Source organism: Armatimonadota bacterium (genome assembly GCA_018268395.1).
Classification (GTDB): Bacteria; Armatimonadota; Fimbriimonadia; order Fimbriimonadales; family Fimbriimonadaceae; genus JAEURO01.
In genome coordinates, this window is record JAFDWQ010000001.1 from 57,672 (window position 1) to 107,507 (window position 49,836).

The following is a 49,836-nucleotide window of genomic DNA, read 5'->3' on the forward strand; positions in this document are numbered from 1 at the left end:
AAGCCGCAGAAGGTCGAAAAGGGCGACGTGACCGTCCAGGTCGTCGAAACGGGTTCGCTTTACGCGGTCAAGTCCGTCCAGGTCAAGAGCCGGGTGTCGGGAAGGGTCAAAAAGATCTTCGTCGAAGAAGGCGACCGGGTCCGGGCCGGTCAACTCATCGCTGAGATCGACCCACAGGAGACCCAACTCCAGGTCGACCAGAACTCGGCCCAAGTGCGTGCCGCAGAGTCCGGCGCCCACCGACAGGACATCGAGATCGCGCAGCGTGCCGTCGCTGTGCGGAACGCCCTCGACAAGGCCAGGTCCAACCTTCGGCAGATCAAGTTGGAGTTGGGCGCCCAACCGACCTTGACGCGGACGGCCGTCACAGCCTCCAGTTCGGCCTATGCCGCCGCAAAGCAGACGTACGACCAACTCGTCGGCGTCACCCAGCCGAACGCCAGGACGGCCGCTGAAACCACCTTGAACGATGCCAAGAACAGTGAGGCGACGGCGCAAAACGAAGTCCGTCGCCAGGAGTCCTTGCTCGATAAAGGCTATGTCGCCCAACGCGACGTCGAAACGGCCAAGCTCAACCTCGACCTGGCCCGCAGCAAGGTCCGGACGGCCGAGGAAAACCTACAGCGTTTGGCCGAAAGCCAAAGGCTGGACCGGGAACAGGCCAACGAGAGGGTGAATCAGGCCAAGGCCGACCTGGACCGTTCCCAGGCCAATACGATCCAAGACACGGTCAAGCGCGAGCAGTACCTTCGTGCGGTGCGCGAAGTCAGTGACGCCGAGAACGCCTGGCGGGACATCGCCGCCCTTCGAGCCTCGCGAAGCCAGCAGCACTGGCAGATCAACCAACTCCGGAGCGTCTTGAGCGACGGTCAAAGGCAGTTGCGCGAAACGCGCATCATCGCGCCGATCGACGGTGTCGTGACGAAGAAGATGGTCCAGGAAGGAGAGCTCGTCTCGAGTCTGAACAGCTTCAGCGCGGGCACCACGGTGGTCGTGCTCGAAGACCGTTCCAAGATGCTCTGCAAGCTCAACGTGAACGAGATCGACACGGCCAAACTCAACATCGGCACGCCTGTCGACGTCAAGGTGGACGCGTTCACCGATTCCAAGTTCACAGGCAAGGTGACAAAAATCGCACCGGCCTCCAATGCCGCTGCGACGGGCACGACGACGGCGACGGGCGACACCGTCGTCAAATACGAAGTCGAAGTGACCGTCGAAGAGCGCGACGAGCGGCTCAAATCCGGAATGTCGGCCCGGTGCACGATGAAAGTGCTCGACCGGAATAACGTCCTCTTCCTGCCCTTGGACTATACGGGCTCGGACGATAAGGGCGATTTCATCATGCTCGCCCCGGCGAACAAGAAGGATCCTAAAGCGAAAGGCACCCGTCAGGACGTGAAGCTCGGCGCCAAGTCGGCGACCAGCGCGGAGATCGTCTCGGGCGCGACGGAAGGACAAGAAGTCGTCAAACCCGATTACAAGATCCCGAAACGACAGGGCATGATGAGCGGCCCTTCTGACGGAGAGTAAATGGGCTTCTTCGAGTCGTTCCGGGTCGCCGTCGACATGCTCCGGCTGCACAAGCTGAGGGCGTTCTTGACCATGCTCGGCGTCATCATCGGCGTCGCCAGCGTCATGCTGATCGTCGAGATCTCCGACGGGTTCAAGAAGTTCCTGCTCGGTCAGATCGAGGAACTGGGTACGGACACGATCATCGTGTTCTTCGATCCTGGCAAGATGCGGGGTCAGGGCTTCGGGCGGATCGACAAGCTCACCAACGACGACATCGATTACATCCAGAACCGGACGACCACGATCGGACTTGTCTCCGGCATCCTTCAAGGGCCCGCCGACGAGATCCGGCACGGCGACCGGACGTTGAAGAGCCCTCGCGTCATTTGTACGGACCAGAACCAGGCCCAACTCAGTAAGGTCGGCATCGCCAAGGGCCGCCACCTCTCCGAGAACGACCTCAAGTACCTCGCCAACGTGTGCGTCATCGGCGACGAGACCGCCGAAACGCTTTATGGAAAGGACGACCCCCTCGGTCAGACCCTGACCATGAAGGGGATGACCCTTCAAGTCGTCGGCGTCATGGAGCGGATCGACATCATGGGACAGACCAACGGCAAAGACGTCTGGATCCCGATCACGACCGCCCAGAAGAAGTGGATCGGGGGAGAAATGGTGAGTTACATCACCTGCAAGCCCAAGGACGGCGTCGCGGTCAACACGGCCATGGACGACGTCTGGGAGGTCCTCATGCGCAAGTCAGGGGGGCGGCCGCTCTACCGGGTCGACTCGCGGGAAAGCATGCTCAAGGTCTTGGGCACGATCGTACAAGTCATCGGTGTCGTCCTTGCCGGAATCGCCGCTCTGTCCCTTCTGGTGGGCGGCATCGGCATCATGAACATCATGCTCGTGAGCGTCACGGAGCGGACGCGCGAGATCGGTCTCCGTAAGGCAGTCGGCGCCCGGCGCAGCGCGATCCTGGCCCAGTTCCTGGTCGAATCCGCGCTCTTGTCCCTGGTGGGCGGGCTCATCGGCATGTTCTTCGCCTTTGCCATTGGGCAGGCCGTTACCGTGCTTACGGCGATTTCGAAGACCCCGCCCCCGAACGGGATTTCCATGCCCTTCAACCCGGTCGTCGGCGTCGTCACCGCCTTGTATTCGGCCTTGATCGGCGTGGTGTTCGGGATCTATCCGGCAGCCAGGGCGGCACGTCTCAGCCCGATCGAGGCGCTCCGGACGGAATGACCGAGGGCTTGAGATCGGATTCTCGCGTGGGGAACCGTATCCCGTGCCACAATCGCGCGATAAGCGGGGATGTGGCGGATCGAGCTGCTGGGAGAGCCGAGGGTGGTCGGTTACGGTCAGACGATCGTGCGTTTCGAGTCGAAGCGGGCGGTCGCGCTACTGGCTTACCTGACGTTGCACCCGCAGACGCGACACCCGCGTGAAGTCCTGGTCGACCGGATCTGGCCCGAAGCGGACCTCGACGCCGGCCGGAACCGTTTGAAGCAAGCCCTGTCGTCGTTGCGCCGACAACTCGAACCGCCTTGGCTCGGCCCTGGAGTCGTGATCGACGCCGACCGGTCGCACATCGGGCTCAGGGCCGGCTCCTTCGAGTGCGACGTGGCGGAGTTCAAGGAAGCACTCGTGAGGGGCGACACGGCCACGGCGAGGGCGATGTATCGAGGCGAGCTGATGCCTGGCTACTACGACGAATGGCTCGAAGACGCTCGGTTCGAGCTCACCTCGCTCGCACTCGACCTCGAAGACGGCCCCCGACCTGAACCTTTGTCCGAACCACGGCCCGTGGCGAAGTGGCGTCGCGAACTTCCAGCCGAAGTGACCACGTTCGTCGGCCGGGAAGACGAAACAAGGCAAGTCCTGGACGGGCTCGACAGGGGCCGTTGGGTCACGGTCACCGGTTTCGGCGGGATCGGCAAAACCCGCTTGACGCTCCAGGCGGCGCGACAGTGGTCGGAAGGCGACGCCGTGTTCGTCCCGTTGGCCGATGCCGTGGAACCTGGGCAAGTCTTGTCCGGCATCGTCCGGACCCTTGGCGGCGACAACCCCCAAGCCGACGTCGCTGCGGTCGCGGCCTTTGTCGGCGACCGCCCGACGCTGGTAGTGCTCGACAATATGGAAGGGGCGGCTTCGACGTCGACGGCAGACGCTCTGAACCGGCTCCTAGAGCAAACGCCCGGGTTACGCCTTCTGGTCTCGTCCCGGGTCGCCCTCAAAGGCCGCGGCGAATCCGAAGTCCGGCTCGGGCCCCTTCCCCTACCGGGACCGTCGGACGACACGGGCGCGTTCGCCACCAACCCGAGCGTCCGGTTGTTCGTCGACCGGGCCAGGAACAGCCGACCCGACTTTCAAGTCACGCCGAGGAACGCCGAGACCGTCAGCGAGGTCTGCCGTAGGTTGGACGGAATCCCGTTGGCGATCGAGTTGTGCGCGGCCTGGTCGCACCTCGGCGTTCGGAGCATGCTGGAACGGCTCGGTACCGCGTCCTCGCCGCTTCGGGCCCGGTCCACAAGGCCGGAGGAGCGCCACAACTCCCTTGAAAAGGTCTTCGAAACGACGTGCGACCTGTTATCGCCCGCTGCGCGGCGGCTCCTGGGACAGCTCTCCGTGTTCCGCGGCGGTTGGGACTGGGAGCTCTTGGAACCGGTCTGCGAAGGTTCGGCCGATTTCGAGACGCTGTCCGAACTGATCGAGGTGAGCGTCGTCGTCCCCGAGTACGAAAGCGACCCTCCGCGGTTCGACATGCTCGTCAGCGTCCGCCAATACGCGGAACGGCTCTTGGAAGATACGGAAACCGGTGCTACGAACGACAGGTTCGTCCGACACTTCACGACATTGGCGTCGATGTCCCGAAGCGTCGCGCCCGTCCCGGCACGCGACATCGTCGACCAGACAGGTTGGATCGGCTTCCTCTCCGACGAATGGCCGAACGTCCAGCACGCGGCCCAAGTAGCAGCCTCGGCAGGCGACCCCGTCTCGGCACGGACGATCGTCGAAGACACGGAGTGGTTTTGGAGCCTCTATCGGTCCGACGGCCAGATCCTGGGTTGTCTGGACGGAGACGAAGGACTCACGGCCCGGATCCTGCGTGCGACGCACGGCGTCGCGGACCGGAACGAAGGGGACGTCGCGGCACTCTGGGACATCCTGGTCGACGAGGCCTCCCGGCTCGGCGACGACCGGATCCTCGCGGAAGCCGCCTTGCGCAAGGCCAAATTCAAGGTGCTCCGACAGAACATGGTCGGAGTCGAAGAAACGGCCATGATGGCGAAGTCAAAGTTCGAGGAAGCGGGCGATCCGGTCGGGCTCGGTCAGGCCCTCCACGTCCTGGCGAACTGCGCGATCCAAAAGGGCGATGACGAGATCGCCGCTCGGACGCTGGACGAAGCCGACCGTCACTTCCGGTCGGCAGGCAGTCTCGTGAACCTCGCGGCTGTGGCGTACACCCGGTGTCGGGCCCTCTATATGAAGGAACGATACGCGGAGGCTCTGCCCGCACTTTACGCGTGCCGCGACGTGGCCAAGGGTCTTCGGAACATGCGGTTCATGGGCCGTACGGCGAACTTGTTCGGCGTCGTCCTGCGGCATCTGGGCCAAGAAGACCTGGCCCGCGTCTACTTGTACTTGGCCTTCGAGTCGAGCCGGGAGGTCCGCGACGTCCGTGCCGCGCACATTCCGCTCTGGAACTTGTTCCAATCGCTCGGAACGGAGGGACGGTGGGAAGACGCCGTTCCGGTGATGGGGGCTTCGATGAAGGCTTGGGAGACGCACTACCGCTCCCGCCTTGATCCCCACGATCAGCCCTTGCTCGACCGGTTCCTGGAATCGGCCGGAAGCGCGTTGGGACCCACCAAGATGGCTGGGCTTGAGGCGACGGGCCGCGCGCTGACGTTGGACGAATGTGGGGACTACCTGGCCCGGATCTTGAGCGGCGAACTTGCGGCGAACGAACCTGAAACTCGGTCATTCTGGCCCTCCGGCCCTAGTCGTCGGGACCGGTCATAGAGCTCCTTACGTTTTCCTTACGGTCCCTCCCTATCATCGCTTCCATGCAAGGCCCGATCGGCTACGCCGAAGACGAATCCGGATGTCGGATCGAAGACGGCGGCGCCGTGTTCGGAGTCACCTTGCCACGGGCTGAAAGCCCGGTTCGGGAGCAGAAACATGAACCTGAGACACATCGCGCCGATCGTCGCTTTCCTGACCCTGTCCTCGACGGCAGTCACGGCCTCGGCCCAATCGGGCCCGCCTGAAAGAGGACTGAACCATGTCACGGTCCAGACCGTCGATCCGAACGGTCCGTCCTTCACGTTCACGTCCGGGCAGCGGACCTATACGGCCAAGGTGCTGGGCGCCGTCTTCATGAACGGCGGAGCAAAGAGCAACTTGGACACGTTCTTTCGGATCGCGCCCGGCAAAACGTACTACGTCAAGATCGCGACCGCAGGAAATCCGGTCGTTATCGACTGGATCTGGGACGGGGTCAGCTTCGCCGCGTACAAGAACAAGGCGAAGTCGCACGTCGGCAAGATCTCGTTCCGCAGCCAAGACCTCTTGATCGTCGACGAGTACGTCTATACCGTCGACTCGGGGACAAAGTTCGTAAGGGACGGCAACGTCGTCACGGTGAAGGACCTTCGTGACGGCGACTACGTTTCGGTCAAAGGCGAAATCGCGGGCAACGTCTATCCGGTCGCCGGACAGGTCACCTACATGACCCCCGAAAGAGGCAAGCTCGTGAACAAGCTGAAGTCGAGCGACAAAGTCGTCAGTCAGAGGGCCAAGGACAAACTGAAGGGCGGCACAGGCACGGCCCGCTCGGGCAAGGCCAAATCCGGTACGTCTCAGAAGTCGTCGACGGCCACTGGATCGGGCGGACGCGCGCGGGCTAAGAAAGGCGGTGGCCGGTGAGGCGCCTGATCGCCTTCGCCGTGTTCGCGGCCTTGGTGGCCGTCCCGGCGTTCTCCCAGGGCGGCCGTTATGCCAAGTGGTCCGCGTTGCTGGACGAGATGACGACCAAAAGGTTAAGTCTGATCAGTGCCTCCGTGCTCTATGACGACACCAAGTGGTACGCCCGCGAATACATGGTCCCGACGCACAAAGAAGACGTCAAGAAGTTCCTCGACGACTTGGCCGAAGTCGAGCGACTGATGTCGGGCCCCTACGCAGGGGTGGAAGCGCCTCCGGCTTACAGCGACCGGGACGTGATGGAGCATCCGGAAGTCTGGCTGACTCTCGCCAAAGCCAGGAACGAGATTCTCGCGAAGGTCAAGGGCAAAGCCGACGGCGACCGGGCCGTCGCGGAAGTGAAGTTCATCAAGGGCATCACCGAGGCCGTCACGACCCACGACGGGTGGGGTTTGACCGAAAACGGCCTTAAGATCGTCCTGGGCAAGCGGGAAGACGTGCGGCAAAAGCTCTGCGGCGGACAAAGGTTCGACGGATGGGACGAAGCGTGCGACGAGCTTGTGGCCCAGGCCAGGAAGATGGCACCCAACGTGCGGTCGTACGCGAACCACTCGATGGCCTTCGTGACGGACCTGATCAAGAACGGATGGGCGAAAAACTACAAGGACCGCAAGATCCTCAAGATCGCGACGGCCAAGTCGGACTGGACCGTGGTCAAAGACTCGCTCGGGAGGCCCAAGTACCGGAGCGTCGGGGTCGCCGTCCGCTACACGGTGGCCGGGTTCGACCTGGTCATCGAACAAACGGTCTCGATCCTACAGGACTATGTCGGCGGGACGTACAAATATCGCCCGACCGCCCAAGTCCCTGACTATCGCATCGTCGCCAAATGACGCCTTGCCTCCGCCCCGTGGCGCGACGGGGCACGGGACTGTGACGGGGAGCAATCCCCGTCCACCCGTGACCCTGTCCGCCAGGAGAGTCGCATGCCGATACGAAGGACCAACGTCTTCAACCTGATCCGGTCGCCGAAGTGGTGCTTCCTTTTGGCCGCCGTGACCTTGACCGCTGGCGCCTACTATGGTGCCGCCCAGACTCTCGACCTGCCTGGCGCGCCCCGGCTGCGAGAGCGCTGGAACGACTTGACGACCCGACGCGGGACCCGAGGGCACCGCGTCCACCGACCACGGCCCACCGGGCCGCTCGACATGTCCCTTTGCGGCTTGGCCTTCGTCGCCCTGACGTGGCAAGGGCTGAGCCTTCGCGCCAAACAAAGAAGAGAACACGCACTATGAAAAACACCCTGATCACCTTCGCCCTTTTCGCGCTCGTCGCCGGCGGCTGCAACGGCGGCTCCGGTAGCACGACGACCGACGTCAAGCTTCCGGACGGGAAAGACGCCAAAGTCACGACCGATAAGGACGGCAGTATGAAGGTCGAGGGAGAAGGCGTTTCCGCCCAAGCGGGTGGACAGCTCCAGATCACTCAGGACGACCTACACGCCCCGTTCTATCCAGGGGCGATCGTCGACGTGAACAAGTCGATGAAGGTCAAGACCGACACCGAAGAGAGCGTCCTCGCCTCCATGAGGTCGGTGGATCCGCCCAATGCGGTCGTGGACTTCTATAAGGAGAAGTTCAAAGACCTGAAGTTCAACGAGTTCAAGACTGGCGAAGGCGTCAACTACATCGGAGAGACGAAACTTCCCGACGGGGCCAAGCTCGCGTTCGCCATCGGGCAGAAGACCCCGAACGACCCGACCGAGATCAGCATCGGCTACGGAAAGGAGAAGAAGTAAGGGACGCGACGAGCACCCCACGTACTACCGACTGTCTACCGACTGTCCTCCGACTGTCCTCCGACTGTCCTCCGACTGTCACGACAGTCGGTAGGCGGTCGGGTCCCGGGAGGATCACGGGAAGATGTCCGAGGCCCCGGCCCTGTTCCGCCCGACCGATCAAACTCACCGCATGACCACCGGGAAGCTCGTCGTCGGCGTCACGGGCGCGAGCGGGGCGATCTATGCCCAGCGGTTCCTCGTTCAAGCCGCTCAGGCCTACGAACACGTCTATCTGACCTTGAGCACCAACGCGGTCGACGTGGCCGCGACGGAGCTCGGCGTCACGATCGACAAAAGGGACTTTTCGACCCGTGAATGGCTCGGTGGCGACTACCCGAACATCCACCTCCTCGACGACAAAGACTACTTCACCCCGCCCGCGAGCGGGTCTTTCCAGCACGACGGCATGGTCATCGTCCCCTGCTCGATGGGCACGGTCGGGCGGATCGCCAACGGCGTCAGCGACAACCTGCTGTCCCGTTGTGCCGACGTCTGTCTGAAGGAAGGGCGGAAGCTGATCGTCGTCCCGAGAGAGATGCCGTGGAACCTGATCATGCTCCGGAACCTCACCGCGCTCGCCGAAGCCGGCGCGACCGTCCTCCCCGCTTCTCCCGCCTGGTACCACAAGCCTCGGTCCCTGGACGACCTGGCCGATACGGTCGTGGCCAGGATCCTGCAACTTCTCGGCGTCGAGCAGCGCCTCGTCCAGCCTTGGATGTCCGAGGTTTAGGGGCGTCCCGGATTACGACAGAAGGCGCCGGCGACCGATCATAATCCCTAGGTCAAACCATGGGTCGCGTCGTCATCGCCGGGGGATCGGGGTACATCGGGAAAGCGCTCGTCAAAGCGTTCGTAGGGCTCGGGCACGAAGTCGTGATCCTGTCCCGGTCGGGTCGGGGCGTCGAAGGGGCGCGGACCGTCCGTTGGGACGCGACGAACCCGGGCGATTGGTACAAGGAGATCGACGGCGCCCTTGCCGTGATCAACCTGTGCGGCGAGAGCCTGGCGCAACGCTGGACTCCGGCCAGCATGGAGCGGATGCGCGAATCCCGCGTCGGCCCGACGTGCCTGATCGGTGCCGCTATCGCCAACAGCGAGCATCCCGCTCAGGCCTGGGTGAACTCCAGCGCGACGGGCTTCTACGGCGACACCGGCGTCCGGGAAGTGAGCGAGGCGACCGGAAAGGGCAAGGGGTTCTTAGCCGATCTTTGTCTGGCTTGGGAGTCCGAAGTCGACAAGGCCGAAACCCCCAAAACGCGCAAGGTCAAGTTGCGCACGGGTCTCGTCCTTGGCCCTGGCAGCCCGCTTTTCGACACGCTGCTCCGGGTCACGAAACTGTTCGCCGGTGGAGCTTTGGGCAGCGGGAAGCAGGTCATGCCGTGGATCCACCACGACGACCTGGTCCGGCTCTTCGTATGGGCCGTGCAGTCCGACGTGACCGGGGCCGTCAACGGTACGGCGCCGAAACCCGCGACGAACGCCGCGCTGATGGCCGCCCTTCGAGAGTCGGTCGGACGACCCGCTGTCCCGAACCTGCCCGAATTCGCAGTCAAGGCCGTCGCCGGAGCGATGGGTTGGGACCCCTCCTTCCTTTTGGGAAGCTGTCGGGCCGTTCCCGAGATCGCTGTGGGGCACGGGTTCAAGTTCGAGCATACGGACGTCCAGGCAGCGGTCGACGACCTGACGCGCAGCGTTCCGGAAGCCTGGCGTCAGGACGAAGCGGCCTGAACGGCGTTCGCGAACGCACCGACCACCGATTGGAACATCTCGCGGGTGAGTTTGCCCGTGAACGTGTTCTGTTGGCTCGGGTGATAGGATCCGAAGACCTGACGGCCGTCAGACAGAACCAGCCGCGCCCCGTGACCAAACTGACCTTTGACGTCAAGTTGCCGCGCGGTGGCGTCCCATGCCAGCTTTCCGAGGCACAAGTAGGCCCGATAGGGCCGGAGCGCGAACGTGTCGGCCAAGTGGACGCGGCAGTTTTCGATCTCGTCTCGCGAAGGTTTGTTGTCCGGCGGCGCACAATGGCAGACCGCGGTGACGAGGACGCCCTTAAGCCGTAGCCCGTCGTCCGCCTCCGTCGACGTTGCTTGATTGGCCAGTCCCGCATCGTGGAGCGCGCGGTAGAGCCAGTCGCCGCTCCGGTCACCGGTGAACATCCGGCCGGTGCGGTTCGCGCCGTGGGCCGCGGGCGCAAGGCCCACGATGAGCCCGTCCGCCTGAGGATCGCCGAAGTTGGGAACAGGCAGGCCCCAATAAACGTCGTTCTGGAAGGAGCGCCGCTTGTCCCGGGCGACGTCCAGGCACCATTGCCGCAAGCGCGGACACCGTTCGCAGGCGACGATCCGTGCCTGGAGCCTTTCGAACTCGGACAAGCCACCATAATACTGCCGCGATGCCCGTTTACGAATACGAGCACCTCTTCGACGAGTGCGAGCTTTGCGACTTCCGGTTCGCGGCCGTGCAGGGCGTCGACGAGGAGCCGCTCAGGTACTGCCCGAGTTGCGGACTCGAGGTGAAACGGGTGGTCAGCCGCATCGCCGTCGTCAAATCGTCGAACTTTGACGCCCAAAAGGCGGCCAAAAGAGGGTTCACGACATGGCGGAAGTCGGGCCAAGGCCAGTGGGAAAAGGTCGCAGGCGAAGGCGTCGACGCGATCGTCGGCGATCCTGCAGACATCGCCGCGCTGAAAGAGGAAAAGAACAAGCCTCGTGTCCGTGACTTAGACGATTGAAGTCGGACGTCACCAGGAGTCCGGAATTCCGAGGCACTCTTCGAAACCGGCCATCACGTTCAACGTGTGGACGACCTGGCACGCGCCGCACTTCCCTTCTTTGTCCGCCATGACCTGCACCGTCAGAAGCGACCGATGGTCGTCCGGGGTCAACCGGATCCGGTAGGCGGCGAAGGGGCGATTTGACACCAGGGACGGGTGCCAGTCTCCGTCTTGGATCCGGCGCACGTAGAACGACCGTCCGTAAGCCTCCTCGTACAGGAGGTCGATGTCGCCCCAGTCGTCAAGGGTCGGCACCACGGCCATGGCCTGACCTGCATAGACCGAACCTCCTTCTTCGACTTCGAACGCTCCCTCGACCTCGAGTTCTGGAGGCAACGGTGCTTCCGGAGCGTTGGTCTGAAAGACAGGAGGTTCCAGAATCAGACCGGCACGGAACAAGGGCCCGAGGGCGACCCACAGCAGGGTCGCGGCCGCATTGGGAATCGGGACGTCGTCAGCGCACACCAGGGGATTGTTGTCTTCGATTTCGATCAGTCCGCCAAGAGTTTCTTGGCCGTATCGGAGGACGCGCCGGCGACCGCACTGCTCGAACGTGAGCGTTCCTGCCGGGCTCGTGGTTTCCGTCAACCTGACCTCGGGATGGGATTCAAGAAGCTCGAGCAACCTGCTGTAGGTCGGTCGATCGACTTGGAGCATCGTCAGGCTCCCGACGGCTTCGTGTCGACAAGGTCCACTTCGAACACCGTGACCTGGTTTCCGGGCAGGTTCTTGTTCCCGCCTGCGCCCCAGCCCGCTGCAGGCGGGATCGTGACGCGGCGCTTGCCCCCGACCTTCATGCCGAGGATGCCTTGTTCGAACCCTGTGATCGCTTCGCCCTTTCCGATCACGAAGCTGACGGTCTGCTTGCGTTGGTAGGTGTCGTCGAACGACCGCCCGTTGACCAGCTTCCCGACGTAGTGGACGGTGACCCTGTCGTACTGCTGGATTTCGCGACCTGTGCCGACCTTGATGTCTTCCACGTCCACAGTCTTCTCGTCGCCTTTTTTGACCACATAGAGCAACTCGACGTTGAAGACCAAGTCTGAATAGGCCGGAACCTTGCCGCTGGCATTGGCCCCATAGCCCATCGGGAAAGGCACTTCGACTTTTCGCGTCCCTCCGACCTTCATGCCGACCACGCCCATCGTGATGCCCTCGACCATCCCGCTTTCCGGCCCGATCGAAAAGACCAAGGGGTTCTGATTGGCCGCGTCCTTTTTGGGGTCGTTGGTGTCGAACTGGACGCCGTCTTTGGCCAGTGTTCCGGTGTACGTCAACCAGACCGTGTCCCCTTCGGCCGCCTCAGGCCCCTTGCCGACCGTCAAGTCTTTCTTGCCAAGGCCGCTGAAGATCGACTTCGGGGCTTCTTGCTTCTGTTGGCAGCCACAAAGGACGAGGGCGACGGCCAAGACCGGTCCGGCAAGGAAGCGCATACGGCTTGCATGGTACCTGGGGGCTTTACCGGACGGGGGCGGACTGTGGTCAGGGCTCATACCGGATTCGACGACCGATCGGTCCGATCCGATGAAAGCGTCGACTCCGTCAACGGTCTGGCCGAGGTGATCGGATTTGGCGCGTCTTGCGACTCAGACACCGAATTTTGTCAACGCGGGCTCCAAGAGTCCAAAAGCTTACGATTCCCTGTGTGACCGACCGGTCGGGACCGCTTGAACATAATGCGCGCAATCTATGAGAACACCAAGAGTAGCGATGATCTTCGTCGTGTCGGGCCTCGTCCTGGCCTCTTCCTGCGGTGGCGACGACGGGGTGGTCGGAGATCCGAACGACCTCGTGTCCCTCGTGGTCTGGGTCAAAGGGAACGGGACGGCCGGAGGAGCGATCTATGCCAAATCGCTCGTGGGCGACCTCGCTACGAGCGAACAGGGCGAGCTCTTCCCCCAGTCGACGGTCAAACGCATGACGCCTTATCTCACGAAGGTCGTCGAGGCCGACTCCGCGGTGACGTTGTTTTGGGTCGAGCAACCGACGACGTCGAACATCCACGGCTATGGGATCAGTAAGGTGGGTTCGACAGGAGACCAGGTCTACGTGAACGACGGAGCCTACGCGAGCGGGCCGGCGTCCGACGTCCCCGGTGGCGTCTGGTATTCGTCGAACGTTTCCGGTGATTCCGAAATCTACAGAAAGACGTTGGACGGTACACCCGTCCGATTGACCACTAAAGTCGGGAACGACAGTGCTCCGGACGTCAGCGGCGACCAAGTGGTCTTTCACTCGAACAGTGGCAACTTCGAGATCTATCGGATGGATTCGGACACGGGTGCAGGTCTCGTGAACCTGACGAACGACCCTTCGGCCGATCTGAACCCGCGGTTCAGTCCGGACCGCACCAAGATCGTGTTCGCTTCGAACCGGTCGGGCAAGTACAACATTTACATGATGAACCTTGACGGTAGTGGGCTCGAGCGGTTGACGACCCACGCTGCCGACGATGCGACGCCCTCGTTCTCTGCGGACATGAAGTACGTCGTCTACGCGAGCAGGTTGGACGGGGATTGGGACATTTACGCTTTGGACCTCCAGACAAGGACCGAGACGAACCTGACCAACGATACGATCGACGACCGCGCTCCGCACTGTGGACGGTTCCAGATGCCCTGAGAAACTGGGGCCCCGTCCGTGTCCCTTCCGCGTTGATGACGGACCGGGCCGGAATGACGCCGCCTTCCCGGGGTCAGCGCGGCCAAAGGGATACACTCAGCCCCCCGATGGCATCGAAAGGCGGCGGCAAGGACGAGAAGAAAGGCCCCGCGTCGATCCAGAACCGCAAGGCCTCCCACGACTATGAGTTCGTGGACACGGTCGAGGCGGGGATCGCGCTGGTCGGAACCGAGGTCAAGAGCATCTACCTCGGCCGCGCCAACCTGACCGACGCCTATTGTGAGATCAAGGACAACGAGATGTGGCTCCGGCAGATGGACGTGGAGCCGTACGACAAGTCGTCCCACTTCGGACACGACCGGCGCCGCGACCGAAAGCTGTTGCTTCACCGAAGGGAGATCGACGTGCTCCGGCGCAAGAGTCAGGAAAAGGGGCTGGCCCTGATCCCCTTTCGGGTCTATTTCAACGAGAAAGGCCGCGTGAAAGTCGCAGTCGCACTGGCGCGGGGCAAGCGGCAATACGATAAGCGCGAGGCGCTCAAGCAGAAGGAGACCCGCCGCGAGTTGCAGCGCGGCGAGTAGTCGCTTCGGCCAGGATCGGCGAAACGGCGTCACTCCCGACGGGCTTCACCAGATGATGGTCGAAGCCGGCTTCCCGCGTCCGACGGCGGTCTTCCTCTTGTCCCCACCCCGTCACCGCGACGAGGACGATGTCTTTCCCCCACTCGGAGCGCCGCACGTTCTTCGCGACCTCGATCCCGTCCATTCCCGGCATCCCCACGTCAAGGAAGACGATGTCCGGCCGGAACGCTTCTGCCTCGGAGAGGGCGCCGAGACCGTCGTAGACCGTGCGGGTGTCGTGCCCTGAAAGCCTCAAGGAAAGGCTCATGAAGTCGGCGGCGTCTTGATTGTCGTCCACGACGAGCACCCGGAGCCCGTCGATCTCGGGTGCGGACGCCTCTTCTTCCAACTCGTCAGCTCCGTCCTGAGACGCGACAGGCAGACGGACGACGAACTCGCTTCCGCGCCCAGGCCCCTCGCTTCTGGCTTGGATCGTGCCTCCGTGCATCTCGACGAGCCGTTTGACCAACGTCAGACCGATGCCAAGACCTGAGTGGCACTCGGGCCGAGACCTGGATCCCTGTGAGAACATTTCGAAGATGCTGTCGAGGTCGCTGACTTCGATGCCGAACCCTTGGTCTTTGACGCTGACACCGACCCATCCCTCGCTGACGACGGCGCGAAGTTCGACGCGCCCGCCCCGTTCGCTGTAGCGCGCGGAATTGTTCAGGAGGTTCGAGAACACTTGGGCGAGTCGCGTCGGATCAGCGTTGACCCGCACGGGCTTGGACGGTAGTGCGACGACCAGGTCGTGCCCCATTTCTTCGTAGAGCGGCCGCACCGTCTCCATCGCGCTGTCGACGATGTCGGATAGGTCCGAATCGGCCCGGCGCAAGACCAGTTTGCCCTGAGTGATCCTGGAGACGTCCAAAAGATCGTCGACGAGCCGGACGAGTTGATCGACCTGGCGGGACATCATTTGGACGGTCGCGACCTGGTCTTCGGGCCGCACGTTCCTGTGACGCATCAGGTCGAGTCCCATCCGGATCGGCGCGAGCGGGTTCCGGAGCTCATGGGCGAGGGTCGCGAGAAACTCGTCCTTCTTCGCGTCCGCCTCGTGAAGGGCGAGTTGGACTTTCATCCGTTCGGTGACGTCGCGGCTTACGGCGAGCAACAAGTCTGGCCGGCCTTCCGGATCAGGGATCGCGACGATGGCGACGTCCCACCACTTGATGTTCCCCCGGGCGGTCGGACGGGAAGCCTCGAACCTCGCGACGCCGCCCCGAACGGCTTCTTCAAGGGCTTGGCGGGCGCGCTCCGGTGGCTCCGAACGGCTCCACATGTCTAGCCAATGCCTTCCGAGCAGGTCTTCGGGTTTGCCGACCTCGAGCAGTTGGACGGCCGACCCGTTCACCCACTTGATCCGTCCGTCGAGCCCGATCAGTTTGACGCAGTCGGGCGTGTTCTCCATCACTCCGCGCGCGAACGACTCGCTCCGTCGCAGGGCGTGGTCGGTCCGGATGTCGTCGCTGATGTCCTTTCCTTCTGCGACGATGCCCACGATCCGATCGGAATCGTCACGGAACGGGCGGATGACGAACTCGAGGTCGATGGTCCCTCCGTCCCCCTGGAGATGGCGTGACGTCATCGTGGTCGTCTCGCCCGCCTTCGCTGCCTCGACGGCCGATCCGACCCGGGCGTGCAACGACTCCGACCCGATAAAGGGCGGCGTGTCCTTGAGGGCCTGGCCGAGCGACTCTTCGCGGTTCAGGCCCATGAACGCAAGGAGGTGTCCGTTCGCCTCGACGAGCCTCCCGTCGACATCGAGAAGGCCGACGAAGCGGTTCAGGTTGTCCAGGATGGCGCGGAGCCGGCGCTCGCTCTTCTTCGTCGCCGCCTTGGCGTCTTCGTGTTCGAGGAGATCGGCCGCGTGCAACCCGAGCAGGTCGAGGAGCTGGATCTCGCGTTCGCTCGGCTCGTGCGGCTCGCGATAATGGACGGACAGGACACCGCGAGCGACGCCGTCCAAGCCGACGACGGGCACACTGTGGACGCTTCGGAACCCGACCTTCCGTGCCCCGTCACGATACTTCTCGAACCTTGGATCCGACTCCGTGTCCAGGACGACGGCCCGGCACCGCGTCGCGAACGCGCTGCCACAAGCCCCTTCGAGCGGCCCGGGCGCGATCGTGGCCAGGCGGTCAAGGTCCTCGGAGTCGAAGCCGATGCTCGCCCCCTCGCGCAACAGACACGTGACGGGGTCGTAGAGGCTCAAGAGCCCGAAGTCCGAACGACAATGGGCGACCGCGGTTTCGAGCACGTTAGCGAGGGCGGCCTGAGCGGCAGAAGCCACTGCGACGGGCACGTCCCTCAAGGCAGGCACCACCGGGGGAACACCTTCCTGCCGGACAGGTCCTGACTCCCGGTCGGCGAACGTTCCCATGTCCTCGAATTCGACAGCGATTATGTTGATTAACGGCGTCGCACGGCGACGCTTTTGTTCGTCGGAACGTGAATTCCTTCTCTTTTTTTATGGCCCCGACAAGACGTCACCAATCGCCGCAAAAGACGGTTTCGGCCGGCCCGGTCATGAAGACGGTGCCGTCTTCCGTGTACTCGACGGTGAGGTCGCCACCAGGCAACGAGACCCTGACCTTCCGTCCGGTCTTCCCGTTCAAAAAGCTAGCGACGGCGCAAGCGCACGCCCCCGTCCCGCAAGCCAGCGTCACCCCTGCGCCGCGTTCCCACGTCCGCTGAACGATGTGGGAGTCGGACAAGACCTGCACGAAGTGGGCGTTGACCCGCTTCGGAAACAGAGGGTGGTGTTCGAACTTGGGCCCGAGGGCGGGCAAATCGACGGCCGACGCGTCTTCGACGAACATCACGACGTGAGGGTTGCCCATGGAGACGGCCGTACCCTTCCACGTCGTCTGGTCGACGTCGAACGGGCCGTCGATGAAGCGCTCCTCCGCCGGCCCGTCCATGCCGATCTCCCCCCGGGTCAGGCGGGCTTTGCCCATGTCGACCCGGACCTGCCCGTCGGCCATGATTTCGAGGACGAGGCGACCGGCGCCGGTTTCGACGGGGATCGTCGAAGCGTCCGTCAGACCCTCGTCACGGACGAAGTTCGCGAAGCACCGCACGCCGTTCCCGCACATCTCCGATTCGGAGCCGTCCGGGTTCCACATGCGCATGGCGAACTTTTCGCTCTGCCCCGGGGCGGCCAGGATCAGGCCGTCGGAACCGACCCCGAACTTCCGGTCGCAGACTTTGCGGGCCAGTTCGGGGACGGCCGACTCGTCCAGCGGCTGGGCGAAGGCGTTGACCATCACGAAATCGTTGCCGATCCCGTGCATCTTCGTGAACTTCATCCGTAGAGTCTTATTCCTCTTCGGCGCGCGGAGGTTCCTCGTCGTGGTGGGCCCTGTGCCCGCCGCTACTGATCTGCTTTGCCGGCACGACGCTGGTGATGGCATGTTTATAGACGAGCTGGGTCGGTTTTCCTGGCGTGTCCAAGAGGACTGTAAAGGCGTCGAATCCCCTTACTTGCCCTCGCAACTGTACGCCGCCCATAAGATAGATCGTGACTCCGATCCCTTCCTTTCGAACCTGGTTCAGAAACATGTCTTGGAGGTTGATCGCTTTTCCCATTTTTGTTTTCTTTTGACCTCACAGGAGTTGTAAGACATCTAAGACGGCCCTTCCGACTGCACGGTCGTCGAAACCTTCGGTTCCGATCGCCGTTAACAGGGGTTCGGTCCGCAACCACGTCCTTTGACGCTTGGCATAGCGCCTGGTCTGCTGTGCTATGGTCGCCACCGTTTCCTGCCGCGTCGAACGCCCTCTTAGAAAACGTGCGACGGATTGATACCCGATAGCGCGGAACGATGGTGCGGTTTCTGGGACGCCACTTGCCAGGAGGCCCTCGACTTCTTCGGGCCATCCCGCGTCCCACATCCGTCCCACCCGCTCGGAAAGCGCCGTTTCGAAGCCCGGCACGGGCGGTTCGAGAGCCACCTTTTTCTTCCTGAAGCCGGGCAACCTGACGTGGATCGGCTCTTCCGACGACAACGACCGTTCGAGCGCGCGCCGGACGCGGACGGGGTTCGCGAGGTCGACGCCCTCGGCGCGCCCCGACCGTCTCAAGTCCTCGACGAGCGCCTCCAGGCCTTCCTCCTGTTCGCGGCGGACGAGACGTGACCGGAGGTCCGGGTCGGGAGCCGCCGACATGTCCGCGTACTCTTCGAACAGGGCCCGGACGTACAGCCCGGTCCCTCCGACGACGATCACGTTCCGCCCCTCTTGATAGGCGTCCTCGAGGATGCGGAGCGCCAGCCGCACCCACTGTCCGAGCCCGAAGCCCTCCGTCGGTCCGACCACATCGATCAGGCGGTAACGCGAACGGTCGTTCGGCTTGTTCGTGCCGATGTCCAGTCCGCGATAGACCTGGAACGCGTCCGCGTTGAGGAGGAGGGCGTCCGTCTTTTCGGCGAGGACTTCGGCGACCGGGCTCTTGCCCGAGCCGGTCGGCCCCATCACCGCCAAAAGGAACGGGCTCACTTCTTGACGAGCTTCACGCCGTTGGTCTTGACCTTGTCGTTGCTCGCGTCGATCTCGTTCTTGAAGGTCTGCTGGCCGACCTTCTTCTCCTTGGTATAGACGCCCGTCACCGAAACCTTCGTGCCGTCCTTGAGCTTCACGTCCGGACGGTTCCGAAGATAGACGTTGACCTTGCCCGACGCGTCCTTCACGACGAACAGCGTGTACGGTTTCTTCGAGGTCTTGCTCGTCCGTTCTTCGTACTTCTCGACGGTACCGACGACCGTGACCGTCTTCTTGTCGAACTTCGCCAGGTCGACGGTCTTGACGACCGTGGCGGACTTGGACTGGAAGGCCAGGACGAGGGTGGACACGAGCACTGCGGTCATGTCCGGCAGGATACCAACGTCCGAGGAACCGCGCCTGAGGAGCCGACGTCCAGGTCCGGCCCCTGGATTCCTGAACTACAATGAAGCGTCATGACGGAACGCGAAAAGACCGCGCACGTCCTGAGGCGGTTCGGGCTAGGGGCAGGCAGGGCGGAACTGGCGCGCTACGAAAGGCTCGGCTGGGAGAAGACTCTCGACGCCTTGCTCGGCGAAAGCAAGACGGACGAGAAGTTCCCTGTCAGCCCGTACGAGTTCGTCGCGCAACCCAAGGGCAACCTGGAACCCAACTCGGGCAATATGGCGAACTGGTGGGCGCTCAGGCTCGTCATGACGCGCCGTCCCATGACGGAGAAGCTCGCGGTCTTCTGGCACGACCACTTCGCGATCGATGCCGAGAAGGTCGGTGAAGCGCCGACGATGCTCGGCTACTTGGACGTGCTCCGCAAGCACGGGAAAGCCAAGTTCCGCGACCTCTTGCACGCCGTCGTCAAGCAAGGCGCGCTCCTCGTCTACCTCGACAACCACACGAGCAACCGTATCCACCCCAACGAGAACTTCGCCCGCGAACTCTTCGAACTGTTCACGTTAGGGATCGGGAACTACACGGAGCAAGACGTCAAGGAGGCGGCACGGGCGTTCACCGGATGGTCGGTCCACTACCTGGGGACGGGCCAGAGCACGAAGTACGACCAGCTCCGGGAACGTGCGACCCGGAACAAACTCTCGCTTTACAACTTCTGCGACTGCCCTGCGATCCACGACGACGGGGTCAAGACCGTTCTTGGAAAGACCGGGCGATGGACCGGGGACGACGTCCTCGACATCGCGGCCCGCCATCCGGCGACGGCCAAGTTCGTCTGCACCAAGCTCTGGACGTTCTTCGCGACCCCAGACCCCGACCCGCGCGCCATCGAAGGCTTGATCAAGGTGTGGCAGAAGACCGACGGTGACATCGCGGCCGTCCTCCGCGCCATCGCCCAGTCCAAGGAGTTCTGGTCGGCCTCGTGCGTCCGACAAATGCCGAAAAGCCCTCTCGACTTCACGGCAGCACTTTTCCGCAACCTTGACCTCGGATCCACGCTTCTCACGCTGCGGGGCGAACCGTTCACCGAATTCACGCCTATGAAGAAAGAGGTGCGAGACGCAGGTAGCAACGTCAATTATCTGATGCGGCGACAAGGCCTCCACCTGCTCTTCCCTCCGAACGTGAACGGCTGGGACTGGGGCGCGTCGTGGATCACGGCCCAGAACGTCGTCTACCGTCTTCAACACGCCAACCAGCTCTTCGCTTCGGGCGGCAAGGACAGGCCCCTCGCGGTCAAAGCGGCGACCCTGGCCGGCGCCACGACCGCCACGACCGAGAAGGAGTTCGTCCAAGGACTGGCCGACGTCCTCGACGCGCCCCTTTCTCAGGCCATGCTGGACCGACTGGCGGCCGAATGCACCGCCCAAGGCGGGCTCGCAGCGCTCAAAAACCCGGCTGGCACGGCCAAGGTCGTCGCCCGGCTCGCCCACCTGATGTTCGCCGTGCCCGAGTTCCAACTCTGCTGAACGGAAAGCCCCCTCCCCGTGTGCAGGGAAGGGTTCATGCCCCGAACATGAGGAGGGGGTCGGCGGTGGAGCGTCCCGCCGAGTCCGCATGCGGCGCACCCGAACAGTCTTAACTGGAGTCAGGAAAGCCTCTCTCGGGGCTCACTCCACGACGATCGTCCCTAGGATTCCGAGCCCCGTTTGCTCGCCTGTCGAAGGTCGCACGAAGCGGCAAGCGAGCGAGTAGCCCGCCGGTTCCAACGGCAGGAAGGACTGCAACGGCTCTTCGACGAAGGGCACGAACGCCGCCGCCACGTACTGGTTTCCGGGCAGGCGCTTCGGGTTCGGAAGCCGTTGCACCATCAGTTCCGCCAGTTCGTCCGGCCCGGTCGGGCCGAGCGCGGTCCAGAGCACTCCGCCCGCCGTCGCCTGTGCGAGAAGCGGCGGCGCCTCGAACAGGAAGGTGCCGGAAGGCGGGGTGCGCGGCGGGTCGGCGCCAGGCTGCACCTGGAGGAGCTTGGTCGTCAGCATCGTGAAAGCGTTGTAGGCGGCCGGGGCATAGGTGTGTCCGTTGACCGGGTTCCGTCGGACGAGCTTGCCCGCATAGTCGCGCCAGGCGGCCACTTCCTCGAGCGTCAAGTCCTGCCACAGCGCGGCGGCTTTCCGGAGGCGCTCGTTCCCTTCCCGCTGGGCCGGGGTCAGCGCTTTGGCGAAGACGGGCCGACGCCGCACGCCGAGGCCGCTGCGCGTCTGCACGACGACCATCTGGTCCAGCCGCCCTCGGACCGAATCGAAGACCACGCCCGTCCTAGCTCGTGCCATACCGTGATTCTCGGCAGGCAGGCGTCGTGGCCTCAGGCGACTTTCCGGCGTCTCAGAGGCCTCTTTCAGGCGCCTTAAAGCGGTTAAGGGGCCTGAGAGAAGCCTCTTGAGGGCTTCGAAGCCTCCCCAAAAGACGCCGTCCGTAACGCCGGCCCGCCACGAGCCGGACAGGCCGCCGCGGGAGCACCGTCCCGGGATCCTGGGCGGCGGCCTCGCTGCCGCCAAGGCTCGTCGGACGCCCGATCCTGGCTCTGCGTCGGCGACCACGGGCCTCCATCCGACCATCGCCGGGCATCGTGGCCACTGGAATGTACAATGGTCCTCATTCTCCCCACAAGGATCCCAAAGCCGTGATCACAGAACCCCAGCTTGCGACCGCGACCCCCGAAGAGGAAAGCCGCTTCCTCGAAGGCGTCAAGGCTTTCGTCGATTCCTACGTCCTGCCCAACACCCGGGCTTGGGAAGCGGACAGGCTCCCCGACGACGTGTTCCGACGTTCGGCCGAGGCCGGACTGCTCGGCATCACCGTCCCCAAAAGCTTCGGCGGGCACGGCATGAGCTGCTCGGCGTACTGCGAAGCGATGCGGCTCCTGGCCCACGGCGATCCGGCCCTCTGCATGAACCTGGCAGCGATCAACGCGCTCTGCCTCGGGCACCTCGTCAAGCTGACGACCGCGGAGCAACGCGACAAATACCTCGCCAAAGCCGTCTCGGGCGAGTTGGAACTCGCTTGGGGGCTCACCGAACCGGACGCCGGCTCCGACGCCCGGCGCGTCCGCACGATGGCGACCCCCATCGAAGGAAAGCCTGGATGTTTCCACCTCAACGGCCAAAAGATGTTCATTACGAACGGCGGCCGCGCGGACCTCATCATTACGATCGCCCGCACGGGCGAAAAGGAGCTCAGCGCCTTCCTCGTCGAGACCGACCAGCCCGGCTTCCGCCTCGGAGAACGGATCCCGACGATCGGCGTCCGGGCGTCTTGGACGTCGCAGTTCACCCTCGCGGACGCGGTCGGCTGGCACACGCCGTGCACCTTCGAAGAAGCGATCAGCTTCCTCGGCCAAGGCCGCCTCGGCATCGCCGCCATGGCCCTCGGGATCGCCGAAAAAGCCCATGAACTGGCCGTCAAGTACAGCATGCAGCGGGAACAGTTCAACAGAAGGCTCTGCGACATGCAGAGCGTCCAGAACATGATCGCGGACAGCGAGACGGAGATCGAAGCGGCCCGGTTGCTCGTCGAAAAAGGCGCCAAGCTGTTCGACGCTGGTAAGGACGTCACGAAGGCGGCGGCGATGGCCAAGCTCTATGCGAGCGAAACGTCCAACCGCGCCACCAACAGGGCTCTCCAGATCCATGGCGGTCGGGGCATGACGTTCGAGTACCTGGTCGAGAAGCTCTGGCGCGACGCCAAGCTCACCGAGATCGGCGAGGGATGCAGCGAGATCCAACGGCTCGTGATCGCCAAACAGGTCTGCCGCTGACGGCCCGGTCGGTTCCGAGAAGGCTCTTCCATGTAACATGAGAGCCTTCTTATGTACAAACTCCTCCGGAACTTGCACAAGGTTTCTGGTCTGGTGGGGTCCCTGTTTCTGGTGACCATCTCCGTGACCGGGTTCATCCTCGCCCTCAAGGCCCAACTGCCGAACGTCCGACCGGCCACACAGAAGGGCGCGAAGATCGAACGCCTTTCGGAAGCCGTCCATCCTTCGGTCGCCCTCGACGCGGCCTTCGGGGTCGGCCTTCCGCTCCTCGCAAAGCTCGAGGACGTCGACCGCTTCGAATACCACGCCGGAAAGAACGTCTACAAGATCCACAGCGTCGCCGGATACCACGAAGTCCAAGTCGACGGCGGGTCGGGCAAAGTGCTTCAGGTCGGACGCCGGAACGACCAGTTCATGGAGGACGTCCACGACCTCAGTCTTTTCCATCCGGCGCTACGGGAGGTCGTGCTGCCTGTGATCGGCGTCGTCCTCTTCTTTCTCGGAGTCTCCGGCGTCGTGATGTACTTCGTGCCTGTCGCCCGCCGGATCAAACACCGTCGGTCGGTGCCGGCCGTCCGCGTGTGAGCAGGTCCAGGGCGACGTCGACCAGCGGGACGTGCGGCATCCGACCGATCTCCGACGGCGAGAAATAGCCGCAGAGGTCGGTCGAGCCGTCTTCCTCGGCCCTTGGCCGGCCCTCCGCCACCGTCACGCGGTACACCACGCGGACCGCGTGATAGTCGGTCTCGTCCCGCACGATCAGCTCGTCGTGCGCGTCCCATAGTTCGGCCTGCTCGACGGTCAGTCCCGTCTCTTCGGCGATCTCGCGCCTGAGAGCGGCGAGAAGGTTTTCGCCGAAGTCGATGCCGCCGCCCGGCAACGTCCACTGTCCGACGGCCGCCTCGCCGGGGCCGAGGCGACAGAGCAACATCCGTCGCTCGGCATCGAGGACGATCCCGTAACAAGCGACCCGGGTGACGTGTCGTCGTTCGGCCAAGCCGCCAGTCTAGCCGACGCGTCAGTAACCGAGCCTGGGGTCGACGGGCTTCACGGGGACACCTTCCGAGACGTCTTGAAGCAGCGCGATCAACGCACGGGTGCGGAGGGTCTCGGTGTCGTCTCCGTCACCGCCCCGATGGGGGCTCATGACGACATTGTCCAGTTCTGCAAAGGGAAACTCGGACGGAGCGACGTCCCGGTCCCCGTCTTGGGGATAGCGGTACCACGTGTCGATCCCGGCTGCGAAGAGGGTGCCGTCGCGGCAGGCGTCGTAGAGGTCGCGCTCGACCACGACCGCCCCCCGGCTGACGTTGACGAGCAACCTCGGTTCACGGAGAAGGCGGATGCGCCGGGCGTCGACGAGGCCGTCCGTCTCGGCCGTCAGCGGTACGCAAAGTACGAGCGCGTGCGACCGTGCCAGTTCGTCGTCGAGAGCGTCGGCCCCCACGTGCCCGTCTCCGGCCGATCGGGCGATCCCGACGGTCTCCATGCCCAGCGCCTGCAATGCGGCCGCGACCCTCCGTCCGATGGCCCCATACCCGACGATCGCCGCCCGCTTTCCGGCGAGGAGCACGTTCCGGTGCTCGTCCATCCGTCCGTACCAGTGGCCCTTCCGGAGTCCTCGGTCGGCGGCCGCGAGACCCCTCGCCGCGCTGATCAGAAGCCCGACCGCCATCTCGGCCGTGGCGGCACCGTTGTGGTGCAGATTGTAGAGCTTCAGGTCCGGCCTCACCGCGATCTGCGCCATCAGAGGGTGCGGGACACCCGCCCACGGGACGATGACGGCTTGGAGCCCCGGCGTGTCCAGCTCCTCAGGGGTCGCTTGCGACGTCACCCAATAGGTCGTGGCCGGTGCGGGGGTCGGTTCGTAGGCCACGGTCGCGTGCGGCCCCAGTGCTTCGCCGATCTCGTCGACGCGGTCTTCGAACAGGCCGGATCTGAGGCTCACTCTCATGGTCGTTCGAGGAGCCTCCGAGAACCGGGCAGGCGGAATAGGACATCGGCCCTCATGACTGTGGGCCGATGTTACAGCTTTGGCGTCGCCGACCGCTTTACTCTTCGGACTTCGCCTTCTTTTTCGCGGCAGGTTTGGCCGCGGGCTTCGCCGATTTGACCGTCGTCTTTGCCGGCGCCTTGACCGGGCCCGTCCCTTCCATGACCTTGGCGTTGTCGATCAAGAACTGGACGACCTTGGCGTGCATCGCGCGGAACAGGATCTCGTTCCGGATGGCCCCGCCGTACCGCTTGGCGAACTTCGCGAGTTGCTCCTGAGGCACCTGGTTCTCCGCCGCGATCTGCATGAAATGCTGGTTCGCATCGTCGTTGCCGATCTTCATCTCTTCCTTCAGGAAGATCTTCTCGATCAGGACGGCCCGCATGACGTGCGTCTTGGCTTCGGTCTGCTGCGCCTCGACCAGCTCTTCGATCGTCATGCCCTGCTCCTTGGCGTAGTCTTCGAGGGTCTTCTTCTCGCGGGCCAGGGCGACGGCCGTCTCTTGAAGGCGCTGACCGGAGACCTGCTCCCAGGTCGTGTCCGGCACCACCACTTTGCTCGAAGCGAGGAGGCTGTCGAACAACTGTTCGATCATCATTTCCTGGGCGATCTGCTGTTTCGCCCGGAGGATGCCTTCGCGGACTTTGCTGCGCAGGTCGTCGAGGTTGTTGGCCTTGAGCGACTTGGCGAACTCGTCGTCGATCTCCGGCGCCTTCGTGCTCGAGACCGAACGCACCGTCACCGTCGTTTCGGCGCTCTTGCCGGCCCAGTCCTTCTCTTGGAACGTCGTCGGGAAGTCCAGCTTGGCGTGCTTCAGTTCCTCCGGGCCCATGCCCATCAGGGCCTCGTCCAGGCCCGGGAACGTCTGGCCGGCGATGACCATGAACGTCTTGCCGTCCCCCTCTTCACCCGCAGCTTTGATGTTGACGACGGCCATGTCGCCCGGCTGGATGCCTCGGCCGACGACCGCTTCGTTCTTGCCTTGCCGTTTCTGCAAGTCTTCGATCTGTCGCTCGACGTCTTCGTCCGTCACGGTGAGCGGCGGCATCGCCACTTCGATGCCCTTGTACTCGCCCATCTCGACGACCGGAGGCAGCGGCACCTTGGCCGTGTACTCCATCTCGGCAGGTTCGCGGACGAACTTCGTCACGTTGACGGCGGGGGTGTTGTCCGCCTTGAGGCCCTCGTCCTCCATCGCCTTCTTGAGAGTGTCGCGGACCACGGTCTCGACCGCCGTCCGGGCGAGCTCTTCCGGGTCGACCAGCTTCTCGACGACCGCTTGGGGCGCCGTCCCCGGTCGGAAGCCGGGCACCTTCATCTTCTTGGCGAACTCGCGCGACGCCTTGGTGAAGCCGCTCGCGATCTGCTCGGGCGTACAGACGACGTCGAGCTTGATGGTGCTGGCGTTCAGGTCTTCTCTCGTAACGCGCATGGTGGAAGGAGCGGTCGTGCTCATGGACGAATCTGCGAGTCTACCTTGGCGCCGGGCCGGGCCCTGGCCACAGAAGGTTACCGGCGCGCCGAACCTGGAGCGACGTCCGGACAGGCTCGGAGCGGATCTGGGGCGGGGGGTATCCTGCCGGGCCGTGTCCGAGCTGCTCGCCGCCCAGTTGATCCGCGACGTCCCTGACTTTCCGAAGCCCGGGATCCTCTTCAAGGACGTCGCACCGGTCATGATGAGCGCCCCGGCCATGCAGGAGGTCGTCGACCTTCTCGCCGACGACGCCAAGGCCTCTGGGGCCGAAGTCATCGTCGGCATCGAGAGCCGGGGGTTCGTGTTCGGCGTCCCTGTCGCCCTCCAACTCGGACTTCCCTTCGCCATGACCCGGAAGCTGGGCAAGCTGCCCTTCGACCGCATCACCGAGGAATACGCGCTCGAATACGGCACGAACACGATCGAGATGCACGTCGACGCCATCGACCCTGGCCAGCGCGCCTATATCATCGACGACCTGCTCGCCACCGGAGGCACCGCCGCCGCCGCTGCCCGGCTGATCGAACGCCTCAACGGATCGGTCTGCGGCATGGGGTTCATGGTCGAGCTCGTCTTCCTCGAGGGCCGGAAGAACCTGCTCGGTTACCAGACGCGCACCTTGATCCAGTATTGAGACCTTGAATTGACACGGTAAGCGCCCTATCGCCACACTAGGGCGGTCATGGCGCAGTGGGCCGAGTTCCGGAACGGCGCGCGTGCCATCGCCTTCCTCTCTTGGCGTCAGACCGTCAACAAGAACCTTCGGAAATGGCGGACTCAGAGGGCCGTTTCTGGCATCACGTTGCTGCTGCAGGCGGCGATGGTCATCGGTTTCATTTATTTACTGTCGGTCCGTCCCTATGATCCGACGCCCGTGGTCTTCGACCCCGGTCGGATCGAAGGTCTTCAGAGGGGCGGCTTCATCGTCGGCCTGTTCGTCGCAGGGTGCTTTTTCGTCACCTGTTTGCTGAGGGGGACGTCGTTCACGCGCGAGGACGCCGACGTCTTGTTCCCCACCCCCGTTCCGAACGCCGTCCTGATCGCGTGGAAGATGACGTGGGTCTGGAGCGTCTTCGTGGTCGTGTTCCTGTGCGCGCTGCCCACGTGGCACGGTCGCCCCGTATGGTTTATGGGCGGCCTCATCGACGCGTCTCTGGTCGCCCTCGTCCGCGACAGCGTCCTTTCCCTCCTCTTCTTCGCCTCGGTGGCCGCGTCCTGGTCATGGGGGATCGGCCTCGCCTTGCTGTCCGACGAGGACCGGTTCTCCGGACTGAGAAAGCTCACGGGGACGCTGGGATTTGGCTTCATGGCCCTGGCGGGCGGCGCCCTTGTCGGATCCGTGGCAGAAGGGCCCTGGCGCTGGGCTGCGGAATTCATGGACCGACCTTGGATCCATGCTCTGTTTTGGCCGATCGACCTCTTCCTCCGCCTCGCGACGCACGAGGCGATGGGCTATGGACGGTACGCGCTCGCCGACCTGGCGGCCGTGCTCGTGCTCCAGTTCGGAGGCCTTTGGATGGCGTACGCCATGCGGGGCCATGTCTGTCATGTTTCCTCTCGGAACCTTCACGGCGTGCCGCTCGGACACTCGCACGTCGAGGAGACGACGGGCAAGCCCGACAAGCAAGGCTGGATATGGCGCCGGCGGCAAGTCGCGGCCAAGAAAACCGTCCGGGGCCTTGACGCCGTTTGGTGGCGGGCCCAAGTGCAGGCGTACGGCCTGACCCCTTGGTGGTGGGGCGCCCTCTTGGTCGTCCTCGTCCTCGCCCCGATCGGATTGACCGCCTCGATGGGCCATAGGTTCGGAGGTCTGATGGCGGCGCTCGTCGTTCCTGCCGTGATGCTTACGCGGGAACAGTCCTTGGCACAGACGGCCCAACTGGCCAAGTCCCTTCCGTTCGAGCTCCGCAGCCTTCTCGCCATGGACCTCAAGATCACGACCCTTCCCATGATCGCGATCATGGAAGCGGCCAACCTCGTCCACGTTCTGCTCGGCACGTACCCGCCCTTCGCGGCCTTGGCCGTCGCGGTGATGGTCCCGCCCGCCCTGATCCTCCATAACACGGTCGGTCTGTACGTCCAATTCAGCGACGTGAAACCGCAACACGTCTCCGGGTCGTTGATGTACGTCCGGATCCTGGCCCACGCAGTGTGGGCCTTCGTCATCGCCTTCACGGCCTGGACGTGGAATTGGCCCGCCTTGTTCTCTGTACCGATCGCCGTCGTGTACTGCCTCGTCGTCAGCACCTTGGCCTGGCGCAGCGCAGTACGGCTGTTCGAAGCCTATTGTCCGGTCGAATACTCGATGGATTGACGCGGTCCGGAGATAACCCTGCCCGCCCGCTCGTCAAGGCGGGTCAAGGACGTCCGTCGAGCCCCTGGTCCGGCTCTAGGACTTGCCTTTGGGAGGAGCCTCGACGACTTCGCACTCGACGTCCTCGATACAGCCTTGCGGCCACTGGCCGTCGCTCGAAGTCCGCCACTCGTCGTCGACGATCTCGGCGTCCGTCACGAGGCTCGCGTCGAGGCACCGCCAGTTGTTCCTCGAGCCCTTGCTCACCGTGCCCGTCGAAGACGGGCCCTTGACCTGGTAGGCCAAAACGAAGGTCTTTCCGTCCCGCTGTCCCAGGGCGTGGGGACAGACTTGCCGCTCCTCGCCGTTGTAGTTCAATCGGACGGACTTGCGTCCGGCGATCGCGTCGCGCAGAACGTCGACGGCGCTCATCCCTTACTCCTGACGGTGTGGGACCGGTCGGTCCCGCGCACGGCCGCACATCGGGTCGCGCAGCGGTCGGTCGGTGTGGTGGTCATGGTCGGTCGGCTTGGTTCCGACCCTGGCCCGTGCGGGGCAGGGTCGGAACCGTCGTCAGGCTTACCAGCGGCGTCCGCCGCCACCGCCGCCGCGGTAGCCGCCACGGCCACCGCCACCGCCGCCGCCGCCACGGTCTTCGCGCGGCTTGGCCTCGTTCACGGTCAGCGTCCGGCCGTCCATGATCGAATTGTGCTTCTCGCTGACGGCCGCCTCGAAACTCTCGGCGTCGACGTCGATGAATCCGAAACCGCGGCCCTCGATGATGCGCGCGTTCGAAGCGTTATAAGCAGCGAAGTACGAAGTCAACGAACGCTCGTCGGCCGAATAGGGGAGGTTCCCCACGTAAAGGGTCTTGATAGCCATGTTGTCTTGATCGTCCTGTCGGATACCGTTGCGGTTCAGAGGGTGAGGGGAAGTGTCAGTGAACCGCCGGGCAGGCAAAACTCAGTGGACAAAAGCCGTCGCTGTGAAACGTAACTCCCAACACTCTACAGGTCTTTTGCCGGTAGCGGACGCTGAACGGCCCAGCTTGAGCCTGAATCTGGACGTCGCCCCTTCGCCTCTCAGGACTCCGGGTCCACATCGTAGCTCACCCCCTCTCCTTGCGCGATGACCGTGCGCGGAGGGAGAGGGGGGCGGGGGGTGGAGGTTCGGATGCGGAACGATCGTGAGCGGCGCCGCTGCCCATGCGGTCGCCTCCCAAGACTCGGTGGACTGGGCCCACGGACCGAATGCGGACTGAAGTCCGCGCTCCAAACGAGGTCCGAACGCGCAACGAACGCGCTTCAAACGCGCTACGAACGCGCTCTCGACGATCGACTTGCACAGCGAAAGCCGTGTATCGTCACACCCATGACCGACCGCGACGACGGCAAGTGCCAGGTCACCTTCCGGTTCCAGTGCACCAAAACGTGGCACGGACTCCAGAGCACGGACGACCCCCTCGTCCACTTTTGTGACACCTGCCGAAGGGACGTCCACTTCGCGCCGACGGTCGAGGACGTCGAGCGGCTCGCTCAAGAGGGCAAGTGCGTCGCCTTCCGTTCAGAGAGCGTCATGCTGGTCGGCGACGTCGACTTCGGCCGGTCCTTCAACGCGGCCTACCTGAACGAAGCCGCGCGAAGGGCCGAGCCGCAACCCGACGACGGACCGGCGACCGAAGACCACAACGAGTGAGCCCGGCCGCAACCCGTGCGGCCCCAGCCCTCACGCCGCCTGCCGGCGCCGCTGCGGATCCTTGGTCCGGCGGGTCTCGCGCAGGGGTTGCGTCATCGCCCGCTCGATGTCCCAGCCGCCCATCAACCGCTTCACCAGTTGCTCCAGGTCCACCGCGCAGCGCGGATCGTTGGCCCACCGCTTCACCGGCTTCACCTCGCCGAACGCGATGAAATTCTTGTTCCGGACGGCGGTCTTGCCCCGCTGTGCGCCATAGCCCATGAGGGGCGTCTTCAAGGCTTCCTCCACCGACCAACCGTTCTTCAATCGGGCGCTCAGGGTGCCGACGCTGACCACGCAACGCGGGTCGCGCGCCCAGTCCGCGAGGCCCTTCTTCTCGCCGAACGCCTCCCAGACGGGCAGCGGACGGAACAGTCCGTCCGACGGGCCCTGGCTTCCGTCCGCCCGTGTGCCCATGGGCGAAGTGAGCGCGCGCTCGAGCGGCCATCCTTTGCCCAGCCTTCTGTACAACACAGGCACGGTCGTCACGCACCTGGGGTCGCGCGACCACGCGGCGACGTTCTTCGTTTCGCCAAAGGCGGTGAGCACTTTCCCCTCGTCCGGACGTTTGGGGACTGCACGCTTCACGCCCACCGGGGCCGTCATCGCCTCCTCCGCCGTGTAGTCCTTCGACACCCTTGCCTTCAAAGCGTTGAAGGTGACGAGACACCGTGGGTCGTCGGCCCATAGCCGCAGTGTCTTGGTCTCGCCCCAGGCCGTGAGGTACCGGCTCGACTTCGCCACCATCCGGCTGCGGTCGCCGACCGCGGTCGTCACCGCCTCCTCGGGCGTCCATCCCCATTTCAACCTGCGCTTCAGTTCTTCCAAAGACGGCCGGCACCGGGGGTCGTCGGCCCATTCGGCAACGGTCTTCGTCTCTCCGAAGACCGTTAAGGGCCGCGCCAACGAAGGGTTCGTGGCCCGACGTCGGACGGCGTCCGTCTTGGGGGTCGTGACCGCACGTTCCGGCTCCCAGCCTGTGCGAAGACGCTGGGCCAAGAGGTCCCGCGAGACGGTGCAGCGGTCGTCCTGCGTCCAAGCGGTGAGTCTCTTCCGCTCGCCAAAAGCCTTGCACCAAATGGGGTCGACCGTGTGCTTCCTCACCTTTCCGGGCCTTCGGGCGCACTTGGGCGTCGTCAAGGCGGCCTTGGGCTTCCAACCCCGGTCGAGCCGGCCCGCGAGGACGGTGAGGTCGACTTGGCACCTTGGGTCACGCGACCAGGAGAGGAGGGTCTTGTCCTTGCCGAAGATCGTGATCTTGCGCCCTTTCCACTTGGCTGCGATCCGGCGGCGTCGGGCCTTTTTGCTTTGCGGCACGGCGAGGGCCCGTCCGTCGTGTCGACCGGATGCGGCCCGGTCCTGCAACGACTTCGGAGCCGATCGGGTTCCCCGACCTTGATCATGCGCCGAAGCCTTTGCAGCGCCCGCGAGACTCTTGGACCGAGCGTGGACTTGAGAGGGGCCAGGCAGACTGACGGCTTCGTGCGTCGAAAGGCCCTTCTTGATGCGACTGCGGATCGTGCTCGTGCTGACCGAACAACGGGGGTCGCGCGACCACTCTGCGATGGTCTTCGACTCTCCGAACGCGGACAGACGCCGCCCTGACCGACCCTTGGTCCCGGGCGGCACCGGTTTGGTGACCGCTCGCTCGGGGTCCATACCCTCCTCCAGCCTGTCGCGCAAACGACAGACAGAGACCGTGCACCGCTCGTCCCGGGCCCAATCGGACAGGCACTTCGTTTCGCCGAACGCCGTCACGAGCCGACCGTTCTTTCTTCCTTCGGGCCGGTGCCACCTCGCGTCGAGGACGTCCTCTGGCGGCCATCCCCTTGAGAGCCGCAGTTCGATCATGGACAGTCTTACGGTGCACCGCGGATCGAGGCTCCACTCCCGGAGCGTCTTCGTCTCGCCCCATGCGGTCAGGAGCTCGTCCGGCGAGCGGCGTTCCCGCACGGGTGGGCTCGTCCGGCCGCTGTCCTCTCGTTCCTGTGCGACCGCCCGGACGACGTGCACCGGCCGCGTCACGGCTTCCTCGGCGTCCTCGCCCTGCTCGAGTCGTCGCAGGACGGTCTCTTCGTCGACGGGACACCGCTTGTCGCAGAACCAGTCGCGCACGGTCTTCGTCTCACCGAAGATCGTGAGCCTTGTATGCCGGGTGAACTCCTCGGTCCGGACGTCCATACCGGATATCTTCGGAGGGTTTGGTCGAAAGCTGGAGGGGTTTGTGAGGGTTTTATCCTCGAAGACGTCTTGGGGCTGCTCCGGTCAGACGGCATCGCAGGCACACGCTAGGCACACGGTCGGCACACGCCCGGCACACGGGACGGTCTGCCGTTCATGCGCCTCAAAAGTGCCGGCCGAAGGGCTGAGCGCTAAGGATCGAGAGCCGGAAAGCCGAAGATCACAAGGTGATCACGATCTTGGACGACCGATTATCGACGACCGACACGCGGTGCGCCTGACATGGCCAAGCTGAAGACGGGCGTCGGGATCGCGTCGATCTCGGGGACCAGCGGGAGCGCGGTGTTCGCGACCCGCCGTGACGGGTCGGTGATCCTGCGCGAGCGGCCGAGTCCGAGCGGCCGGACGACGGCCGCCCAACGCGAAGCGCGCGACACCTTCGCCCGGGCCTCCGCGGCATGGCGCGGGCTCACCCTCGAAGAGCAATCGGCGTGGCTGCAGTGGGCGCGGGCGACCGACCCGTTCGCCGGGGCGAGCGGCGCCGCCAACGCCTTCCGGTCACTGGCGGTCAGATGGTACGGCGTGAACGGACCGGACGGGGACGGTCCCTCTGCCCCACGACCGCCGCGCCAAGGGACACCGCGACGAACGACGGCATCCGGAGCCCCCTCCTCGTGTGCAGGGGCTGTCACCGCAGGTGAGCCTGTCCCGAGCAAAGTCGAGGGATGCCCCGAACATGAGGAGGGGGTTGGGGGTGGAGCCGCTCCGGGCTTCATACCGGGTTCCCAAAGAACGGCCGATGGACCCGAACCTGAAACTTGGAAGGCACCTGACGTCCAGCCGGGGCAAAACCGTCCGTTTCCAGTTACGGACTTCCTGGAGGGACGGCTCCATCCCCTAACCCCTTCCTCATGTGTCCGGCACGAACCATCCGGTCCACACGAGGAAGGGGGACTCGGAGTCGGTCCACCTCGCCTTCCGCCTCTTGCACCGTTTGGTGGAGACGCGGTCGTCGTCTTAACAGCGGGGACTTCGGTCGGGATCCGTTTCACGGCCGACCGGGCCAACGCGCTCGGGGTCGTGACCGAACTCCTGGCGGTCAAGGTCGTTTCGGGCCTTTCCGCACCTCGAGACCGCGATTTTCGCGTCGTGGGGCGGGTCGTGTTCACCGAAGCGGGACAGTCCGTCGATGTCCCGCTGAAGCGTGGGCGCTACGCCGTGGCCGTGCGGTTCGTCCTGGCGGCGACGGGCCAGGCGACCGAGGTGTTGCGTGGCGGCTTTGTCGAGGCAGGTTAGGACGGTCATTCCGCGTCGGTTGTGGGGAGGGCCTTGCTCGAAGGTCTCGACCCTTGGATCGCTCTCCCACCGATCCAAGCAGCGGGAAGATTCACCCTTAGCCCCCTCCGTCCTTCGGACACCTCCCCCGGTGCCTGGCACATGACATCCAGGAACCAGGGGAGGATCTTGGGACTGGAACCGATTCTCGAGTTCCGGAGGTCCTCCCCTGCTTTCCCGATGTCTCGTGCGGGACAGCGGGGGAGGTGGACGGCGGATGGCTCGTGCCGTCGGACGGAGGGGGTGCGGACAACGAGTCCTCGCAGGCCGGCCCCCTCCGTCGCTGCGTGCCACCTCCCGCGTGAGAGGCACGGACCGGCCTCGACCAGGGGAGGATCTTGGGGAGGGTTCACGGACCCTGGCGGTAGGTGATGCCGTAAACCTTTTTGGCCGACTGGATCCGTCCCGTCATCGCTTTACCGCGGTCCAGGTCGGCGGGGAGGTTCGTGTCCCAAGGACGGTAGACCTTGTAGTCGTCAAACCCGCGGCGTACGGCTTTGACCTCCCAGTCGAACTCGTAGCCACCGTGGCCCTGCCAGAGCTCGCGCACTTCGAACGACGTCAACGACTTGCGCACGACCGCGAGGCCTTTCGAACTTTCGCTCAGGGGCGTCAGCTGGACGGTCATGCCCTCGGAGACCGCGACGTTCTTGAAGTGGGCGGGCAGGGAGACCGTGACCCGTCCGTTGACGAGCCTGGCGGTGCCGCGGATGTAAGCGGCGGCTTCGGGCCCCTCGAGAGAGGCGTAAACGATGTCGCGGTGGACGTCGTCGGGGTCAGGCTGCACGAAGTTCTTGACGTCGGCCGAAATTCTCCCGATACCGTCAGTCGGGATCACGGCCTGGACGCGCATGACATTGTCCCGCATCAAGAACAACAATTGGGTGTTGCTGATCGCGCGCATGGCCGAAGCGTTTCCCGTCCCGTTCCCGATGCACCGGAACTCGCTACCGCCGACGTTGGTCGTGACGTCATAGACCTTTTCGTTGTCGACATTGAAGCCTTCGATCGGACCGACGTACTGCTGCGTCGTGCCGGAGAACACCGCCGCGCGCCCGGAGGTGCTCGTCGCGAAGAGCGCCGTAGCCCCAGGATTGTTGGCCACCGCCAAGACGCCGATGCCTGCACTGCCGTTCGATCCTCCCCGGACGCCGGTGTCGAACTGCGCAAAGCCCTCCACGCCGTAGCCGTGGTCCGAGCGGCTTTCTCCGTAGACGCCCTTCCCCACTCCGACCGCGTTGGTCGCCGTTCCGCGGACGGCGATGCCGTTTTTGCCCGCTGAGCTGAAGGAAGCCCCGATGCCGGCGATGTCGGTCGCGTTGTTGTTGCCGATGACGGGGATCGTGGAGTTGAGGCTGGTGACGTTCACTTGCCCCGCCCGGAACGTGCCCTTGATGTTCGCGTGACCGACCTGAGCGGTCCCTGGCGTCGCATCTTGAAGGAAAACATTTCCGATGACCGCCTGTACGCCCTGGTCTTGGGCGATGGCGACGGCGGCGAGGACGATGACAGCGGTGGCGGTGAGAAGGACGGGGCCGTGCTTCATACCGTCCATTAAACTGCACGGCAGTGAAAGCGAGCCACGACTTTCGACAGGTCGTTCGGGGCACGGCCGTCAGGCCGCTTTCTTTTGACCTTCGGACCAGGTGCCTCGTTGCGCGACGTCTTCGCGGACGGTCCGCGAAGACTCGATGATCTCGATCCGGCCCGTGCGGAGGTTCCGGGCCGCGTATGGGAGACGTTGCCGGCCGAAGCCGCGCACCAGTCGTCCGTACGGACCGTACGTCATGCCCCCCTTTCAATCCGGTTTTGGCGGCCTTTGATCCCTGGATCCGAGCTTTGTGTGACCCTGACGATCGGAGGCACCAACCCAGGACGATGCGAAAGTCCCAATATTTCAAGAAATGTTGAAACGTGTGATACAGTGACGACATGGCCGAACGGGCGACGGTGGAGATGTTCAAAGCGCTGGGAGACCCCACGCGATTGCGCATCTTCGACTTCCTGAGAGGGTGCTGCTGCCCGGTGGCGGTCGGTGACGAAGGCGAGGTGCGACCGATGGCCGGTCCGACCGCGGGCGAGGTCTGTTGCCACGTGACCGGGGCGGACAAGATCACGTCGGCGGTGAGTTTCCATCTCAAGGAACTGCGCAACGCCGGGCTTGTCCGGATGGAAAAGCGCGGGAAGCACATGGTTTGCGCCGTCGAACCCGCCGCCCTCGAGGCCTTGGCCGCGTACTTCCGCCCAGAGGGGCCGGGTGCCGCGTGCTGCGAGGACAACTGACATGAGCGAAACGAAACTGACCGAACGGGACGACGTGCGCGAGCTCGTCAAAGCGAAATACGGCGAGGCCGCCCTCCGCGTGCTTTCAGGCCAAGGCGGATCGTGCTGCGGGACCAACACCGTCATGGACGACGTCTGCTGCGGGGAGCGGCACACGGAAGGAGAGTGCTGCAGCAACACGAAGGACCCCATCACGAGCGACCTCTATTCCGATACGGAAGCTTCGGAGATTCCCGAATCGGCGATCCTGGCTTCGCTCGGGTGCGGCAACCCTACGGCCTTGGCGCAACTGTCGCCGGGCGAGACCGTCCTCGACCTGGGCAGCGGCGGCGGTATCGACGTGCTGCTCTCGGCGAAGCGGGTCGGCCCGACCGGCTTCGCGTACGGCCTCGACATGACGGACGAGATGCTGGAGTTGGCCGAACGGAACAAGGCCGAGGCGGGTGCCGAGAACGTCACGTTCCTCAAGGGCCACATCGAGGAGATCCCGCTTCCGGACGCCAGCGTGGACGTGATCATCAGCAACTGCGTCATCAACCTCAGCGCGGACAAAGACCAGGTGCTCCGCGAAGCCTTCAGGGTCCTGAAGCCGGGCGGACGGTTCGCCGTCTCCGACGTGGTCGTAGAAAGCGAGCTCCCTGAAGCCGTGCGCAAAGATATGGAGATGTACGTCGGTTGCGTGTCGGGCGCGCTCGAACACGACGAGTACCTTTCGAAGCTGACGGCGGCGGGATTCGTGGACGCGGGCATCGAACCGACGCGCCGCTACAGCTTCTCGCACCTGGAGGGGAGTTGGGCTCCGAAGGGCGTGGCCGGCATGACCGAAGACCAGAAGCGCGAACTCGACGGCAAGATCTACGGAGCGTTCATCCGGGCGACCAAACCCTGATGCGCGTCCTCTTCGTCTGCGTCCACAACGCAGGCCGTTCGCAGATGGCCGAGGCTTTCCTCGGCCGTTTTGCCCGTGAGCGGGGGCTCGACGTGACCGCCGAGTCGGCCGGGACGGTAGGGGGCGGCGGTTTGAACCCGGCGGTCGTCGCAGTGATGGCCGAGCTCGGGATCGCGATGGACGGCCACGCTCCGAAGCTTCTGACTCAGGAGACGGTCGACCGTGCGGACAAGGTCGTCACGATGGGGTGCGGGGTGGACGCCGGGGCCTGTCCGGCCCGGCTTCACGTGTCGGAGGACTGGGGGTTGGACGATCCGGCCGGTCGGCCGATCGAGGACGTCCGAAGGATCCGGGACGAGGTCAGGGAGAGGGTGTTGCGGTTGCTGGACGAAACGCTCGTCCCCTGAACCGGCGGCGGGTCCGGCTATCCTCACGGAAATGAGCGCGATCGCCAAATCCGTCCCCTACATCCACTTTTCCGACAACTGCGCCGAGGCGATGGAGTTCTACAAGTCGTGTCTCGGCGGGGACCTCGAAGTCATGAAAGTCGGGAGTTCGCCCATGGCCGGGCAGATGCCGGGCAAGGAAGACTATGTCATGCATTCGCAACTCATCGGCGACGGTTGGTCCGTGATGGCGTCCGACTGGTGCGCGCCTTCGGAGTACAAGCCTGGTAACAACTGGACGATCATGCTCGAGTTGACGGACGAGGCCGAGCAGACCGCCGTCTACGAGAGACTGTCCGCGGGCGGAACCCAGACGATGCCGTTGTCGGACGCGTTCTGGGGCTCGCGGTTCGGGATGTTGAAGGATAAGTTCGGCATCGACTGGATGCTCAACTGCCCGAAGACGTAATCGGCCACGCTCGACTCCGGCCGTGGCCCTTCCATTTGGACGGCTACGGCCGAGTCACTTGGAGACGGGCTTCGACCCCTTCATACTCGGCGGATGGACTTGCCCAACTGGGCCGTCAGAGCGTCGGCGTTCCTGCAGCGCGGGATCCGAAGAAGCATGGAGCCAGAGTCTTCAAGGCCCGGAGAGCGTCTGGCTGAACGGGCACGCCACACCTTGTCTTTGCTCGACAAAGGGCAAAGCGACATCGCCGCCGCCATCGCTATGGAGAACTTGGCCTGCGAGAGCGACCTGTTTTTCGACGAAGCCGCCTTGATCCCGGAGTGTTTGTCACTCCAGGTCCGCGTCATGAAGGACGCCGTCCGCGATCCAGCCGCGGCCCGGGCCGTCGACAGCGCTTTGAACGAAGCCCCTGTGTCGCGTTTGATGATCCAGATCGTCTCGATGCTTTGCACGCCGCCGACCGAAGCGGTCCGCATCGTGTTCTCCGATCCTATCGCCGTCCACGTGTCGCAAGGAGGGCCGTGGCGGGACGAACTGACGATCCCGACCGACCTTTCACGACCGTTGGCGGGCACTGTCGCCCGCATGGAAGCGGCCGGCTTCCCGTTGGTCAAGTCTTTGACCCGGACCGAGTGTGCACTGCCCGACGACGTCGAGTTCGTCCGGATGTCGGCGACGATCGTGGAACTGAGGGCCGCCCGTCCTTAAGGACCGGAGCCCGTACCGCTCCGAAGGGGGCTCATCCGTGAACCTGTCAGATCAGACCGCACCGCTATGACTTCTTACCGACGGAAGTAGGCGTCGAACGGATCAAAGTCACGGAAAGGGTTCGAGATCTGTTTGGTCGACAAGAACCAAGCCGTCAGTCGCTTCTTTCCTGCCGACTTCTCTTCCGTCGACCAGAACAGCGAGAAGCGGGGCGCACCCTCGACGCGCGCGAGCGATAGCGCAACCAGGTCTCCGACCGTGACGTCGCACGCCGTGCCCATGCCGAGAGCCCCTAAGGATGTCGAGTCCACGTCCACGTCCATCGTCCGCGAGTCCCCGAAAGTAAGGCGCGCAGTGGCATCTTCACCGACTTGGGTTAGGACCGCGCGGGCGGCGGACCTTTGGGAGGCCATCCACTTGACGACCATCGTCCGAAAGGCAGGGACATCGAACACCCTTGATGTGGAGACTTGTGCCAACACGTTCACGTTGTAGACCGCGTTTTCGTCCGTCGCAGAAGTGATCTTGGCGAGCACGTCTGCGAAGTGCTCTTGAGCGAGTTCTTCGACTCCGGGAACGTTCCGGTCCTTAACCATCGGCCGGAGCAGGGCCGCGTCCAAGCTGTTCAGAAGGTCGGTGTGCCGCAGAAAGCGCCTGTAGCCGACGAGTGCGGTGGAGTCCTTGAGGGCGAGCCTCGCGCTGACGAGGGCGCCGATTCCGAACCTCGCGTTCGACCGGCTTAGAGAGATGTCTTGCGCCGTCGAAAGGGCTTGAAGAGACATGTTCCTGTCCCATTTAAAGATGCACAGGGCCATCGTCGTCAAATCGGTTTCGAAGAACATCGACTTTCTGGGGTCTTCATCCAGAGCTTTCACCATTTGGGCGAACCGCTTGAGGAAGAGAGACGTCAACCGACCTTGTTTTCTGAGAGGCTCACCTCTCATCGTCGGGCTCGGGTTCGTAGTCGAAGAGACCCACCCGTCCGAAACGTTGACGTCCACCGACCGCACGAGGAATTCTGCGGCCGACAACCAGGCTCGAGGGCCGAGCGAGTTGTCTTCGAGCACGGCCAATTGACGTTCCGGTTCGGTCCGAGATTTGTCCTTGATCCAAGCTTCGCGGAGTGCGGCCGCTGTCTCAATGTGTGAGCCTTTCCACCTCATCGCAGCCGCCGGCCAGATTTGGACGAGCGCTGACATCGCCGCACTACGGACGGTCAAAACGGTCCGGCCCGGAAAGAAGTCTCTGCCATAGGAGACGGACCGGGTCAGGCGGTCGTCGGACTCTATGCAGTCGATCAAGGCGGGTACGGCGCGATCGCCGAGTTTCGTCAAGGCCCTCACGATCGGTGACCAAGAGAGACTCACACCTCCGGGTTGCATGAACTGGTCGACTTTCACCTGATCGAGGGCTTGGATCAGGACCTTCACTTGTTCGTCGGGAGTCAGACCGACAAGCGTGGAAACGTCCGGCTCGCTTGGAGAACGGTTGACGACCCGACGCTGTAAGTCGCGTGACAACTCGTCCCCCTGCCAGTCCCGAGCGCTTTCTCCGTAGTGCCGGCGTTCAGTCTCGGAGAGCGGGATCGACGTCTTCTCTACGAGCACCAAGCGGTCCGCCCAATCCACTCCCTCTTCGTAGCGTCCGAGCTTTAGGGCGTCCGCAGCCAACATTTTGTAGCGGTCGGCCATGGCGTCCCGCAACCGCATGGCGGCGACGGCTCCGCTGTCGTGGCTGAATTGGGAATAGGCATTGGCCGCATCTTCGGCGCGGCCAAGAAGGAGGAGGAGGACCGGCGCCGCCGGACTTTGTCCTGGCGACCAACAAGATTGCCAAAACGTCCAACCTGGGGAACCTGACTTCAGCGACTCAGCGAGATCGGCTTCGGCCAGTACGGTGCACCAGGGATATTCGACTCCGTCCCATAGGACGACCCGGGCCGCTTGCTGTTTTCCGTGCGGCAAGACCCAACCGTATACTTCGACGTCTTGGTCGTGGGCCGTCGCACTTCGAGACGGGATGCGCACCTTGCAGTACTTCCCTCCTCGCGGATCGGCGATGACCTTGCCGAAGAAGCCTCTGGCGGTATCCCAGTACTCGACCGGGATTTTCGTCTCCGGTATCGCCCATTCCTGCCCCTTGGCACTTGCCGGACATGAGATGCCCGCCGCGCATGTCAGCGCCGCGACCAGAACCGTTTTCATCGTCCCCATGTTCCTGACGGCTCTCGCGGCTTTCGGTATCGCATTCGGCGATGTCGGTCGGCTCCCAACGCGATCAGACTATAGGTTCGATCGGGTCGACTAGACCCAGTTCGGCCGCCGCGCTCCGCAGTGCTGAGATCCGTTGGTCGCGCGTCGGATAACCGGAGAGAAGGACGTCTTGCCTCGATTCAGGATGTCCTATTTTTTCAAGAGAGGAAACGGCTGACGGCAAGTCTCTCGTCAGCTCCAGCGCCCTTCGGTCACAGGCAATCTCCAGTTTGATCCCGGGCTCATTGACCGGCTTGACGATTTTGACTATAACGACCATCACACCCATCAACACGATCATCGGGCCGACATGAAGTGCGAACGGCCCCGCAACTTTGCTCCATGCGACGGCAAACAGAAAGGCCGTGACGAACAAGACCGACAGCGACATCGCCCAGGGAGAGCGGAGGCGATTTAACTGCTGATCGGTGCGCTCCAAGTGAGCGATTTCGTGCGCGAGTGCGAAATCGATTTCAGTTTCGCTCATCGCGTGCCACATGGCGGTCGTGACGTAGACCTTTCGCAAGTGCACCATGGCCGTGATGTTCGAGCGACCGAACCGACCGGACAAAAGGCAGACCTTAGGCGGCTTAACCAGTGTCAGTGCGGCCCAATGGGCGAACCTCTCCGTCAGTCCGGCGTCCTCTTTCACCTTCGCCTCACAATAGAGGTCCGCTGTCGGTAAGAAGAACGGGTTGAGGACGAGTGGCAAGAGCACGAACAAAGCCAAGGGAGGACCCTGGACATGGGAACGGACGGCCTGGGCAAGAAGCCATCCAAGGATATCTGCCGCGAGACCGAACGCCGCGACCGGCCAGAGTCGGACGGCGAACAGTAGATAGCCCACTGTCGCGCATTATGCCGGGATCAAGCGACTTGTCAAAGCGGTTCCTGGAGAAAGTCGTCCCCGCCAAGTGCTGTTCCGGTGCATTGAACGGAAGACGAACGGTGTTCCGCTGCCGTCGACGCCGACTCTACGACCCTGTCCGCTTCCAGAAAGGCGCTTGCGGAGGCAAGGGAAGCTTGGGAACGGTCCGAAGGCGACCGCCGCTGAACGACCCCCGATTTTTCGAGAGGACGACCTTGCGACGGGTAGATTCCGCCCTGTGACAGGCGTTTTGGCGGCCGTCGTTTTGGGTCAAGAAGTCGGATTCGCGTCGATGGGCGATGCCGCGCTCAAGGTCGTCCGGCGGGACTACTACCTGGCGAAATCCAAGCTTTATGCGGAGCGTCCGGACAAGAAACAGCCGGCATTCAACTGGGGCGTCGGCGTCATGCTGTCCGCCCTGAACGCTGCCGCCCGGTGCGACCCGAAGTACAAACCGTGGCTGCGCGAGTACGCCGACGCCGTCCAGGTCTATTGGAACAAGGGCGGCTACGACGTGCTTCCCGTCCCCAAACCTCTCGACCGCTACTACGACGACAACGCTTGGATGGCGCTCGCCTTGGTCGAAACGTACGAAGTCCTCGGTGATCGAAAGTATCTGGACCGGGCCAAGGCGGCGCTCGACTTTTCGCTCCAAGGCGCGGCGAAGGACGGCGGGATCACTTGGCGGGAGAGCGACCGCGCTTCGAGGAACACGTGCAGTTGTGCGCCGACGGCGTTCGCGTGTCTCGCGGTGGCCCGTCACACGAACGACACGGCGCTCGTCGAGAAGGCCAAGGACATCGTCGCATGGACGAGAGGCCATCTGGAAGATCCGGCCGACGGGCTCTATTGGGACAATCTTTCGAACACGGGCAAGGTCGACAAGACCAAATGGACCTACAACACGGCCCTGATGATCCGGGCGGTCAAGGCCCTCGAGATGCCGGGCGTCGGGCGGGCTATGGAGTCTTCAAAGTCCCGATGGCTGAAAGCCGGCCGGCTGAACGACCCTGGTCGGTTCGCCCACCTTTTGGTGGAGGCATGGGTCGACGTCGAAGGGGTCACGCCAGTGACGGAAGCGGCGGTACGGGCGGTCTGGGCGGCCCGCTCCTCGTCCGGACGGTTGCCCGCAGACTGGGGCTCGACGACCGTGCCGAAAAACGCCGAGATCCTGGATCAGGCGGCCTTTGTCCGGATCTGCTACGTGCTGGCCCGGTCGTCCTGAGGTTCAGGTCTTCTTCGTCTCGTCTTGAGCCCTGTCCAGGAAGATCGTGTGACCGTCGGGGTCTTCGAACCAAGCCGACTCGCCGCCCTGTTCGTTGGAGACCGGGCCCCGTACAGGCGAGACGCCCCGGTCCTTGAGTTCCGCGACGGTGCCGGCGATGTCGCCGCCACGGAAGTTCAACGAGAAGACCGAGCCTTCCATGTGTTCGGGCGCGTAAAGACCGATCCGGGACTCTCCATTCACCACGACCGCCCAGCCTTCGGCGTCGTCACCTTCGACACGATGGAACCCGAACGCCTCGTAGAACGTTCGGGAGGCGCTCACGTCTGCGACACGAAGACAGACGTCCAACCATCCCAAGTCCACGTCCGACTCTAGCACACGGCCCATGCAAGGCGCCCTTGGGCCGACGGTAGACTCCGTCGCTCATGGAACACGTGTTTGCCGGGCGGGTCGCCTTGGTGACGGGCGGAGGAAAGGGGATCGGTCTCGGCATCGCCTCGGCATTGGCCAGACGGGGCGCCCGGGTCGTCGTGTCGGGACGTCACAAGGATCTACTGGACTCGGCCGTCAGCGGGTTCGCAACGTCTGCGCTCGCTTTGAACATGGACGTCCGCGACGAATCGTCCGTGACCCGTGGCGTCGAAGAGGCCGTGGGGTGGGGCGGACGGCTGGACATCGTGGTCAACAACGCCGGCATCGGGCTCTTACAGACGCCGCTTACGGAGACGACCTCGGAAGCTTGGAGGGACGTGATCGATACGAACTTGACGGGTGCCTTTACGGTCGCAAGGGCCGTCTGGCCGCACCTCGTCGCGAGCAAGGGCCAGATCATGAACGTCAGCAGTATCGCCGGCACCCAAGGGTTCAGCGGAGGAAGCGCCTACTGCGCGTCGAAGTTCGGCTTAAGCGGATTGACCGAAGTCCTGAAACGGGAAGGGGCAGAAGTCGGAGTGCGGGCGCTATCGCTTTGCCCCGGACCGGTCGACACCGACATTTGGGGCGAGTGGGCGAACGATCAGGAGAAGTCGCGCATGATGACGCCCGACCAACTGGCCGTCGTGGCGATGGCCTTGCTCGAGGCACCCCGGAACATCGACCTGAGCCAGCTGGTCGTCGTCAACGCGGTCAGTCCCTGGACTTAAGGATCTATCCGAGTCCTGACGCGTACGGCCCTCTTTCGGAGATAGGTACCCTCCGGCGGTGATCGCGACCTTAGCGCTTTTGACCGGCGCGACGACGTCCGCAGCGGGATTCAGCCTGCACTTTACCGGCGACCGACAGCTCGCCCGCATCCCATATCAGAAGGCCTTTGATCTTCCCCAGGCGACGATCGAGCTGTGGTTCAAGGCCGAGTCGAACGACCGTTTTTATAACTACCTGCTCTGCCGGAACTACGGCGACCACGGGTGGGGCTTGGCGCTTCACGGCCGACCTGGGAAAGTGTTCAGCCAAGCGCCTGCCGTCGCCGTGCGCCCCGGTGTGTGGACGCACTTGGCGTTGGTCTTCAGCGACAAGGCCGAAAAGGTCTATATCGACGGCGGACTGGCCGCGGCCCGGGAGCGCGGACACGACCATCTGCCCTTCGCCCACGACGTCATGGTCGGGAACAGCGACATGACGGGATCGCCTGGCAACGAACCGACGCCGTTTCATGGGTGGATCGACGAAATCAGGATCTGGAGCAAGCCCTTGACCCAGGCGCAGATCCGGTCCAGGATGTCGCGCGCCCTTCAGGGGACCGAGCGGAACCTGGTCGGCTACTTCCCGTTCGACGAAGGTCAGGGCCAGATCGTCCACGATTTCACCGGACGGTTGATTTCCGGGTGCCTCGGCGACAGCTTTGAGGCTGATCCGGCGGATCCACAATGGGCGCCTGGGGTTCCTTTGTCGGGCCGGACGAAGATGCGCGTCCGCCGCTGACTTACGGGCACGACGGACCGAACCAGTGGTCGGGACACGTGAGCAGTGCAGTGACCCCATAGTCTTCCGCTTGGTCGGCCAAACCGTCGTCGTCCCTGCCGATCAGATACGTCCTTCGATAAGAAACGCCAAGAGCCGCCAATGCGGCGAGTTCGTGAAGCGAGTCCACAAAAAGCACTTTCCGCCGGGCCCTCTCGCGCGACGTGGCCTGGGCGTCCTCATGAAAGGCGATGTCCCAGCCTCCTTCGGAACCATAAGCTCGCAGCATGCGCTGTAAGGTCGGGTGGTGGACGATCGCGTCAGCACGACGATCAGAAGGGGTTCCCGCCCCGATCATAACCGCGATCGGGGGCCAGGGCCTCCAGCCCTCTGGACAGTTCTCCACGGTGCATGGACGGGTTCGAGGCCGATTTCTGTTCGAGAACAATCAGAGTGACCGCTGCCCAAGGCGCGTTGAGGAGCGCGAAGTCTGTTTGAGTTCGACGGTGACGACGCGGATGTCCGCAGATCCGACGTTTTCCAGCGTGTGCAACGGCAACGGGTCGAGCCAGAAAACGTCGCCTGGGTTCATGACTGCCCCCCCGTTTCGCGAATCTAAGGTGACGTTCCCTTCCCCGTCCCTTCGGACGAAGTCCGAGGAACTGACCAGATGGTTGACCGAGGGCCAGCAATGGGTGTGCAAGGGGACGATGTCCCCAGGAGGGATACGGGTCTCGAGCACACGTACCGACTCGTTCTCGAACACGAGACGGTGGTGTGCAGGGGCCGCGGCCAACGCGTCGTCGGGGCTCAGGTCCATGCGTCCATGATGGCCCGCGGAAGGTCGGTCGTGCATCCACATGAGAATCGGGTGCCAGAAGCCGGGCACGTCATGTATCACGGGCGGACGAAACGGTCTCCCTCCATCGTGAGCAAACCGTCCGTCCGCCTCTCCGTCCTTCTGCTTGCGGCCATAGGTCTGCCGCTGGCCGCCCCGGCCCAATCGGGAAAGGCGCCGTTCGCGTACAGGATGCAAGTCCTTTCTCCGGCGGCGGGTTACCTGTCTTCTGCGGCCTTCGCCTTGAACGACCGAGGCGACGTCGTCGGAGAATGCATGCAGAACGGAGGCGCGCCTTCTGTCGCGGCGAAGTGGCACCTCGACCAACCCGACATCCTCGGTCTTGTCCCACGAGGTCATTCGAGCGTCGCCACGGCCATCAACGACACAGGGTTCGCCGTCGGCTCAGGCGATGACGGCGACGACCGTCCTCGGGCTTGCGTCTTCGACGGCGGAACCGCCCGGATCATCGATAACGGCGCCAACAACGCACACACCGTCTTCGTCACTGCGACGGGCGAGATCGTCGGCAACTTCGCGCAAGGGTTCGGAACGACGTGGCTCCCGACGGTCTGGCACGAAGACCCGCAGCACCCGGGCCGCTACGACGAGGAGTTCCTTCCCCGCTTTACCGATCCGAACGGGTTCGAATCCTACAACTACATCAATGACGCCAACGACGCGCTTGTTTGCGTCGGTCAAGTCAGCTCGACGCTCTGGAGCGCCAGGGGAGGTTACTGGTCCTCCGATGCGGGCCATCCGTTGACACTTCTCGAGCCGCTACCGGGCCAATGGGATTCGTACGCCATGGGCGTGAACGGTCAGGGGGTCATCGTCGGACTGAGCGACGTCGGGACGTTCTCGACGACGCCCGTCGTCTGGACCCCCGCACCCGGATTCCACGCCAAGGCGCTGCCACTGTTCCCGGGAGAACTGCACGGTGCGGCGTCCAAGATCAGTGACAACGGCGACATCGTCGGCTGGCACGGCCCCGCTTCCAGGCCGGCCCTCTGGCGGAACGGCCGGATCTACGACCTCGCCTCGCTCGTGGATTCGACGGTCGCAGGTTGGACGCTGGACGTGGTCACCGACATCAACGCCCGCGGCGAAATCGTGGGCTACGGCCACCAAGGTACGACTTTCCGCGCCTTCGTCCTTCGACCGTATGCGAGAGCGGCCCGTCCTGCAGCACGGTGAGGAACGGCTCGGCGCGGCGACCGAGTGCCGTCCATAGTGCTCCGTGCCTTTGGTGACCCACACGTCCCTTGTGGTGGGCAGGTTCCACGACATTCGGACGACCGGACCGGTGGCCCGTCTCGCCGGGACTACGTCTTGAGCCTACGGTCGCGCCGCCTGGCATAGAGCTCGCGGAGCCCGCTAACGATCTTGCGCACGGTCACGACCGCGCCGATGACGGCGAGGATCACGACCACGATCGCGACGACCGGGAGCCAAAGAGCCAGGGCCGTCATACCCGCCGCGCCGATGTCCTCCAGAAAACTCACGACGACGTTCGAAACCGGCTCCGGACTGTGGTTGACAGCGGCACGGACCCCGGCCTTCGTGCCGTGAGAGGCGAGCGCGAGGCCCCCACCGAGCAGGCCCGCCACGATTTGCACGCGCGAGTCCGCGTGACCATAGGCGGCCCAGGCCAACGCGGCCCCCGCCGGGATCCGGATGAACGTGTGCACCGCGTCCCAAGCCGTGTCGAGCCAAGCGATCTTGTCCGCGAAGAACTCGATCACGAACAATCCTCCCGCGACGCCGATCACCCACCAGTCGGTCAGGGCGGACAGGTTGCCCGGAAGCTGCACGAGCTGAAAACGCCCCAACAGACCAAGTGTCGCGACGCACGCGTAAAGCCGCATGCCCGACACCCAGGCCGCCCCCATCGCCAAACCTAACGTCGCGAGTTCGTTCACTGAAGTCCTTCGTCCGTTCAGTCTACGCTTTGGCGCGGGACAGGTTGCCATGAACCGCGCCGGGCGGTATCGTGGGCCCACATGTCACAACGCGGATCGGGCCGGTCCAAGGCGTGCGCCTGCAGTTCGTGCGGGTGCGGCGTCGGCTTCATCGGCCTCCTCGGCACCTTCCTCTATATCGTCGTCTTCACGAACACCTGCGCCAAGATGCTCGGCGAAGAGACGTATCCGGTCGCCGGAGACCCAAAGCGGTTCGACCCCTTCGCCTCGGTCGAAGACGTGCGCAGCCGAGTCGGGGCCAAGGCCCGCCTGACCAAAGTCGAAGCCAGCTTCGTCCGCTCCGACGGCACGATGGACTTGACCGCCACCTACGTCCCCGGCCCGCGCGTGACGTACACCTTCCAAGTCCCGCTCGACAAAGCCCCCGCCGACGCGCCGCCCGTCGGCGCAGGCCGGGCCCCGGGGGACGTGTGGGTCCAGACCGTCCGCGTCGACTGCTATCAACCGGGCCAGCGCCGGTCCGTCACCCGCATCAGCGGAGGTTCGAAGACGCAGTACCAGTACACGAACGAAGGCATGGACGTCGACCGCGGCACGCCCCAAATGGGCAAGCTCGAAAACGACATCGGCAAACCCGTCGTCACGACCGCCGAGCTCTGGAAGCGCGGCCTTGCGAAAGGGGCCCCGAAGGACGCCGTCGCCCGGATCGGGTTCGACAAGGACGGCTACGAGTTCTCCGTCACCGGCGTCGACGCCGACGTCGAACTGGACAGGAACGGCCGCCCTCGCGACTGAAACCGGGCGGCTTCAGCGTGCGTCCGGCGGGACGGGGATCTTCGGCGAGTCGACCTCGAACTGGACCACCTTCGCCCGACCCCAGTCCTTACGCTTGCCGAATTCGAAGGTCAGGTCTTTAAAGGTCGTCGGCATGACGCCCAAGCGGATGTACGACACGTGCTCCGTCAGTTTCGAAGTCGCCATGACCCGCCCCTGCCTGTCGAACACCCGCGCCACGAGGCGGTAGTCGAAGTCGCTGTACTGGGCGACCGCGCAACTCAGGACGGCCTTGAGCGACGTCTCGCCTTCGCGCCCCGTCGCCGTCCGGTCGACTATGGCTTTCCCCGAACGGAGGATCGAAAAGTCCTCGCCGTTGAGCCTGACGGGCTTCGACGCCAAGCGCAGCTCGATCGGCCGGCCCGCGTCGAACGGGTGTCGAGGGGTCCGGGTCTGCCCGCCCGCCAGGACGGCGCTCAGGACGCAACACGTGAGAGTCATGGTCAAGGGTAAGGACGGTCCAAAACCGCGTGTGTTTTGTCCGCGCCCGTTCCCGGCATAATCGGACTGGCGGCACCGACATGAAGCCCTTCACCGACTCCCTCTGGATCGCGCTCGGCGCCGCTCTCGGTGCGAACGCCCGCTACTGGATCGGTTACGTCGCCAAGGCCGCGCAGCAACCGTTCCCCTGGCCGACGTTGCTGATCAACCTGACGGGCTCGTTCGTGCTCGGCCTCTTCACCGCCTTCGCCCTGATCAAAGGATGGGGCGGGCAGGCGCGGCTCTTCGTCGCCGTCGGCCTCTGCGGCGGCTTCACGACCTTTTCGACCTTCTCCCACGAAGTGCTCGACCTCTACTTCGAGAAGTCCTGGAAACCGGCCCTGCTCTATGCCTTGGTCAGCCTCGTGCTCTGCGTCGGAGGTTGCCTGCTCGGCGGGCACATCGGGCGTCTGATGGCGGGCCCGCAGCCGTCGCCTTCCACCCACGCGTGACTTTTCGGCCTCGCGCTCGTCGACCCTGGACGTCGGGACGGTCTACGGACATCGATCGCACGGCCGACCTGGCCTGGAAAACTGTTTCCGGGGCGTGGTGAGGAGCAGACCAGGCCTGGGAAACTGTTCCCGGCATGAGGTGAGAAGCTCACCAGGCCTGGAAAACTGTTCCCGGCATGAGGTGAGAAGCTCACCAGGCCTGGAAAACTGTTCCCGGCATGAGGTGAGGAACTCACCAGGCCTGGAAAACTATTTTCCGCATGAGGTGAGAAGCTCACCAGGCCTGGGAAATCATTTTCCGCACGTGGTGAG

Annotated in this window: 55 protein-coding genes (1 of these 55 cut by a window edge); 30 read left to right on the plus strand and 25 right to left on the minus strand. The window is 64.0% G+C overall.

What is annotated here, in order from left to right; all coding sequences use genetic code 11:
- The 9 genes from JST30_00255 to JST30_00295 all read left to right on the plus strand — a co-directional run.
- Positions 1-1,533: the 3' portion of an efflux RND transporter periplasmic adaptor subunit gene (locus JST30_00255; GenBank protein ID MBS1712744.1), read on the plus strand. 81 nt of this gene lie to the left of the window's left edge; only the last 1,533 of its 1,614 coding nucleotides appear in the window; the start codon falls outside the window, past its left edge; it ends in the stop codon at positions 1,531-1,533.
- Positions 1,534-2,760: an ABC transporter permease gene (locus tag JST30_00260; protein ID MBS1712745.1), complete on the plus strand. Its 1,227-nt coding sequence runs from the start codon at positions 1,534-1,536 to the stop codon at positions 2,758-2,760. It begins immediately after the preceding gene.
- A 69-nt stretch (positions 2,761-2,829) separates the two neighbouring features.
- Positions 2,830-5,541, plus strand: coding sequence for a winged helix-turn-helix domain-containing protein (locus JST30_00265; protein ID MBS1712746.1), 2,712 nt, complete (start codon positions 2,830-2,832; stop codon positions 5,539-5,541).
- Between the two features lie 159 nt (positions 5,542-5,700).
- Positions 5,701-6,447 (plus strand): hypothetical protein, encoded by a 747-nt coding sequence (locus JST30_00270; protein MBS1712747.1) that lies wholly within the window; start codon positions 5,701-5,703, stop codon positions 6,445-6,447.
- Entirely contained in the window at positions 6,444-7,337 is an 894-nt protein-coding gene (locus JST30_00275) for a hypothetical protein (protein MBS1712748.1), read from the plus strand. Before JST30_00270 ends, JST30_00275 begins: the two co-directional genes overlap by 4 nt.
- 93 nt (positions 7,338-7,430) lie before the next feature.
- On the plus strand, positions 7,431-7,739 hold the full coding sequence (locus JST30_00280) for a hypothetical protein (protein ID MBS1712749.1): 309 nt from the start codon (positions 7,431-7,433) through the stop codon (positions 7,737-7,739).
- Positions 7,736-8,242 (plus strand): hypothetical protein, encoded by a 507-nt coding sequence (locus tag JST30_00285; GenBank protein MBS1712750.1) that lies wholly within the window; start codon positions 7,736-7,738, stop codon positions 8,240-8,242. Before JST30_00280 ends, JST30_00285 begins: the two co-directional genes overlap by 4 nt.
- 172 nt (positions 8,243-8,414) lie before the next feature.
- Positions 8,415-9,014, plus strand: a complete 600-nt coding sequence (locus JST30_00290; GenBank protein ID MBS1712751.1) for a UbiX family flavin prenyltransferase — start codon at positions 8,415-8,417, stop codon at positions 9,012-9,014.
- Between the two features lie 59 nt (positions 9,015-9,073).
- Positions 9,074-10,012 carry a TIGR01777 family oxidoreductase gene (locus tag JST30_00295; protein MBS1712752.1) on the plus strand — a complete coding sequence of 313 codons (939 nt, stop codon included), beginning with the start codon at positions 9,074-9,076 and terminating at the stop codon, positions 10,010-10,012.
- Here JST30_00295 and JST30_00300 read toward each other — a convergent pair.
- The gene (locus JST30_00300; protein ID MBS1712753.1) at positions 9,994-10,659 is read right to left on the minus strand and encodes a uracil-DNA glycosylase; all 666 of its coding nucleotides are present in this window, start codon (positions 10,657-10,659) and stop codon (positions 9,994-9,996) included. The genes JST30_00295 and JST30_00300 overlap by 19 nt on opposite strands.
- A gap of 20 nt (positions 10,660-10,679) precedes the next feature.
- On the opposite strand from JST30_00300, the gene JST30_00305 reads away from it, so the two are divergent.
- Positions 10,680-11,018: a zinc ribbon domain-containing protein gene (locus JST30_00305; protein MBS1712754.1), complete on the plus strand. Its 339-nt coding sequence runs from the start codon at positions 10,680-10,682 to the stop codon at positions 11,016-11,018.
- Positions 11,019-11,027: 9 nt separating this feature from the next.
- On the opposite strand, the gene JST30_00310 is transcribed toward JST30_00305, so the two are convergent.
- Together JST30_00310 and JST30_00315 are read right to left on the minus strand one after the other, a co-directional pair.
- Complete coding sequence (locus JST30_00310) at positions 11,028-11,717, minus strand: hypothetical protein (GenBank protein MBS1712755.1); 690 nt, start codon at positions 11,715-11,717, stop codon at positions 11,028-11,030.
- Between the two features lie 2 nt (positions 11,718-11,719).
- Entirely contained in the window at positions 11,720-12,493 is a 774-nt protein-coding gene (locus JST30_00315) for an FKBP-type peptidyl-prolyl cis-trans isomerase (protein ID MBS1712756.1), read from the minus strand.
- Between the two features lie 256 nt (positions 12,494-12,749).
- Here JST30_00315 and JST30_00320 point away from each other — a divergent pair, with 256 nt between their 5' ends.
- Positions 12,750-13,682, plus strand: coding sequence for a PD40 domain-containing protein (locus tag JST30_00320; protein MBS1712757.1), 933 nt, complete (start codon positions 12,750-12,752; stop codon positions 13,680-13,682).
- A 107-nt stretch (positions 13,683-13,789) separates the two neighbouring features.
- The gene (gene smpB / locus JST30_00325; protein ID MBS1712758.1) at positions 13,790-14,263 is read left to right on the plus strand and encodes an SsrA-binding protein SmpB; all 474 of its coding nucleotides are present in this window, start codon (positions 13,790-13,792) and stop codon (positions 14,261-14,263) included.
- On the opposite strand, the gene JST30_00330 is transcribed toward smpB, so the two are convergent.
- From JST30_00330 to JST30_00350, 5 genes are all read right to left on the minus strand, one after another.
- Entirely contained in the window at positions 14,220-16,607 is a 2,388-nt protein-coding gene (locus JST30_00330; GenBank protein ID MBS1712759.1) for a PAS domain-containing protein, read from the minus strand. The two genes, smpB and JST30_00330, sit on opposite strands and share 44 nt — an antisense overlap.
- A gap of 184 nt (positions 16,608-16,791) precedes the next feature.
- The gene (locus JST30_00335) at positions 16,792-17,613 is read right to left on the minus strand and encodes a diaminopimelate epimerase (GenBank protein MBS1712760.1); all 822 of its coding nucleotides are present in this window, start codon (positions 17,611-17,613) and stop codon (positions 16,792-16,794) included.
- A 10-nt stretch (positions 17,614-17,623) separates the two neighbouring features.
- A complete protein-coding gene (hfq, locus tag JST30_00340; GenBank protein ID MBS1712761.1) occupies positions 17,624-17,893 on the minus strand; it encodes an RNA chaperone Hfq in 270 nt (89 codons plus the stop codon).
- 18 nt (positions 17,894-17,911) lie between these two features.
- Positions 17,912-18,802, minus strand: a complete 891-nt coding sequence (gene miaA / locus JST30_00345; GenBank protein ID MBS1712762.1) for a tRNA (adenosine(37)-N6)-dimethylallyltransferase MiaA — start codon at positions 18,800-18,802, stop codon at positions 17,912-17,914.
- On the minus strand, positions 18,799-19,170 hold the full coding sequence (locus JST30_00350; GenBank protein MBS1712763.1) for a hypothetical protein: 372 nt from the start codon (positions 19,168-19,170) through the stop codon (positions 18,799-18,801). The genes miaA and JST30_00350 overlap by 4 nt, the downstream gene beginning before the upstream one ends.
- A 90-nt stretch (positions 19,171-19,260) precedes the next feature.
- On the opposite strand from JST30_00350, the gene JST30_00355 reads away from it, so the two are divergent.
- The gene (locus JST30_00355; protein ID MBS1712764.1) at positions 19,261-20,721 is read left to right on the plus strand and encodes a DUF1800 domain-containing protein; all 1,461 of its coding nucleotides are present in this window, start codon (positions 19,261-19,263) and stop codon (positions 20,719-20,721) included.
- 141 nt (positions 20,722-20,862) lie between these two features.
- Here the strand turns inward: JST30_00355 and JST30_00360 are convergent, their stop codons facing one another.
- A complete protein-coding gene (locus tag JST30_00360; protein ID MBS1712765.1) occupies positions 20,863-21,522 on the minus strand; it encodes a hypothetical protein in 660 nt (219 codons plus the stop codon).
- Between the two features lie 350 nt (positions 21,523-21,872).
- Here JST30_00360 and JST30_00365 point away from each other — a divergent pair, with 350 nt between their 5' ends.
- Both JST30_00365 and JST30_00370 read left to right on the plus strand, forming a co-directional pair.
- A complete protein-coding gene (locus JST30_00365) occupies positions 21,873-23,006 on the plus strand; it encodes an acyl-CoA dehydrogenase family protein (GenBank protein ID MBS1712766.1) in 1,134 nt (377 codons plus the stop codon).
- Between the two features lie 51 nt (positions 23,007-23,057).
- Positions 23,058-23,591 carry a PepSY domain-containing protein gene (locus JST30_00370; GenBank protein ID MBS1712767.1) on the plus strand — a complete coding sequence of 178 codons (534 nt, stop codon included), beginning with the start codon at positions 23,058-23,060 and terminating at the stop codon, positions 23,589-23,591.
- Here the strand turns inward: JST30_00370 and JST30_00375 are convergent.
- The 3 genes from JST30_00375 to tig form a co-directional block, all read right to left on the minus strand.
- Positions 23,554-24,003: an NUDIX domain-containing protein gene (locus JST30_00375; GenBank protein MBS1712768.1), complete on the minus strand. Its 450-nt coding sequence runs from the start codon at positions 24,001-24,003 to the stop codon at positions 23,554-23,556. The two genes, JST30_00370 and JST30_00375, sit on opposite strands and share 38 nt — an antisense overlap.
- 21 nt (positions 24,004-24,024) lie before the next feature.
- Positions 24,025-24,954, minus strand: coding sequence for a hydroxyacid dehydrogenase (locus JST30_00380; GenBank protein ID MBS1712769.1), 930 nt, complete (start codon positions 24,952-24,954; stop codon positions 24,025-24,027).
- A gap of 103 nt (positions 24,955-25,057) precedes the next feature.
- Complete coding sequence (tig, locus tag JST30_00385) at positions 25,058-26,455, minus strand: trigger factor (GenBank protein MBS1712770.1); 1,398 nt, start codon at positions 26,453-26,455, stop codon at positions 25,058-25,060.
- Here tig and JST30_00390 point away from each other — a divergent pair.
- Positions 26,454-27,107, plus strand: coding sequence for an adenine phosphoribosyltransferase (locus JST30_00390; GenBank protein MBS1712771.1), 654 nt, complete (start codon positions 26,454-26,456; stop codon positions 27,105-27,107). The genes tig and JST30_00390 overlap by 2 nt on opposite strands.
- A 48-nt stretch (positions 27,108-27,155) precedes the next feature.
- Positions 27,156-28,787: a hypothetical protein gene (locus JST30_00395; GenBank protein ID MBS1712772.1), complete on the plus strand. Its 1,632-nt coding sequence runs from the start codon at positions 27,156-27,158 to the stop codon at positions 28,785-28,787.
- Between the two features lie 75 nt (positions 28,788-28,862).
- On the opposite strand, the gene JST30_00400 is transcribed toward JST30_00395, so the two are convergent.
- Both JST30_00400 and JST30_00405 read right to left on the minus strand, forming a co-directional pair.
- Positions 28,863-29,198, minus strand: coding sequence for a hypothetical protein (locus JST30_00400; protein MBS1712773.1), 336 nt, complete (start codon positions 29,196-29,198; stop codon positions 28,863-28,865).
- Between the two features lie 147 nt (positions 29,199-29,345).
- The gene (locus JST30_00405) at positions 29,346-29,648 is read right to left on the minus strand and encodes an RNA-binding protein (protein ID MBS1712774.1); all 303 of its coding nucleotides are present in this window, start codon (positions 29,646-29,648) and stop codon (positions 29,346-29,348) included.
- Positions 29,649-30,137: 489 nt separating this feature from the next.
- Between JST30_00405 and JST30_00410 the strand changes: the two genes are divergently transcribed.
- Complete coding sequence (locus JST30_00410; GenBank protein ID MBS1712775.1) at positions 30,138-30,461, plus strand: hypothetical protein; 324 nt, start codon at positions 30,138-30,140, stop codon at positions 30,459-30,461.
- Between the two features lie 30 nt (positions 30,462-30,491).
- On the opposite strand, the gene JST30_00415 is transcribed toward JST30_00410, so the two are convergent.
- Together JST30_00415 and JST30_00420 are read right to left on the minus strand one after the other, a co-directional pair.
- Positions 30,492-32,681: a hypothetical protein gene (locus JST30_00415; GenBank protein ID MBS1712776.1), complete on the minus strand. Its 2,190-nt coding sequence runs from the start codon at positions 32,679-32,681 to the stop codon at positions 30,492-30,494.
- 251 nt (positions 32,682-32,932) lie between these two features.
- A complete protein-coding gene (locus tag JST30_00420) occupies positions 32,933-33,229 on the minus strand; it encodes a hypothetical protein (GenBank protein MBS1712777.1) in 297 nt (98 codons plus the stop codon).
- A 532-nt stretch (positions 33,230-33,761) separates the two neighbouring features.
- Here JST30_00420 and JST30_00425 point away from each other — a divergent pair.
- Entirely contained in the window at positions 33,762-33,977 is a 216-nt protein-coding gene (locus JST30_00425) for a hypothetical protein (GenBank protein ID MBS1712778.1), read from the plus strand.
- 388 nt (positions 33,978-34,365) lie between these two features.
- On the opposite strand, the gene JST30_00430 is transcribed toward JST30_00425, so the two are convergent.
- Together JST30_00430 and JST30_00435 are read right to left on the minus strand one after the other, a co-directional pair.
- The gene (locus tag JST30_00430) at positions 34,366-35,562 is read right to left on the minus strand and encodes a hypothetical protein (GenBank protein MBS1712779.1); all 1,197 of its coding nucleotides are present in this window, start codon (positions 35,560-35,562) and stop codon (positions 34,366-34,368) included.
- A 69-nt stretch (positions 35,563-35,631) separates the two neighbouring features.
- Positions 35,632-35,805: a hypothetical protein gene (locus JST30_00435; GenBank protein MBS1712780.1), complete on the minus strand. Its 174-nt coding sequence runs from the start codon at positions 35,803-35,805 to the stop codon at positions 35,632-35,634.
- A 143-nt stretch (positions 35,806-35,948) separates the two neighbouring features.
- Between JST30_00435 and JST30_00440 the strand changes: the two genes are divergently transcribed.
- The 5 genes from JST30_00440 to JST30_00460 all read left to right on the plus strand — a co-directional run bounded on the left by JST30_00440 (position 35,949) and on the right by JST30_00460 (position 38,751).
- Positions 35,949-36,299 (plus strand): helix-turn-helix transcriptional regulator, encoded by a 351-nt coding sequence (locus JST30_00440; GenBank protein ID MBS1712781.1) that lies wholly within the window; start codon positions 35,949-35,951, stop codon positions 36,297-36,299.
- A 1-nt stretch (position 36,300) separates the two neighbouring features.
- On the plus strand, positions 36,301-37,188 hold the full coding sequence (locus JST30_00445; GenBank protein MBS1712782.1) for an arsenite methyltransferase: 888 nt from the start codon (positions 36,301-36,303) through the stop codon (positions 37,186-37,188).
- On the plus strand, positions 37,188-37,595 hold the full coding sequence (locus tag JST30_00450; GenBank protein MBS1712783.1) for an arsenate reductase ArsC: 408 nt from the start codon (positions 37,188-37,190) through the stop codon (positions 37,593-37,595). Before JST30_00445 ends, JST30_00450 begins: the two co-directional genes overlap by 1 nt.
- Before the next feature lie 31 nt (positions 37,596-37,626).
- Positions 37,627-38,043, plus strand: coding sequence for a VOC family protein (locus tag JST30_00455; GenBank protein MBS1712784.1), 417 nt, complete (start codon positions 37,627-37,629; stop codon positions 38,041-38,043).
- Positions 38,044-38,136: 93 nt separating this feature from the next.
- Entirely contained in the window at positions 38,137-38,751 is a 615-nt protein-coding gene (locus JST30_00460) for a hypothetical protein (GenBank protein ID MBS1712785.1), read from the plus strand.
- A gap of 74 nt (positions 38,752-38,825) precedes the next feature.
- Here the strand turns inward: JST30_00460 and JST30_00465 are convergent, their stop codons facing one another.
- Positions 38,826-40,955: a hypothetical protein gene (locus tag JST30_00465; GenBank protein ID MBS1712786.1), complete on the minus strand. Its 2,130-nt coding sequence runs from the start codon at positions 40,953-40,955 to the stop codon at positions 38,826-38,828.
- Positions 40,956-41,028: 73 nt separating this feature from the next.
- Positions 41,029-41,850: a M48 family metalloprotease gene (locus tag JST30_00470; protein MBS1712787.1), complete on the minus strand. Its 822-nt coding sequence runs from the start codon at positions 41,848-41,850 to the stop codon at positions 41,029-41,031.
- A gap of 259 nt (positions 41,851-42,109) precedes the next feature.
- On the opposite strand from JST30_00470, the gene JST30_00475 reads away from it, so the two are divergent.
- Positions 42,110-43,096: a glycoside hydrolase family 88 protein gene (locus JST30_00475; GenBank protein ID MBS1712788.1), complete on the plus strand. Its 987-nt coding sequence runs from the start codon at positions 42,110-42,112 to the stop codon at positions 43,094-43,096.
- Positions 43,097-43,099: 3 nt separating this feature from the next.
- On the opposite strand, the gene JST30_00480 is transcribed toward JST30_00475, so the two are convergent.
- Positions 43,100-43,486 (minus strand): VOC family protein, encoded by a 387-nt coding sequence (locus tag JST30_00480; protein ID MBS1712789.1) that lies wholly within the window; start codon positions 43,484-43,486, stop codon positions 43,100-43,102.
- A gap of 38 nt (positions 43,487-43,524) precedes the next feature.
- On the opposite strand from JST30_00480, the gene JST30_00485 reads away from it, so the two are divergent.
- Complete coding sequence (locus JST30_00485; protein MBS1712790.1) at positions 43,525-44,241, plus strand: SDR family oxidoreductase; 717 nt, start codon at positions 43,525-43,527, stop codon at positions 44,239-44,241.
- 58 nt (positions 44,242-44,299) lie between these two features.
- Entirely contained in the window at positions 44,300-45,019 is a 720-nt protein-coding gene (locus JST30_00490) for a LamG domain-containing protein (GenBank protein MBS1712791.1), read from the plus strand.
- A gap of 1 nt (position 45,020) precedes the next feature.
- Here JST30_00490 and JST30_00495 read toward each other — a convergent pair whose 3' ends face one another.
- Complete coding sequence (locus JST30_00495; protein ID MBS1712792.1) at positions 45,021-45,287, minus strand: hypothetical protein; 267 nt, start codon at positions 45,285-45,287, stop codon at positions 45,021-45,023.
- 159 nt (positions 45,288-45,446) lie between these two features.
- Positions 45,447-45,818, minus strand: coding sequence for a hypothetical protein (locus JST30_00500; protein MBS1712793.1), 372 nt, complete (start codon positions 45,816-45,818; stop codon positions 45,447-45,449).
- Positions 45,819-45,926: 108 nt separating this feature from the next.
- On the opposite strand from JST30_00500, the gene JST30_00505 reads away from it, so the two are divergent.
- Positions 45,927-47,033, plus strand: coding sequence for a hypothetical protein (locus JST30_00505; protein MBS1712794.1), 1,107 nt, complete (start codon positions 45,927-45,929; stop codon positions 47,031-47,033).
- Positions 47,034-47,161: 128 nt separating this feature from the next.
- Here JST30_00505 and JST30_00510 read toward each other — a convergent pair whose 3' ends face one another.
- On the minus strand, positions 47,162-47,809 hold the full coding sequence (locus tag JST30_00510; protein ID MBS1712795.1) for a DUF4126 domain-containing protein: 648 nt from the start codon (positions 47,807-47,809) through the stop codon (positions 47,162-47,164).
- Between the two features lie 30 nt (positions 47,810-47,839).
- Between JST30_00510 and JST30_00515 the strand changes: the two genes are divergently transcribed.
- On the plus strand, positions 47,840-48,553 hold the full coding sequence (locus JST30_00515; protein MBS1712796.1) for a hypothetical protein: 714 nt from the start codon (positions 47,840-47,842) through the stop codon (positions 48,551-48,553).
- Positions 48,554-48,565: 12 nt separating this feature from the next.
- Here the strand turns inward: JST30_00515 and JST30_00520 are convergent, their stop codons facing one another.
- Positions 48,566-49,033, minus strand: a complete 468-nt coding sequence (locus JST30_00520; protein ID MBS1712797.1) for a hypothetical protein — start codon at positions 49,031-49,033, stop codon at positions 48,566-48,568.
- A gap of 80 nt (positions 49,034-49,113) precedes the next feature.
- On the opposite strand from JST30_00520, the gene crcB reads away from it, so the two are divergent.
- Positions 49,114-49,524 carry a fluoride efflux transporter CrcB gene (gene crcB, locus JST30_00525; protein MBS1712798.1) on the plus strand — a complete coding sequence of 137 codons (411 nt, stop codon included), beginning with the start codon at positions 49,114-49,116 and terminating at the stop codon, positions 49,522-49,524.
- Positions 49,525-49,836: the final 312 nt, after the last annotated feature.

Excerpts from the sequence above, each read along its gene's own strand:
- JST30_00260 (MBS1712745.1), top strand. The coding sequence starts at position 1,534 with ATGGGCTTCTTCGAGTCGTTCCGGGTCGCCGTCGACATGCTCCGGCTG.
- JST30_00265 (MBS1712746.1), top strand. The coding sequence starts at position 2,830 with ATGTGGCGGATCGAGCTGCTGGGAGAGCCGAGGGTGGTCGGTTACGGT.
- JST30_00270 (MBS1712747.1), top strand. The coding sequence starts at position 5,701 with ATGAACCTGAGACACATCGCGCCGATCGTCGCTTTCCTGACCCTGTCC.
- JST30_00280 (MBS1712749.1), top strand. The coding sequence starts at position 7,431 with ATGCCGATACGAAGGACCAACGTCTTCAACCTGATCCGGTCGCCGAAG.
- JST30_00285 (MBS1712750.1), top strand. The coding sequence starts at position 7,736 with ATGAAAAACACCCTGATCACCTTCGCCCTTTTCGCGCTCGTCGCCGGC.
- JST30_00290 (MBS1712751.1), top strand. The coding sequence starts at position 8,415 with ATGACCACCGGGAAGCTCGTCGTCGGCGTCACGGGCGCGAGCGGGGCG.
- JST30_00295 (MBS1712752.1), top strand. The coding sequence starts at position 9,074 with ATGGGTCGCGTCGTCATCGCCGGGGGATCGGGGTACATCGGGAAAGCG.
- JST30_00305 (MBS1712754.1), top strand. The coding sequence starts at position 10,680 with ATGCCCGTTTACGAATACGAGCACCTCTTCGACGAGTGCGAGCTTTGC.
- JST30_00310 (MBS1712755.1), bottom strand. The coding sequence starts at position 11,717 with ATGCTCCAAGTCGATCGACCGACCTACAGCAGGTTGCTCGAGCTTCTT.
- JST30_00315 (MBS1712756.1), bottom strand. The coding sequence starts at position 12,493 with ATGCGCTTCCTTGCCGGACCGGTCTTGGCCGTCGCCCTCGTCCTTTGT.
- JST30_00320 (MBS1712757.1), top strand. The coding sequence starts at position 12,750 with ATGAGAACACCAAGAGTAGCGATGATCTTCGTCGTGTCGGGCCTCGTC.
- smpB (MBS1712758.1), top strand. The coding sequence starts at position 13,790 with ATGGCATCGAAAGGCGGCGGCAAGGACGAGAAGAAAGGCCCCGCGTCG.
- JST30_00335 (MBS1712760.1), bottom strand. The coding sequence starts at position 17,613 with ATGAAGTTCACGAAGATGCACGGGATCGGCAACGATTTCGTGATGGTC.
- hfq (MBS1712761.1), bottom strand. The coding sequence starts at position 17,893 with ATGGGAAAAGCGATCAACCTCCAAGACATGTTTCTGAACCAGGTTCGA.
- JST30_00350 (MBS1712763.1), bottom strand. The coding sequence starts at position 19,170 with ATGACCGCAGTGCTCGTGTCCACCCTCGTCCTGGCCTTCCAGTCCAAG.
- JST30_00355 (MBS1712764.1), top strand. The coding sequence starts at position 19,261 with ATGACGGAACGCGAAAAGACCGCGCACGTCCTGAGGCGGTTCGGGCTA.
- JST30_00360 (MBS1712765.1), bottom strand. The coding sequence starts at position 21,522 with ATGGCACGAGCTAGGACGGGCGTGGTCTTCGATTCGGTCCGAGGGCGG.
- JST30_00370 (MBS1712767.1), top strand. The coding sequence starts at position 23,058 with ATGTACAAACTCCTCCGGAACTTGCACAAGGTTTCTGGTCTGGTGGGG.
- JST30_00390 (MBS1712771.1), top strand. The coding sequence starts at position 26,454 with ATGGACGAATCTGCGAGTCTACCTTGGCGCCGGGCCGGGCCCTGGCCA.
- tig (MBS1712770.1), bottom strand. The coding sequence starts at position 26,455 with ATGAGCACGACCGCTCCTTCCACCATGCGCGTTACGAGAGAAGACCTG.
- JST30_00395 (MBS1712772.1), top strand. The coding sequence starts at position 27,156 with ATGGCGCAGTGGGCCGAGTTCCGGAACGGCGCGCGTGCCATCGCCTTC.
- JST30_00400 (MBS1712773.1), bottom strand. The coding sequence starts at position 29,198 with ATGAGCGCCGTCGACGTTCTGCGCGACGCGATCGCCGGACGCAAGTCC.
- JST30_00405 (MBS1712774.1), bottom strand. The coding sequence starts at position 29,648 with ATGGCTATCAAGACCCTTTACGTGGGGAACCTCCCCTATTCGGCCGAC.
- JST30_00410 (MBS1712775.1), top strand. The coding sequence starts at position 30,138 with ATGACCGACCGCGACGACGGCAAGTGCCAGGTCACCTTCCGGTTCCAG.
- JST30_00415 (MBS1712776.1), bottom strand. The coding sequence starts at position 32,681 with ATGGACGTCCGGACCGAGGAGTTCACCCGGCATACAAGGCTCACGATC.
- JST30_00430 (MBS1712779.1), bottom strand. The coding sequence starts at position 35,562 with ATGAAGCACGGCCCCGTCCTTCTCACCGCCACCGCTGTCATCGTCCTC.
- JST30_00435 (MBS1712780.1), bottom strand. The coding sequence starts at position 35,805 with ATGACGTACGGTCCGTACGGACGACTGGTGCGCGGCTTCGGCCGGCAA.
- JST30_00440 (MBS1712781.1), top strand. The coding sequence starts at position 35,949 with ATGGCCGAACGGGCGACGGTGGAGATGTTCAAAGCGCTGGGAGACCCC.
- JST30_00445 (MBS1712782.1), top strand. The coding sequence starts at position 36,301 with ATGAGCGAAACGAAACTGACCGAACGGGACGACGTGCGCGAGCTCGTC.
- JST30_00450 (MBS1712783.1), top strand. The coding sequence starts at position 37,188 with ATGCGCGTCCTCTTCGTCTGCGTCCACAACGCAGGCCGTTCGCAGATG.
- JST30_00455 (MBS1712784.1), top strand. The coding sequence starts at position 37,627 with ATGAGCGCGATCGCCAAATCCGTCCCCTACATCCACTTTTCCGACAAC.
- JST30_00460 (MBS1712785.1), top strand. The coding sequence starts at position 38,137 with ATGGACTTGCCCAACTGGGCCGTCAGAGCGTCGGCGTTCCTGCAGCGC.
- JST30_00465 (MBS1712786.1), bottom strand. The coding sequence starts at position 40,955 with ATGAAAACGGTTCTGGTCGCGGCGCTGACATGCGCGGCGGGCATCTCA.
- JST30_00480 (MBS1712789.1), bottom strand. The coding sequence starts at position 43,486 with ATGGGCCGTGTGCTAGAGTCGGACGTGGACTTGGGATGGTTGGACGTC.
- JST30_00485 (MBS1712790.1), top strand. The coding sequence starts at position 43,525 with ATGGAACACGTGTTTGCCGGGCGGGTCGCCTTGGTGACGGGCGGAGGA.
- JST30_00495 (MBS1712792.1), bottom strand. The coding sequence starts at position 45,287 with ATGCTGCGAGCTTATGGTTCCGAAGGAGGCTGGGACATCGCCTTTCAT.
- JST30_00500 (MBS1712793.1), bottom strand. The coding sequence starts at position 45,818 with ATGGACCTGAGCCCCGACGACGCGTTGGCCGCGGCCCCTGCACACCAC.
- JST30_00510 (MBS1712795.1), bottom strand. The coding sequence starts at position 47,809 with ATGGCAACCTGTCCCGCGCCAAAGCGTAGACTGAACGGACGAAGGACT.
- JST30_00515 (MBS1712796.1), top strand. The coding sequence starts at position 47,840 with ATGTCACAACGCGGATCGGGCCGGTCCAAGGCGTGCGCCTGCAGTTCG.
- JST30_00520 (MBS1712797.1), bottom strand. The coding sequence starts at position 49,033 with ATGACTCTCACGTGTTGCGTCCTGAGCGCCGTCCTGGCGGGCGGGCAG.
- crcB (MBS1712798.1), top strand. The coding sequence starts at position 49,114 with ATGAAGCCCTTCACCGACTCCCTCTGGATCGCGCTCGGCGCCGCTCTC.